Genomic DNA, 57,671 nt, shown 5'->3' with positions numbered 1-57,671 from the left:
GTGGGCGATGCAACACTTAACTACGATGAGCAAATTTACGCATGGTTCGATCTCTGGCTGAAAGGAGATCAAAACGATTTTAAGCAGAAAACGCCAAGAGTGCAGTATTATACTATGGGAAGCAACAAGTGGCAAGCCTCTGAAACCTGGCCTCCGGAAACAGCAGAATTAACAACCTTTTATTTAAACAGTAAAGGTGATGCCAATAGTTCTTTTGGAGGAGGCGAATTAAACAGTTCCAAAGCCGAATCTGATTATCCTGATAGTTTTACCTATGATCCTATGGCACCCGTTCCTTCTTATGGCGGTAATGTCTGTTGTACAGGAAATGCGGTTCAAGGCGGCGCTTTCGATCAACAACAAATGGAAACCAGAAATGACATTTTGGTTTACACCACAGAGGTTTTAAAAGAAGGTGTTGAAGTGTCCGGTTTTATTGAATCGACCTTATATGTGTCTTCTGACGCAAAAGATACCGATTTTACCATTAAGTTGATTGATGTATATCCTGATGGAAGCGCTTATAATTTGGATGAAACTATACAGCGCGTCAGATATCGTGATGGATATGACAAGGAAGTATTTATGGAGAAGGATAAGGTCTATCAAGTAGATTTGACACCGATGTCCACCAGTAATTACTTCAAAAAAGGCCATCGTATCAGGATTGAAATATCGAGCAGTAATTTTCCTCGTTTTGGTCGGAATTTGAATACTGGCGGGAATAACTACGACGAAAAAGAAGGTGTTGTGGCTCACAATAAGGTGCACCATTCTTTGGATTATCCATCACAGATCAAACTTCCTATGATTATGAAGTAAGAGTATCGAAAGAAAACAGTTGAAAAAAGATCATCCTAATCTCGTTTCAATCCATCGCTATCAATATTTGGAGATATACTGGTTAAAGTTCAAGTAAAAAATTAACCTGATGTTTTTTATTTAATTACTTGATTGATCACAACATCATATAGTTATAACTAATCATACGTTTTTTATGTAGTGACGAATAGCTACCAGCTCTTTTGATGCTGTGTTAATCAGCGTAATTAGCATAATATATTTATTTTAATCGAGTTTTTGTTTCCCACTGACTTCACGGATTTTCGCTAATTTTTTAATCGTAAGACTTCAAACCGATATCCAGATTTGGAAAATATTCTTTTGGCTAAATATTAATACAAGCCTTCATTATTACACTCTCAAAATGAGTTACTTTTGCGCACCTAATTACGAGAGAATGATTTCCGATTTGTTGATTGCAATGCTTTGGAGTATTTCACCTTTGGGAGAAGCGAAAGTGGGCATTACATATGCGCTGTTGAACGGTGTTAATATCTATTTGGCCTTTCTTTTTTGTTTTATGGCCAATATGATGGTATTTCCGATAATGACCTTTTTTTTGGATGTTATCAATAGTTATTTGATTAGATGGTATTACTATAAAAAGGCGGCAATATTTGTAGCCAGACGTGCGAAAGTAGGCGCTGGAGACAATGTAAGGAAATACGGCTTTTGGGGCCTCATGATTTTTGTATTGATCCCACTTCCAGGAACTGGGGTATACGCGGGCACCATTGCTGGCTATCTTTTTGGTTTGGAACGTAAGCAAGCCTTTTTGGCTAATACCATAGGTATATTTATTTCTTGTGTTCTCGTGTGGGTGGCCACTCTTGGAGCAATGAAAGGGTTTAATTCATAGTTATATGTTGTAAAGAAAGCTCAATTTATCAACGCAATCCGTTGAATTTAATCTAACGATTTTAGCTCTTTCACGTATCTCAGTCAAATCTTAACTGTGAAAAAATAACTTGTAAAAACCGAGCTTGGTACGCTTTAGAATATGTAGAATTTTTCATTTAGATACAGCAAACAATCACGATTTGGCAACTTACTTTTTTGCGTTTTCTTAAGAAATAACAATCATTTATTTTTGTAGGAATCGTGTAATTGCCACCAACTTCCAGGTTGGTCATGACCACGACCATCAGGATGTTCCCACTTCTCTTGTCTACCAAATGGTGTGAGATCAAGATAATTCAAGGTTCCAATAAGTAATTCGCAACCTCTTTCATAAGTGGAATAAGTATGGAAAATACGCTTATCTATTCGGAAAAAGACACTATTTCCGGGCTGTTCGCCTGTCCAATTTTTCCATTTTTCTCCTAATTTTTCTATTTTCTCATAATTATAAACATCAGAACCTTTTGTTGCATCTATTGTCACTTGAAAATCATAATTAAAGTCATTGTAATAAGAAGAATACCAAGGAAAATCCCACCCCATTCGATTCTTAAATTTGTTCAACTTTTCCAAAGGAGCTCTCGACACCATTACAAATGCAACCTGACGAGCGTGTAAATGTGCGAGATGGCCAATATTGTCCGTTTGTAGTGAACAGCCCTTACATCCTTCGTCCCAATCTGGGTCGAACATAAAATGTTGTACGATTAATTGATGGCACCCTTTAAATAGCTCCAATAAACTTTCTTTGCCATTCGGTCCTTCAAAAATGTATTCCTTTTTTATTTCCACCATAGGCAATTGACGACGTTTGGTATTGATCTTCTCGAGTTGTTTCGCAAATTCCTTTTCCTCTTGAAGCAAGTCTTTTCTTTGTTTAAGCCATTCTTCTCTCGATACGATGTCTGGAATATTTTTCATTTCTCGATCTAATTTGAGATTTCACCTTTAAGTTTATGTCCAATTTAATTTTAAAATTCCGATTGTAAGTTGTCTTATGGCAAGAAATTTAGATGAAATTCTGCAGGTTTTCGTATCATATCCACATCATTGACCGATGAGCTTGATCAAATTTATCCTATGTTTTTGAATCCTTTTAAAGCTATTTGGAAATTTAACGAGTTTATTTTTTTTAAAGAAGCCATAGACCGAAACTAGAATTGAATAACACTTTCGAATCAGGTTATTTTAATAACCAATAAAATTTTCATGACTTCAATAGGACATTCAAAATCTAGAGAAGCCAGTTTTAAGTTAAATAGCTGCTAAAAACAGTATCTTTACAGATATACTTGAATCTCTTTAGGAGATGAATTAAAAATTTTAGAACTTGCATTTTCTGATTAATTTGCGATAAAAACAGCAGATACAAAAGGCTTGACAGCTTTTAATCGTTTCAAATAAAATAAGGATAACTTCATAAAATAAAATGAAAAATGAATAGCAGCAGAGTCTACGGCATTGGTGGAAGTACCCCAGAAGAAGAACTTTCAAAATTAAATATACCAAACATTAAACCAACCCCCATTAAAACGGAAGAATTCCAAAACAGACTTGACAAAACCTGTGCTGCTTTGAAAGAAAAAAATTTGGACGCCCTGTATATCAATGCGGGCACCAACTTATATTATTTTACCAACACACGTTGGAATCCTTCAGAACGCCTCGTCGGTGCAATTCTTTTTGCAGATGGAAGCCTTCATTATGTGGTTCCAGAATTTGAGATCGGTACATTTAATGATTTTATCGGAATACCAGGCGATATTATTCCGTGGAAAGAACATGAATGTCCTGTACAAAAAATAGCTGAAGTTCTATCAGAAGGCACACGCCTGGCCGTTGATGATAGCACAGCGTTTACACTTGTTTCGCGATTTCAGGAACACAAAAAGTTTAAAATCAGCAGTGCTGAAGTTTTGATCAGAGATATCAGAATGCTAAAAAGCGACGCAGAAATTGCACACATCCAATATCCGATGAACTTGACGATGCAGGTCCATCAAGCAACGGCGCGTATTTTAAAACCAAGAATTACTACCGCTGAAGTAGAAGACTTTATTCATAGCGCACATCAAAAGCTGGGCATAGCATCAGGCTCATATTTTTGTATTGTCCTTTTTGGGCGTGATTCTAGCTTTCCCCATGGTGTCAGAACACCAAAACCATTAGAGGAAAATGAGATGGTTTTAGTTGATACTGGCTGTAAATACGAAGGTTATCTTTCAGACATCACCAGAACTTATATCTACGGAGATGCCACAGAAAAGGAAAATAAAATTTGGGAGAACGAAAAAGCCGCCCAACTCGCCGCTTTTGATGCTGCACAAATAGGAAAAACTTGTGGACATATCGATGATCAGGTCCGCGTACAATTGGAAAAAGACGGACTCGGTCCGGATTATGATTTACCGGGATTACCACACAGGACCGGTCATGGCATAGGGCTTGAAATCCACGAACATCCGTTTATTTTGAGAGGTAATGACATTAAACTTCAACCTGGGATGACCTTTAGCATTGAACCAATGATTGTGGTGCCTAACACATTTGGTGTACGCTTAGAAGATCATATTTACATGACAGAAGAAGGTCCACGATGGTTTACCGAGCCTGCGCATACTATTGACAATCCGTTTGGGATATAACTACTATATAACATTCAAATGTCATTGGCATAAGACCGTACGTATGTCAAGTCTACAATTGTTTTCCACATTGCCATATCCTACTCCTACTTTTAAAAATTTCCACGAACAGTTTAAATAAGAAAATAGAGACTATGAAGTTTATTGGTAGCCAATTGGCATTTTATTTGAGCGATAGGGATTTCAAAAGAAACTCCAAGATCTTATTAAAATACTTAGGCATTTTGGTTATTGTGGTGATCATTTTCTCCGTCCTATTTCATTATATCATGAATCTTGAAGGTCAAAACCATTCATGGGTAACTGGTTTTTATTGGACGCTTACCGTCATGAGTACCTTGGGTTTTGGCGACATCACCTTTGAGTCCGACCTAGGTCGATTTTTCAGTATCCTAGTCTTGCTCTTTGGTATTTTTATGTTGTTGATTTTTTTGCCGTTCGCCTTTATACGACACTTTTATGTTCCCCTTTTAGAGTCGAAAAGAAAAAACAGGGTGCCACGAAGTGTGCCCAATACCACCAAAGATCATATCTTGATTTGTTCGTATGATGTGATAGCAAGAGATTTTACTGAACGGTTAAAACATGAGCAAACGCCTTACTATGTCATTCAAAAGGATCCAGAACAAGCACTTAAAAATTATGATGATGAAGTACCGGTAATTTTTGGAGAATTTGACAATGAAGAGACGTTTATACGTGCCAAGGTCAAGGATGCCAAATTGGTTTTGGTCAATAGGGATGATATTGTCAATACAAAAATTATCCTCATCATTCGAAACCTTGCTCCTGAGGTCACTATTGTTGCATTGGCGGACGATAACGAAACCATCGACGTCCAACAACTCAGCGGTGCCAATCATGTATTGCCTATTAAAAAATGGTTAGGAGAACAATTGGCCAACAGAATAAATGCAAAACATGCAAAATCACAGCCCATTGGGCAATATGAAGACCTGTTGATCGCTGAGTTACCAATTCACCATACTTCTTTGATTACAAAAACCATCCGTGAAACGGGATTACGACAGAGATATGGTATTAGTATCATTGGAGTATGGAAACGTGGTAAATTAGAACCGATCACAGGAAACGAAAAATTAACCGACGATAGCGTGCTGGTCATCATTGGAAACAAAGAGCAGCTTAGCAGCATAGATGACATCTTTTTTGACTATGTACCCAACCCTAATCCCGTCGTTATTATTGGAGGCGGAAAAGTTGGGTTGGCTGCCGCTCAATCCTTGCACAAAAATGGTGTTTTAGTTAATTTAATTGATTTAGATCCCGAGTTGAGCAAGAAAGCACAACCGTTTTGCCATAAGGTTTTTGTTGGAAAAGGTTCGGATTATGAATTGCTAAAAAAAGCTGGAATTATGGAGGCTCCCTCTGTTTTACTTTCCACCCATGATGACGCCATGAATATCCATTTGGCTTCCTATTGCCGCAAATTGAACACAGAAGCGCGAATCGTGAGCCGCATCACAGAAGCGAGAAATATTGACATCATCCATAGAGCTGGAGCTAATTTCGTTTTGAGTTATGCTACTTTGGGCTCTGAAGCGGTGTTATCCATCCATAAAGGGCAGGAGTTGAACATCCTTGGTGAAGGTATTCGATTATTCACCACTCCAATTCCACCGTCGCTAATAGATAAAACACTCGGAGAATCTAATATTGGCGCAAAAACCGGGCTCTCGGTTATTGCCTTAAAGGACAATTCCGACGTAAAAACCTTGTTATCAGCCGCTACCATCTTACCTCGTGGTGCTGAAATTATTATGCTCGGGAACATTGACATGAGAAGTAAGTTCAATGAATTGTATGTTGATGAAATTTGAGGCGAGGTCCAAACGCTCTTTTAAAACCTACACATCCTGTCTATTTTTTAATTATCATTTCTAAGCTATCTAGAGCAAGTCCTAGATGTGGATTGCTTTGATCTTCCAAACTCAATTCAATTTCATTCATCTTTCCGGTGTTAAGTTTTACAGAAGGGATTTTCAACTCGTATAAGTTTTCATCTCGATTGTTATCTGAACCTAAAGTAGAAATCGTATACTCTTGATCGTTTATGGTGAGTTTAAATTTTTTATTCTTGTCAGAAGCAAGTATCACTTTTATTTGAAATGGCGCATTTGAATCACTTGATACATACCATTTCATTTTAATGACCGTAGCTTTGGTCGAATAGTAATCATGTCCGCTGTAGCTGTGGTACTTCTCGGCATTGTCCTTAGTCAGAATGACCTCCTTGTTTTCATTAGCTTCTATAACCTGAGCTGGAGTAATTAAAAGTTCATTTTCATATTCAAGAACAATGGTCGTAGCGAATTTATCTTTGGTCAGTTGATTGGTCAAATCAATTTCATAACCTGTGTCCGTCATTTCACTTTCTAACGACATAGAGCTGTTGGATAGTGGATAAGCGCTCTTGACCTCTAATTCTAAACCTTTAATTTTTAATTTATTGTTCTCTGGAAACTCGATAACATGAAGATACAATTTCCCAGGCTTGTTGGTAATCACTCCCCAATCTTGCTCTTGTATCGTTGTCCCTCGTGAGCCATAAATCGATTCACCATTTTTTTCTAGCCATTCTCCCATTCCAGCAAGTACCTGTTTTTCAAAAGGAATTACTGTACCATCTCCCTTTGGTCCAATATTTAGCAAATAATTTCCTCCAGAACTGACAACTTTGAGTAAATCGTTAATCTTCTCAGCCACTTTATCCTCCACGCTACCGCGCTCCTGCCAAGAGCGGTAACTCCAAGTTTCATTAAACATAGAAGCAGGTGTTTGCCATGGCACCCCCATTTTAAAATCCGGTTGCTTATTGTCGCCCATGACCACAAAATCGCCCTGGTCGTTCCAAATTCTCCCACTGATCATGCAGTTGGATTGTAGTTTTTTGACCAATGCTGCCATTTCTTTACTTTGATCGTAAGTTGGAGATCCCATATCAAACCAAATTTCAGAGATGTCACCATAATTGGTCAATAATTCTTCAATCTGATTCAAGTTGTATTGGTGATGCAAATCTGGGATGGCATCCGAATTATCAACAGATTCAAAAGGCAGTGCTCCCTCATAATCCCAATCAATCAGAGAAAAATACACCCCAAATTTAAGATTGTGGCGTTTAGAGGCCTCCGCCAATTCTTTAACGATATCTTTTTTATACGGCGTGGCATCAACAATATCAAAAGTTGTGTATTTAGAATCGAACAGACAAAAGCCGTCATGATGCTTAGACGTGAGGACAATAGATTTCATCCCTGCTTCTTTAGCTAAAAGAGCAACACTGTCTGCATCCCAATGGGTTGGATCAAACTGAGACGCTAATTTTCTATAATCTTCAGTTGCGATTTTGGCATGTCCTTTAATTTGCTCACTGTAGCCAGTTATTTCCTGACCGTTCCACACACCTGCAGGAATTGAGTAGATGCCCCAATGGATAAACATAGAAAACTTATGATCATCCCAATTATCATTTACAACATGGGCATCAGAATCTGCTATATGTTCAGTTTTGGAGTTTTCAGTTTTACAAGAGCTTATCAATAAAAAAACACATCCGATCCATAGATTTTTCGAAATGAAATCTGCCATAATTATTTTTTGATTATAGTATTCTGCGCGATACTTATAGTGATTCTTTTAAGAAGCAATATGAGAAAAATACGGTCACTTATATCAATCATGTCTTAATTTTTTAATAATTTAAAAATTAAAACTAATGAACTTTCGCGATTAAATTAGAAATACCTGGCCCCAAACTATCTCACCACTCCTACTCCATTTGGTAAGCAGTCCAAAATCAAAAAATTCTTTACTCAAATAAGATGGGCCATTCCATCGGACTTCATTACGTACCGAAAATTTTTGAGTCCCAAGACTACTTTGGTACTGTGTTCACAAAATTTAAATTGCGCTAATAATTCTCTAAAGTTGTCGAATCGATAATCATATGAGCTATTTTCTAACTACTCCGCTTTATGGCAGTTTAAGGACCTCTATGAACAGATCGGATTTTTCATTAATATTTTGGCGGATGTTGTCCTTTTTCAATCCGCTGGAAATTGAAATAATTTCCCCAAAAGCATTTTCAAAAATAACGTGTGGGTAACCTATGGTTGTAACTGTATTGGCTTTTTTGGTCATTCTATTATAAACCACCGCTTCCTTTGCATGAATACTTTCTGGGGTAATCTGCCACTCTGGATCATTATTGGAACCAAAAATCAGCGCCCCATCCTTGCTCGTTCCCGATGGAAAATACGGCGATTCAAAACTTTCCATTAACTTAAATTTGGCAGTTGAATAAAGCCGATTTTCCGAGAAATTGATGAAGTAGTTTCCATTTGGATTATATTGGGAGTCATGATACCAATTTTCCAAAATGGGAACGGCGACTATTTGCTCTTGTTTAAGAGTTCCATTAGCACCCAATGCTAAGAGATAACTCGTAGGCTCGTTATAATGGCCCACCAGTAATTTATTGTTTTTCAAGACCACGGCTTGGTAATTGTAACCATTTTGAAGATTTGGAAAATGCGGCTTGGTATCCACCAGTTCTATATTGGCATTATCGCGCACATAAGTGTAAACATTATTCCTATTCACAACAATCCAATAGCCTAAGGGCGTATACGAGAAATCATCCACACCCTGTAACTTTAAGTCCAAAGTGTATTTGTATTTTAGTGTCATAGCATCATAAACTGCCAAATCAGAACCTTGCTCTAAGATAATTTCTCCACCATAACCAGAATTAATGTACTTGATTGGAATTTTTGTGCCGTAGTTTGATGTAAAATTAGAAATGGCTTCCATTTGATTGGTGCTGTAATTAAAACGGTGGATGTTACTATTATTCCGCAAACTCCCCTCCTTCCCGTAGAGATAAACAACAGTGTTTTCAGGATCAACGGCATAGGAATCTACCTGAGATAGACCTAAAATTTCTGGCCGTTTAAAAGTTACCTCTTGAAATGTAGTGACCTCCGAATTGAAAAAGGCCGTGCGGTTCCCAAAAATATTGTGTACGTACAGCACATAATATGGATTTTCAAGACGCGGCGGATTCTCATCCAAATATGTAGTCATCTCTCGATCATTGATAGTTACAACCGAATATTCCTGTTGTCCTGAAGCGTAGCCTGCGCCATAATTTGAAAAGGCCAATTCATAATGCGAGAAGTAAGGATCTGTACTAGCCTGCCAACTGAAATGAATGACGTTATTTAAAACTTCAGGTTTATAAAGCGTTACGGATTGGGGCCGAATATTCTCAGTATTTATGCTCTGAGCATAGCTCTGGCCCAGAAGTCCGCGATTTGTATAGACTTTAAGGAAGTAACACAAATAGGGGTCAACAGGAGGCGATACATCGGTAAACAAAGTTGTATTGAGGTCATTAATGCTGGCGATAAGTTCGGCATTGGCCATGCTGCAACTGCTGCCAGCACTTCGATAAATTTCATAACGCTCAAAATCATTAAAGCCTTCATAAGACTGCCAAGAGAAACTCAGGAGCTCATCAAAAGCTGCATCTTGATTTCTTCTAAAAGTTGGCGTCACAATATCAATCTCCTTTGGCGTATATGGTTTTAAAAATAAGCTTACCATATCTAAAGCACCATCATCATCAACATCAAGCATCATTTTGAACACGAGCTCGTTAGCGTTTAATTTGGTAATTACCAGTTCATCGCTTTGACCAAATTCGTTAGACAAATTGATAATGCCCTTGTTCAAAGTCCAGTTCAAACCATTCAACACATACTCACAGCCACTGTGTTGATATGCATATTCCGTATAGATCCCATTTTCTGAAAAAATGAGAAAATCCCTCCCGCAATCCGGATAAACTACAGGCACTTCCGCAATATCACCTTGAAAGCCCACATTGAATATGGCCCAAATCCCGGTTAAATCGGCAGCAGAAGCGGAAACATCAGCCCCTTTATAAAAATCGGATTCTGGAGTTGAGGCATCATCATCGGTGTCACAAGACAAGCAGATAGTACAAAAAACAAGCAGAAGGAGGTAAAATTTCGCTCTCATAAGACCCTGGTAAATTTTCAATAAATGTAGGATTTTTTCCGATATGTGGAATTGAAAATAAATATATTTCAAAAATTAACAGTTGGCCCAATAAAGGACCATATCATGATAGTTTTTAGAGGCTTAGGCAAGATGAACAAATTAGAATTTGCTAGACGTTTTTCCCGAATTATCTATTGAACCAATTTGAACCGTAAGCAGTAGTTGATGACGTTTCGGCAATTAGTAGCACCGAGGAAACTTAAACGATACCAGAGACCGTAAAACTGACCTGGAAAATTTGTTTGGATTGAGTATAACAAAAAAATCCCGTTATTTTAAACCTACTACAAGTAATAGCTGGTTTCGCTTTAATCAATGACACGCTGCACGGCGTTTATAAAAGCCTGCCGTTCATGAGTGAGCTCTTTAGAACCCGCTTTAGGCCAGGCTGCAATTTGGGCAATGACAAGATTTTTATGCGGATTGATATAAACCATCTGGCCAAAAATTCCGAATGCGCCGTAGCTTCCATCTTTAAAGCGCCACCACAAATAACCATAGCCGTCGCCCTGGTCGTTGGTTTGATTTAAAAGTGACGTGACGTCTTTTGACCATTCCTCCGATAGAATGCTTTCATCGCCTATTTGACCCCCGTCCAACATCAACATGCCCAAGCGTGCAAAATCCCTCAAACTTGCTGAAAGTCCACTGCCGCCTAGATTCAAATTGCTGCATTCATCGGCCAGCCAGTACGCACAATGCTCCATGCCATAAGGTTTCCATATCTTTTCAGAGAGATATTCTGCTAGGCTTAAACCGGTAGCTTTTTGGACCAAAATCCCCACCAAATCGGTTTCGCCAGTGCTGTAGTTCCAGTGCGTTCCAGGCTTATGTGCGAATTGCAATGGCTTCATATAGGTTAATATATGAGACTCGGTACCTTGACAGGGTGCCTTATACATTTGCCCAACATCAGAATTTGGATCTTCATAATCCTCGTTCCAAGCAATTCCCGAGGTCATGGTCAAGAGCTGGCGCACGGTGACTTCGCCGTAATCATAACCCTTAAATTCATCAATATATTTACTCAAGGGATCCTCCAAACCTTCTATGGCACCATCTTTTACAGCGACGCCCACCAACATCGAAGAAACAGATTTTGCTACTGAGAACGAAGTCCATAGGGTTTCTTGATTTATCCCATCGGCATATTTTTCCATTTTTATCTCACTGTTCTTTATGACTATCACCCCTTTTACGTGATTGTCATTCATGTAAGATGCCAGTGTTCTTTTGTCTTCCCATTTTGGCGCTATGTGTTTAAGTTCTTTCAAGGAAGCATTGTGATTGCCGATTGGAATAGGAAGGCTCGGAAAAATGTTGTGCATCATTGGGAAGCGCCGTTCCCTTTCATCTTGCGACCAAAAAAGCAAACTTTCGAGTTTCTGCCCCATCGTTTCGCCGGGAATATCCGCAATTTCTTTTTTGGCGGCCATGGTATCGAGCGGTTGACAATCTTGGGCGGTTAAGATTAGAGACCCTAATGTTAAAAATAATAGCAGAAAAATTTCTTTTCTATGGAGCATATTTATGGATTTGATAATTCAAATTATTATTGGATATTTTATTTGTACATTTTTGAGAGCATGTAATTACTTTCCGATACAAAAATTAGCAAAAATATTCCCCAGTAAGTCATCGTTGGTTATCTCTCCCGTAATCTCACCAAAGTGATACAAAGCCTGGCGGATGTCAATGGCCAACAAATCGCCTGAAAGTTCTGAATCCAGTCCATATTTGACTTTTTGAATTTCTTCAAAGGCTTTTAGGAGGGCATCGTAATGTCTAGTGTTAGTGACAATGGTTTCGTTGTTTCTTAACGCACCAGTGTTAATGAGATTCAATAAGGTGTCCGTCAGCTGCTCCACTCCAAATCCAGTTTTAGCAGAAATAGGAATAAGATGTGAAGTATGAGGTGCGAGGTGTGTCGTTAAATTGGCCAATTCTACATCTGAGATCTGATCAATTTTATTGAGAACGACCAATAATTGTTTTTGTGGGAACCTATTCTTTATTTTTTCGATTTCTACAGTGAATGATTCAACCGTTCTTAGATCTTTGCTCAACTGAAGACTGCTAACTAAAAACAGCACCACTTGTGCCTGCTCTATTTTTTCAAAGGTTTTTTTGATGCCGATACTTTCTACAACATCTTGGGTCTCTCGTATGCCAGCAGTATCGATAAATCGGAAGCTCATCCCTCCTATCATCATTTCGTCTTCAATCGTGTCTCTCGTTGTTCCCGCAATTTCAGAAACGATGGCGCGCTCTTCATTGAGTAAGGCATTTAACAAGGTGGATTTTCCAACGTTTGGCTCACCAACAATGGCAACGGGAATACCGTTTTTGATGACATTACCTACCGCAAAGGAATCGATTAATCGTTTTAAAACGTTGATGATTCTAGTAATCAATTTATAAAACTCATCGCGATTGGCAAATTCGACGTCCTCTTCAGCAAAATCAAGTTCGAGTTCTATCAGACTTGCAAAATTCAGCAATTCGTCCCGCAAGTGCTTGATTTCATTACTAAAACCTCCCCGCATTTGCTGCATGGCTATTTTATGGGATGCTTCGCTATCACTCGCTATTAAGTCTGCAACGGCTTCAGCCTGACTCAAATCTATTTTACCGTTTAAAAACGCTCTTAGAGTGTACTCTCCCGCATTTGCCATGCGACAGCCGTTCTTTAAAAATAACTGAATGATTTCTTGTTGGATATAAAGACTTCCATGACAGGAAATCTCAATCACATTTTCACCAGTATAGGAATGTGGATTCTTAAAAATCGTCACCAAAACCTCATCAATAACTCTAGGTCCATCAACAATATGTCCCAAATGTACGGTATGCGATTTTTGCTCTGACAAAGATTTTCCAGAAACAGATTTAAAAAATTTTGAACCAATAGAAACAGCTTCTTCTCCCGAAAGTCGTATCACCGCAATCGCACCACTTCCTGAAGCTGTGGCCAAGGCAACAATAGTATCATTAGCAATCATAACGCATCATTTTCCTGCAAAAATATCGTAAAAATGCCATCTTTCAGGTATTAAGCCAATTTTCTTAGAGATTTGCAATTTGGAGCCTCACCTTTAAATCTGACATAAACTAACATATTTGTAAAACTATGAAAAACATTGCAATGAAAAGAATGCTCGGTATTTTTGTATTGTCCCTACTATTAACTTCTTGTAAATCTGAACCGAAAGTAGAAAAAGACAGTTATGTCATCAACGGAACAGCTCCAGGCGTAGTTAATGGCGTAAGGGCCTATTTAAAAAATGGTGGACAGTCAAAGGCGCGAACCTATCTAAGACTCAGCGATTATTATAGAGGAAAAATTCACATTTAAAGGTGAAATTGCGGCACCAACTATAACTTTTAACCACCAATAATGTAAATGGCAGCTTGCCTAAAATTATTGAAAATGAAGAGTTTACAGTCTTCGTAGATCCTGATACGCTTGTAGGCTCATCCAGTTCAGGGTCTAAATCTAACGATGCATGACACTTTATAACACTCCAATTCAAAAGTTAACTGATAAACGCAATGGCCTACTTATAAAGCGACTCCTTTAACTTATATTTTAGACGCATCAGCAACTATGGTAGCAAAAAGCCTGAGAGGCGCTGCATCGGATGCTAAAATTGATGACCTTTTAAATTAACCTATGTCAAATTCATTTGAGCATAAACCGATTCTAAAATATTGAACGGAAAGAAGCTTAGATTTTTTGTTATAATTTCCCCATTTTGTGCATCACAAACAATAACACAATTGGGATGGCCAACAAACCAACCATGAGGAGATCCGTTTGAAAAAGCGATGGCAGGAGGATTAAGGTCACCACATACCCGGCAATTGCGCCCCCGAAATGGGCATCGTGGCCAATATTCCCAATTTGTTTTTTCATGCCATAGATGGAATATAACAAGTACAAAATACCAAATACATACGCAGGAATAGGTAAAGGAATAAACATCAAGCCCAACTGCATATCAGGTTGTAATAAAATAGCTGCATAAAGCACACCCGTTACCGCGCCACTTGCTCCTACGGCACTATAGTGGTATTCATCTTTATGAAAATAAAGCGATAGTAAATTTCCTAAAATCAAACTTGCAATATAAATTATCAAAAAATGAAGCGTTCCTAAATGATAAATGACCACCGGTGCAAAGAAATACAAGGTGAACATATTAAAGAAAAGATGCATTGTGTCCACATGCAAAAATCCGGAACTGAATATCCTAATTTTTTCACCACGTCTTATACCGCCTACATTAAATTTATACCGTTCAAAAAAACCCATATCATTAAATCCTTTAAATGAAATGATGGCATTTGCCGCAATTACAATAATGGTGACCAAATCTAAATTCCCCATAAACTTATATTATTTATTTTAAAGCATATCTTTGCACGTGCAAATCTAATATTAAAAAATGCAATTTCTTGTTTACATCCTGGCTTATCCATTTATTTGGCTAATTTCCATACTTCCGTTTCGACTACTTTACGCATTTTCTGATGGCATCTATATAATTATCTACAATCTGTTAGGTTATAGAAAAAAAGTAGTTCAAGACAACCTAAGATTGGTCTTTCCGGATAAACCTGAGTCTGAAATAAACGATATCACCCAGAAATTTTATCATCATTTTTGTGATATGATGGTGGAAGCTATAAAGTCTCTGACCATTTCTGAAAAATCGATGCGAAAGCGCTTTAAATTTGCAAATGTGGAACTCCTTAATGATCTTGAAAAGCAAAACCGAAGTATCATTTTAATGTGTGGTCATTATGGGAGCTGGGAGTGGATTTTTATCCTCCAAAAGTTTGTTACCCACAAAGGTTACGCGGTTTACAGTCGTTTGGGAAATAAATATTTTGATAATATGGTAAAAGGAATTCGTGCCAAATGGGACAGCACCTTAATTACCACCAAAGAAACGGTTCCTACTTTGAAAAGATCAAAAGTAAAGGGCGATTTGACCATCAGCGGATTTGTATCAGACCAAACTCCTTTAGTATCCAGAGCTTTTCATTGGAATGAATTTATGGGCATCAAAGTGCCTATTCATACCGGAGCTGAAATGTTGGCAAAGCGATTGGACATGTCGGTTGTGTTTTTTAGAGTGAAACGTCTTAAACGCGGCTATTACGAAACCACTTTTGAATTGCTTGCCCAAAATCCGAATGATTTTCCAGATTATGAAATAACGGATATTTTCACCAAGAAACTTGAAAAACAAATCCGCGAAGCACCACAATATTATCTATGGACGCACAGACGGTGGAAACATAGAGATAAAGTGCCTGAAAAATATCAGTAAGTAAAGTAAAATCTCTCACGGATACACAGAAGGTTGTGAAGGATTTCTGAAGTCGTTTTTTAAAAATACATCATTGAATACAAGGGCCATACACGTTCCAATTGCATCAATTACAACTCAAACCATTCATCAAGCGGTAGCTCAAACCTATCTTTCACTAAGGCAGCATGGTGCACAAACTCATTAGTTGCAGGAATATATTTATAATCCTTTGCCCATTCCTTATGATGTTTGGCAAGTTCTTTTAAGCTTTCACAAACATAAACCGTTTCTTCAGTAGTTGTTGTAGGATGGATGGACATACGAATCCAACCTGGCTTACGGGTCAATTCACCCAATGAAATCTCATGAGTCAATTTATTTGATGTCTCAATATCAACATGCAACAAGAAATGACCGTAAGTACCTGCACAACTGCATCCTCCACGTGTCTGGATTCCGAAGCGATCATTCAAAAGTTTTACGCCCAAATTATAATGCAGGTCATCAATATAGAAAGAAATCACTCCTAATCGGTCTTGATGCTGGCCTGCCAAAATATTAATATTAGAAACAGGGTTGAGCTCATTGAAAATATAATCAATGATTTCATGCTCGCGCTCCAGCATTTTATCAACGCCCATTTGCTCTTTTAGCTTTATGGCCAAAGCCGTTTTTATAGTTTGCAGAAATCCCGGAGTTCCACCATCTTCCCGATCTTCAATATTATCAATGTATTTATGCTCTCCCCAAGGGTTGGTCCAACTTACGGTTCCGCCTCCTGGACTATCCGGAATCATGTTTTTGTAAAGTTTCTTATTGAAAATTAAAACCCCCGAAGTTCCAGGTCCTCCAATAAATTTGTGAGGCGAAAAGAAAATGGCATCCAACGCTTGTTCTTCATCTTCTGGATGCATATCCATGTCAACATAAGGCGCCGAACACGCAAAATCAACAAAACAAACACCGCCGTTTTGGTGCATCACTTTAGCAATGTCATGATAAGGGGTCTGAATCCCTGTAACATTTGATCCGCCGATTACCGAAGCAATCTTAATTTGGCGATCGTTATATTTTTCAAGAAGTGCTTTAAAGTTTTCCATGCAGAACAAACCGTCTTCCCCCGGAGGAATGACTTCAACCTTTGCAATGGTTTCCAACCACGACGTTTGATTAGAATGGTGTTCCATGTGTGTGATAAAAACCACAGGTTTCATTTCATCTGGAACTAGCGTATGTTTTCGTAGATTTTCAGGTACTTTCAATCCTAAAATCCGCTGAAACTTATTGATGGCTTCTGTCATGCCACTACCGCAACAAATCAATACATCATCATCATTACTGTTCACATGATCTTTAATGATATACTTTGCCTTATGATACGCCTTAGTCATGGCCGTACCTGAAACGGTAGTCTCGGTATGGGTATTGGCCACATACGGTCCAAATACATTCATCAAAGTTTCTTCAATAGGTCTGTATAATCGTCCGGAAGCGGTCCAATCCGTATAAACAATTTTCTGCTTTCCATATGGCGTCATAAATTCTTGATCGATGCCAATGATTTGCTTTCTGAACTGCTGAAAATATCTTTCTAGTTCTGTTGTTTTTGTATTGGATATTTCAGTCGTTATCATAGCTTTAAACTCATGTATTAATCCCGTAATAATAGGGATAAAATCAATTCTTAATGCGTATTTGTTCCTATAATCTGCGGGGTCAGATTCTTACGCCTCGTATTCCATGCAAAGACACTAAATGTTCGCGATAGCCTTTATTTCGGAAATTATTTTTTCGCCAAGAGCATCTGCCTCATTTTGAGATGGCGCTTCGGTATAAATCCTGATGATTGGTTCGGTATTACTCTTTCGCAAATGAACCCAACTCTCACTAAAATCTACTTTCACCCCGTCAATCGTCGTTAACTTTTCGTTTTTGTAGCGTTCCTCCATCGCTTTCAAAATAGCATCCACATCCAAACCTGGAGTCAACTCTATCTTTTTCTTTCCCATAAAATAGTTTGGATATGTTGCTCTAAGAGCGCTTGTGGTCATTTCTCTTTCTGCCAATAAGCTTAAAAATAAAGCCACCCCAACAAGCGAATCACGACCATAATGCAATTCAGGATAAATAATGCCGCCATTTCCTTCGCCACCAATAATAGCGTTGGTCTTTTTCATTAATTCTACAACATTTACCTCTCCTACGGCACTGGCCTCATAACTTCCTCCATGTTTTTCAGTAACATCTTTCAAGGCACGCGTAGAACTCATATTGCTCACGGTATTCCCAGCAGTTTTACTCAAAACATAATCGGCACAAGCAACAAGCGTGTATTCTTCGCCAAATATCTCACCGGTTTCATCCATAAAAACCAATCGGTCCACATCAGGATCTACAGCAACTCCTAAATGAGCACGTTCTTTCACAACAAGGGCTGATAAATCGGTCAAATGTTCTTTTAACGGCTCTGGATTGTGTGGAAAATCGCCGTTAGGTTCACAATGAATTTTCACAGTTTCCACACCCAAACGTTCCAATAGCAACGGAATGGCAATCCCTCCTGTAGAATTGACTGCATCCACAACCACTTTAAATTTGGCATTTGCAATAGCTTGCTTATTAACTAAAGGCATCTTTAAGACTTCATCAATATGAATGTCAATATAGGCATCATTCTTTGTAATTATACCAAGATTGTCTACTTCTGAAAACGTCATTTGATCATTTTCAGCAATTTCTAAAATCTTTGCACCTTCCGCTCCATTTAAAAATTCGCCGTTAGAATTTAGCAGTTTAAGGGCATTCCACTGTTTTGGGTTATGGCTTGCCGTTAAGATAATACCACCATCAGCGTGCTCCATTGGTACGGCAATCTCTACTGTTGGGGTTGTTGACAATCCGAGATCAATAACATGAATGCCCAAACCAACTAGAGTATTCATCACTAAATTTTGGATCATTTCTCCAGAGATTCGTGCATCACGACCAACCACAACGCGGTAATTTTCCTTATGTCGTTGATCCTTCAACCATACGCCGTAAGCCGCTGCAAACTTAACCGCATCGATAGGGGTTAAATTATCACCAACTTTACCGCCAATTGTACCTCGTATTCCTGAAATTGATTTAATGAGTGTCATAAAACTGTTTTAAAGTGAATAGCAAATATACAATTCAAAAACTGAAAGCTTTACCAAGAACTTGCCGAATTTTGTGATGCGCTTTTAGTATAACTAAAAACCTATTTCGTAAATTACACCAATGAATTTTTTAGCCCACATTTATCTTTCAGGAGACAACGAATTAATCACTATTGGCAATTTCATGGCAGATGGCATCAAAGGGAAACGTTACAAAAGTTACCCTATTGACATTCAAATGGGCATTCTTCTTCATCGGGAGATTGACACCTTTACAGATGCTCATCCCACCGTGAGATTAAGCACCAAACGACTACATGAAAATTACGGCCACTACAGTGGCGTGATTATAGATATTTTATACGATCATTTTTTGGCTAAAAACTGGTCGCAGTATTCTGATATCCCTTTAAAAATATATACGGATGATTTTTATCGCTCCTTAAAAATGCATTTTGAAATTTTGCCTTTGCGGATTCAAAAAATGATGCCCTACATGATTGACGATAATTGGTTATTGAACTACGCCAACATTGAAGGCATCCAAAAAGTTTTAAACGGCATGAACATCCGCACTAAAAATATTTCAGGAATGAATAGAGCTACCGAAGAACTCAAGCAGTTCTATGATGAATTTGAGACCGAATTCACATCTTTCTTTGAGGAGCTCCGTACATTTTCAGCAGAGAAATTAGCAACATTACAGTTCATCTACGCATCAGAATAATACAGCAAAACTGTCGATTTATGATCTTTTTTAATGTCTGTCTTTATGTGTAATTTACTTCATTTCTACCGTAGCCATCTTTGCAGCTTCGCGTGCAATTCCTAACTTCGCAAATTAAACTCATAACAAGTGGCCAAACCTAAAAAAATATTAAAAATTGTTGTTGGGATCATAGTATTCTTTACGCTTCCCTCGCTACTCCTATTCGGTTTTGTATATCTTAAATACAATGAGGACTTACCAACTGGAATTAAAAGTGAGCAAGCTGAATTATTAGCGACTAAAATGCTAGATGCTCTCGATCATGAAGCTTATAAAAACACCAGCTATCTGGAATGGACCTTCGATAAGCGGCATCATTATAAATGGAACAAAGCCAAAAATACTTGTGAAGTCTATTGGAAAGCTTATAAAATCAATCTCGATTTGAGCGACACATCCAAAAGTGAAGCGTTTCAAAACAAACAAAAAATTGAAGATCCTTCTTCTCAAAAGCTAATAGAAAAAGCCATCTCTTTCTTTAACAATGATTCGTTTTGGTTGGTGGCGCCCTATAAGGTTTTTGACGCTGGCACGGAACGCAGCATCGTAACTCTAGAAGATGGAACGGAAGCTCTTTTAGTGACTTACACGTCCGGCGGAACGACGCCAGGAGATTCCTACTTGTGGCATTTGGATGCTTCCGGAAAACCAACAAGTTTCCAAATGTGGGTGGATATTTTACCTATCAACGGCCTGAAAGCCTCTTGGAGCGATTGGACCATTGCTGAAAGTGGCGCGCAATTACCAACTTTTCATAAGTTTATGATCTTTGGATTTGAGATTACGGATTTGTTGGGAAGGGAATAAGTTCAGAGTTCTGAATTTATGTTTTTAGTCGACAAACAAAATTGTTTTAAAAAATAAAACCTCACTAAAAACAGATTTAAACTGTGACTGAAACCTGCAACTGACAGCTGATGCCATTCCCCAAACGGCTTTAATTTCGAGATGATTTTTGATTAACGGTCATAGACAAGAACCTTGAAATGACAAATATCGAAGATCCAAGTTCAACCATGAAAACTCACGAAACAAAAAACGAGAAAAAAAGAAAACTAACATCTGAAATTGTCTGCCTTTCCAAAGCCTAGCGAAGACGGAAACCCTGAATACTTAAGACTGAAAAATGAACACTCCCAGCTATCCCTTCTGCCCCACAAAATTATGATCCTTAAGCTTAAATAACACATTAAAAGTCGTTAAACTTCCATAGCTTCTTGTGATGTATTGCTGCAAATCAATCTTTTCTTGTTCCTCAAGTTTACTGCCATTGATTTTCTGCTCCATTACCCGCAAACGGTCACGTACCATGGTAATTTTATGAAAAAATGTATCTATAGGAACTTCGGTCGGTTTTAAATTGGCATCTCCTGGTTGCATGATAAGTTTACCGCCCTTCCATTTATCGCCGATGTTGACCACTTCGCTCACATCACTCCACTTTTTCAAAATGGCTTTCAATGTGCTTTCCACTTCATAGAAACTAATGGTATCCACATCATCTTCCGCAGCTTCAATAACTTCAAAGTCGCTGTCCAAGTCTATTGTTTCCAATCCACTATCAATAAATGTTACCCAATAATGCTTTGATGTAACATTTGTGACCACACCTTTACCAAATTCTGGGTGATTAATTCTAGAACTTATTCCTAATAATTGCATGAATTGTGTTTTATAGTTTGAATTACAATAATAATAAATCCGTCGGTATTCCCTTCTTATTTTTTCAGGTATAAGTACTGCAATTTCGCTTTCATATTTTAAAAACCTGATTTTATTCCGACGATTAGAAGTCGAAATCATCGCATTTTAGCTTTATAAAAATTAGTTTTGTCTAAACCGATTCATTATGAGATTATCTATTTTAATCCTACTCTTTACCATTCCGGTACTTTCCCTATCACAAGACAAAGATTTAGAATACAACAAGAGTAATTGGAAAAACGCGGTTAAAGACGCTACCGATAATGAGCGCTTAAAGTTCTTGGATAGCTTGGCAGGCGCAATTAGATACGACAGTACCTTTAATAGTGATTCTATTTTTCGAGTTACTATTTCATTCGCACAGAAAATGGATTCGATAAATATGGCCATGAAACACGCCATCAATTTTATCAATTATCTCAATTATGAAACAAATGACTATAAAGAAGCCAAAAATTTAATCAAGAGCACTTATCCGCTCTTAGCTAAGGTTTCAAAACCAAATATCCTGGATGATTTTTATTATGAAGCGGCTTATGTTTATTATGAATCAAGACATTTTGAAGAAGCCATAAAACTTTTTGATAGCGCCTATGTTTATGCTAAAAAATACAATTCCAAATATATAGAACTCTCTAAGTTTTCCATAGCGATGGCTCATGTAAATAATGGGAAATTTGGTGAAGCTTCCATAGAACTTCAAAAGGCTGCACTTCTTTTTCAAAATAAGAAAGACACTTTAATGTGGCTAAACGCCAAAAATTCTATGTCCATTCTCTACAGTAAAAATGGTTTTTTTAAAGAAGCGAAAGAAGAAAGGAATGAACTCATAAAACTAGCTAAAATATCCAATTCCTTCCCAAATTTAGCACTCGTATATTATAACAACGCAGCGGATGACAATAAAATTAATTTACAGGACAGCCGAATCAAAAACCTGAAATTGGCATTGGTAGAAAATCAAACTTCAGAAAACAAAGCGCATTTTGAACCTGCATTAAAAGCAGGATTGACAGCAGCGTTGGCAGAAAATGACAGCCTATATCAAGCCCAAAACCTATTGAAGGAATTAGAGATGGAGGTTGATAATATGACAGGACAAAACGCTCATTACTATTTAAACGCTAAAATGAGAGTGGCGTTTGCCCAAAATGACTATGAGAATGCTTTAAAGTATGCCTTGAAACTCTACGATCTGAAAATTGGTGGGGATCAATATGAAGAAATTCAAGAAGCGGAGTTGTTCCTATCACAAGTTTACCAACGTATAGGAAATAATGACCAAGCTTTTTCACACTTCAAAAATTATACTAAAATTAAAGACTCCATTGGCAGTATTCAAAAAACCCGTGTTCTAGCGTATTATCAAACGATTTATGAGACAGAAAAACGCGATTTAACCATCCAAAATCAAAACAGCAATATTGCGCTGTTAGATTCCGAAAACAAACAAAAAAATCAGTGGTTGCTTTTTGGAGGTTTGGGGTTATTGGGACTGTTTGGATTTATGACCATAGTTCGATCGAACAACAACAATAAACGACGGCAAAAACAACAGGAACTGTTTACACAAGATATCATCAACACCCAAGAGCAGGAGCGCACCCGGTTGGCTTTTGAATTGCATGACTCCGTTGGACAACAGCTCATGCTTTTGACCCGAAAATTAAAAACGATTGAAGACCCCTTGTTTGGAACTTTAGCCAGTGATACGCTAGATAATCTTCGCACCATCTCGCAAGGTTTATATCCCGCAGCATTAGAACGTTTAGGGTTTACTGCGGCCATTTCGGATTTAGTCAATGAAATGGATGAAAAAACAGATGTTTTTTTTACCTTAGAATTGGAGAATACAGACCAACTCATTTCCAAAGATAAAGCCTTGCATTTATATCGCATGCTTCAAGAGGCTTTGAACAATGTGCTAAAACACGCAGATGCCAAAGCCGTATTTGTAAGAATTGAAAACACATCCAACACGATTGTTATGACGATCAAGGATAACGGCAAAGGCTTTGATTATAACCATGCCGTAAACACTTCTAAAAGTTTAGGAATGAAATCTCTCATGGAGCGTTGTAAAATAATTTCAGCACAGTTAGAGATAGAATCAAGCTTAGGAAAGGGCACCCAGCTTATTATAAAACTTCCCGTCAGGAATATATAACCAGAAATTACATTCTATTAAGAAAAAATAAATAATCAATAATGCAATCCTGAAATTGTCAAAAGTTAATTATAATTGAGTCATATTAAAAGCAACTATTGAGATGCAACAAGTGCATTAATGTTGAATTATTTAGCTTATAATACCACTAACCGTAGATAAAAAATGTAGTTTTACATAAGATAAAACCTACAGCTCTTGGAAAATAGCATCCCTAAAATTAGCATCACTATTGTTATTGCCGAAGATCACCCAATCATGCTCAAAGGTCTTAAACAAGAGCTTGAGCAAGTGGGATATCAAATTATTGGTACCGCTGAAAATGGTACAGAGGCGGTCCGCACCATTCTTGCCTTGAAACCCGATATTGCGCTTTTAGATATTGAAATGCCTTTGCTAAACGGTTTTGAAGTAATGGCAAAATGCACTGAAAATCAAGACTTAAAAACACGTTTTATTGTGATGACCTATCACAAACAGAAGAACTTTGTAGCACAAGCCAAAACCCTGGGTGTTCACGGATATCTTTTAAAAGAGGACAGTATTGAGGAAATTGAACATTGCATTGCGACAGTCATGAATGGCACCATTTATTATAGTAGGTCATTAGGGGCCGAATTAGAAATCGATGTGGAAAATGAACTCAAAAAACTTACCCTTCTAACTCCTTCTGAACGAAAAATTATTCAATTGATTGCTCAAGGCAATAACTCTACTGAAATTAGCGATATGTTGTGTGTATCTCCAAGAACCATTCAGAAGCACCGCACAAACATTATTGAAAAGCTCCATCTTGATCCCGCTGCTGACAACCTCATTAATTGGGCGAAAGAATTTAAAAATTTGAATTGATCTGCAAAAACACAAAAAAGTAGATGCATTTATGAAAATTTAGGCCATTTGTATTCAAAAAAATTACTCAGATATTGAAGCAAGTTCTGACTTCTTTTTCGACCGACAAGCACTTTAACCGCTCCTGGCACTTCATTTTCCAATCCACATTATTTAACAAAACTCTAAATATCAACTCCTTCCTTTTTTACTGCATAATCTGTACCTTTGCAAACTTACCTGTAAATCAGGTAAGATTGCTATGTATATGAGTAAATTTGAAGAAACTATTGAGGTTCAAGGCGCACGTGTCCACAACCTGAAAAATATAGATGTTTCCATTCCTAGAGAGCAACTTGTAGTCATTACAGGGCTTTCAGGAAGTGGCAAATCATCCCTGGCATTTGATACTATTTATGCCGAAGGCCAACGGCGTTATATCGAAACATTCTCGGCTTATGCCCGTCAGTTTTTGGGCGGTTTGGAACGCCCGGATGTTGATAAAATTGATGGGCTCTCGCCCGTCATCGCCATCGAACAGAAAACCACAAGTAAGTCGCCACGCTCCACCGTTGGAACGATTACAGAAATATATGATTTTTTGCGTCTGTTATACGCTAGAGCAAGTGATGCCTACAGCTATAATACTGGCGAAAAAATGGTAAGTTATACCGATGATCAAATTAAAAGTTTGATTATGGAAAGCTTTAACGGCAAGCGCATTAATGTTTTGGCGCCTGTGATACGCTCTCGAAAAGGACATTACCGTGAATTATTTGAACAAATCGCAAAACAAGGGTTCGTAAAAGTACGAGTGGACGGCGAAGTGAAAGACTTGGTCAAAGGCATGAAGTTGGACCGCTATAAAAACCACGATATCGAAATTGTGATTGACCGTCTAAAAATTGACAACACTATCGATAATGAAAAACGACTTACGGAAACCATCAACACGGCTATGTATCATGGCGAAGATATTTTGATGATTTTAGATCAGGACACCAATGAAACCCGTTACTTTAGTAGAAGTCTGATGTGTCCTACTTCAGGAATTTCTTATCCCAATCCAGAACCCAATAACTTTTCATTCAATTCGCCAAAAGGAGCTTGTCCAAAATGTAATGGGATCGGAAAACTCTATCAGGTCAATGACAAGAAAATTATTCCCGATGAAAGTATTTCCATAAAAGCAGGTGCGTTGGCACCTCATGGGCCTTATAAGAACAGCTGGATTTTTAAGCAGTTTGAAACCATTGCCCAACGCTTTAATTTTCAGTTGACAGATGCTTATAAAGACATTCCTGAAGAGGCGAAAAAAATGATTTTATATGGCGGCAATGAAAAATTCTCTATAGAAAGCAAGACCTTGGGGGTGACCCGCGAATATAAAATTGATTTTGAAGGAATTGCCAATTTTATCGAAAACCAATTTACGACAGCTGAAACCACGTCTTTAAAGCGATGGGCCAAAGAATACATGGACAAAGTGGAATGTGACGCCTGTAACGGATCACGTTTACGTCAGGAATCGCTTTTCTTTAAAGTCAATGGACTAAACATAGCCGAATTAGCCAATAAAGACATTATTGATCTCGCCAATTGGTTTGCTGATCTGACGTCTCACATCTCTGAAAAACAATTAAAAATTTCAGAAGAAATCATCAAGGAAATCAGAACCAGATTACAGTTTCTATTAGATGTTGGCTTGGAATATCTGTCTCTTAACCGAAGTTCAAAATCCTTATCGGGTGGTGAAGCACAGCGGATTCGTCTCGCAACTCAAATTGGATCACAATTGGTTGGCGTCCTTTATATTTTGGATGAACCAAGTATTGGATTGCATCAACGAGATAATGAGAAATTGATCAAATCATTGGTCGCCCTTCGTGATATTGGCAATTCTGTTATTGTTGTAGAGCACGACAAAGACATGATTGAAAGCGCCGATTATGTGATTGACATTGGTCCAAAAGCAGGAAAATATGGTGGAGAGATCATCAGTGTTGGAACACCTGAAGAATTAAAAACCCACCACACCTTAACGGCAGATTACCTTAACGGAACCAAACAAATCGAAGTCCCGAAAAAACGTCGAGAGGGCAACGGTAAGTTTATCGAGTTGAAAGGCTGTACAGGAAACAATTTAAAGAACGTCTCGGTAAAATTTCCATTAGGAAAAATGATCGGCGTAACTGGTGTTTCTGGAAGTGGCAAGTCAACATTGATCAACGAAACCCTCTACCCTATTCTCAATGCCTATTATTTTAATGGCGTCAAGAAACCAATGCCTTATAAGAGCATTAAGGGTCTGGAACATATTGATAAAGTAATTGATATTAACCAATCTCCAATTGGTCGAACACCGCGAAGCAATCCTGCAACCTACACCAAAACTTTTGACGAAATTCGCAGTTTATTTGCTAAAATCCCAGAGGCAATGATCCGGGGCTACAAACCGGGGCGTTTCAGTTTTAATGTCAAGGGTGGTCGTTGTGAAACCTGTCAAGGTGGTGGATTACGGGTCATTGAAATGAACTTCCTTCCAGATGTCTATGTGGAATGTGAAACTTGTCAAGGCAAACGTTTCAATAGGGAAACTTTGGAAATTCGTTATAAGGGCAAATCGATTAGTGATGTTTTGGATATGACGATCAATGAAGGTGTCGATTTTTTCGAACATATTCCTAAAATTCACAAAAAATTAGAAACTATCAAAGATGTCGGTCTGGGCTATATCACGCTTGGCCAACAAAGCACGACCCTTTCTGGTGGTGAGGCTCAACGTATTAAATTAGCGACCGAATTAAGCAAACGCGATACTGGAAACACGTTTTACATTCTTGACGAACCTACAACAGGCCTACATTTTGAAGACATTCGGGTATTACTCAATGTTTTGAATAAATTGGTCAATAAAGGGAATACCATCTTAATTATTGAGCACAATATGGATGTCATTAAAACCATGGATTATATTATTGATATAGGCTATGAAGGCGGAAAAGGTGGCGGGCAGGTTATTGTGGAAGGCACGCCAGAAGAAGTTGCAAAACATAAAAAAAGTTATACCGCACAATTTCTAAAAAAAGAGCTAGAACTCTCAAAATAATTGTGCTGTTGGCTATATAACAAACAAATCATTAGCTATAATGTTAAAAATTTATCGATATCAGCACCTTTATGGACTAGAAACTTTAGTATCTTAGTGGTATAACTTTAAAACTAACTATTATGAGAGGTATTCTTTGGCTTGTTGCCGTAATTTGTATTGTAATATGGCTTTTGGGCTTTTTAGGCGTTGCGTCAGGATTAGGTGATAACAGCCTAATACATATTCTTTTAGTGATCGCAGTTATTGCTATCCTTTATAATATCATTTCTGGGCGTAAACCACTTTAAGAAAATTAAAAAAACAGTTTACATTTTGTAAATTAACGCAAGGCAAATCAAATTTTGATTTGCCTTTTTCTTTTTTCATCAACGGTGACATTTTAATTGAGATTGCTAAGGTGTAATTTCTAAAAAGGTTCACCTACGGTATGGAAGTTTCAAAAATGGCGAGATAGGCAAACTTTGTTATTTCTATAATCCTCAACAAAATTGTTTTAAAACCCTTTGTATGGAGATTTTATCTTATTTTCCATTAAATTTGTGTGCTTTATAGGGAAATATCTCGGGGTGACGAATGACGGCGGACGGGATAAAAGAAGCTTGGAAGACGCCGTTTTAAAATTAAAAATTGAACACTGAGATCAAAACTGAAGACTAGAAGCACATACAATCAATAAAATATAGATATAAATAGAATGAGATTAGAAAAACATAGTAAAGCTTGGAATGAAATAAAAACAAACGATTCTTGGGCCATTTTCAAAATAATGGGGGAATTTGTCAACGGTTATGAAAAATTGAGTAAAATTGGTCCCTGTGTTTCCATTTTCGGTTCCGCCCGTACCAAGCCTGATCATAAATATTATAAATTGGCCGAGGAGGTTGCCAAAAAAATCGTAGAACATGGTTACGGTGTCATCACTGGTGGTGGCCCGGGAATTATGGAAGCGGGAAATAAAGGAGCTCATATTGCAGGTGGCACTTCAGTGGGTCTAAATATCGATTTACCTTTCGAGCAGCATGACAATCCATATATCGACTCTGATAAAAGTTTGGATTTTGATTACTTTTTTGTTAGAAAAGTCATGTTTGTAAAATACTCCCAAGGCTTCGTTGTAATGCCGGGCGGATTTGGAACCTTGGACGAATTGTTTGAGGCCATCACGTTAATCCAAACCAACAAAATTGAAGAATTCCCTATTATTTTAGTGGGAACGGAATTTTGGGGAGGTCTAATGGATTGGGTAAGAACCACACTTCTGGACTCTTTCAATAATATTAGCGACAAGGATTTAGACCTTATCCATCTTGTGGATACTCCTGATGAAGTCATCGAAATCTTAAACAATTTTTATAAAGAATTTGAGTTAAGCCCCAATTTCTAAAACACCCATGGATTATACGGAATTCCATAAGATGCACGAGTTAAGTAAATAACACAATTTAGAGTACATTTCGCAATTCTTATTGAAAGATGTACTCTAAAAAACTGTAACAAGAGGCTCAAAAAGCTGTAATGTTCCAAAATTCATCTCCGTAAGAAAACCACAACCCACAAAAATTCGGTATATATGTTGTCTGAAGTTTATTCTTGCTATTAAAAATTGCATCACGCCCAACACTTATTTAAACCCATAAGTTTAGCATAGCACCTTGAAAAGTCGTATCCTTTTATGTTTTCTGATTTTTTATTCAGTCCTGATCTATGGACAGAATCAAATCACTATTGATGCGCAATTTAATGTTGGGAGTAAGAGTGCGAAAATAGCCCAGACTATTCGCTACCAAAACAACACATCTGATACTTTAAAAACAATTTACTTTAACGATTGGAACAACAGTTTCTCAACAAAGAGAACTCCCTTGGCCGATAGGTTTACAGAAGAATATAGCACAACGTTTCATTTTGCCACCAATGCCATGCGCGGCTACACCAGTATCACCTCGCTAACGGATATCAACCATCAAGAACAGAAACACACACGGTTAAAACAACATCCAGACGTTGTGGAAGTTGAGTTATCTCAGCCATTATTGCCAGATCAATATTATCAAATTCACCTTAATTATAAATTACAGTTTCCGGATGATATATTTACAGATTACGGCTTTACAGATGACAAAGAGTTCAATTTAAAATATTGGTACATCACTCCTGCGGTTTATGATGGTGAATGGCATTATTACAGCAATAAAAATTTAGATGATTTGTTTGTACCGCCTGCGGATATTAGCTTAAATGTAGAGGTTCCAAAAAATTACAGCCTTTATACAGAGCTTGCCATTCAGGATATTACCCAGAAAGATAGCACACAAATCTTCCATTATTACGGAAAGGATCGCGTGGACAGCAAACTTTACGTCAATCGGTTTCCGAAATTTAATTTTGTACAGACGGACAATTTCACGGTCATTACAAATTTAAAAAATGACAATATCATGCCTGTTGACCGCGCTTTCATTACCGACAGAATCACACAATTTATAACCAAAAATTTAGGAGAATATCCGCATGACTATCTATTAGTCACTGATATAGAATATAAAAAAGATGCACTCTATGGCTTGAACCAATTGCCAAAATTCCTGAATCCCTTTCCAGGAAACTTACAGTATGAACTCAAGCTTTTAAAAACAACACTCAAAAACTTTTTGGACAACACGCTTCTAGTTGATTCTCGAAAAGATTATTGGTTAAAAGATGCCATTCAGATCTATTATTTGATGAAATACGTCGAAGAAAATTATCCAGACCTTAAGCTCTTGGGAACCTTGGCCGATTTTTGGGGCATCCGTTCTTTCCATGCGGCCGATCTTAGTTTTAATGAGCAATACAACCTCTACTTTATGCAGATGGCACGCACCAATAGAGATCAAGCTCTTAATTTGTCAAAAGATGAGCTCTTGAAGTTCAACGCCAATATTGCAGGTAAATATAAAGCAGGGATCGGCTTGAAGTATTTGAATGATTTTACCAATTCTGATGTTGTTGAAAGCACTATAAAAGACTATTTGGCAGCTTCTCAATTAAGAACCACGACTTCTACCGATTTTAAAAACTTGCTAAAATCAAGAACTGACAAAGATGTCGACTGGTTTTTTGACGATTATATCAATACCCGAAAAAAGATCGATTTCAGAATCAAGGATGTTGTAAAAACCAACGATTCTGTAACTTTTACCATCAAGAATAAGCGAAAAAATGACATGCCCGTTTCGCTGTTTTCATTAAAAAATGATTCTGTCATCTCAAAAACATGGATTGAACATATCAACGGCTCTAAAAGCGTGACCATCCCTCGTAAGGATGCCACTAAACTGGTCCTGAATTATGATAATTCCATTCCTGAATATAATCTCAGAGATAATTGGAAATCGCTAAAAGGCCAATTTTTCAATAACAAACCCTTACAATTTCGGTTGTTTAAGGATATCGAAGACCCAAATTATAATCAGGTGTTCTTTATGCCCTTGGTAGAATACAACAACATTTATGATGGGATTACCTTAGGCGCCAAGGTGTACAATAAAACCCTGTTAATGAAGAATTTTAGCTATAAATTGAGTCCTAAATATGCTTTTAATTCCGAAACCATAACTGGTAGCGCACAAGCCTACTATACCCATCATATTGAGAATAAAAATCTATTCAGGGTTTCTTATGGGATGAGCGCTAATTACTCTTCTTTTGCAGAGAATGCCTTTGTGACCAAAATCAGTCCGAGCATCTCCTTCTTCTTTAGAGATAACAACAATTTACGATCTGATAAATCCAGTTTTATCAATTTGCGGTATTTGGATATTTCCAGAACCATTAAAGACAACCCCTCATTGGTGGTGACAGATCCAGACTATAGTGTTTTTAACGTCAGATATGTAAATGCACATACCCACTTAATCGATTTTTCTCAATTTTATTATGATTTTCAAGTGGCCAAAAAGTTTGGGAAAATTGCGATGAATTATGAATGGCGCAAATTGACAGAAGGAAACAGACAGTTTAATTTTAGGTTTTTTGCGGGGACATTCCTATATAATAATACCGACCAAAACTTCGACTATTTTAGTTTTGCCCTAGACCGTCCAACTGATTATATGTTTGATTACAACTATTTGGGGCGCTCCGAGGATTCAGGTATTTTTAGTCAGCAGATCATTATTGCGGAAGGGGGATTCAAATCGAAATTGGATCCTGCATTCGCCAATCAATGGATGACTACCGCCAACGTAAGTACTACGATTTGGCGTTATATTGAAGCGTATGGTGATATTGGCTTGGTGAAAAACAGAGGAATCGATCCACAATTTGTCTATGACGCTGGAATTCGACTCAATCTGGTCACGGATTATTTTGAACTCTATTTTCCAATCTATTCCAATCTGGGATGGGAAGTTGATGAACCCAATTATAGCGAACGGATCCGGATTAAATTCACTTTAGATCCTCGAGCGTTATTGGGACTTTTTAGACGGAAATGGTATTGATGCTTCAACGAGGCTGAGAATCGCGTTTTAACTGATATCGATATCGAAATCGGCATTGTCTTCCCGCTCGCCTACCCATCGGCAGCAAAGCAAAGGCAGGCTGTTCAAATGGAAAACAGCTCTAGCCCCATACATTCTTTACAAAGGCAAATGACGTCCTTTGTGTTTAAGTTTTTTCCGAATTTAATTAATTCCAAGTCTTAGTTCATAATATATTGAAATTTGATAAGTTTGTAACAGTGCACAATTCCTGTATTAAAAACCGATTTTAAATTCTATACTTAATTAAAATATTCATGACTAAATCCATTTTCTTTAGCCTCCTATTCTCATTTCTTTTCATTAACAGTTACGCGCAGCAGAGTGAGCTTTCTGTCGAAAAAATAATGCAAGACCCAAAATGGATGGGAACATTTCCTTCAGACTTAAAATGGGATCAGAACAGCAGCGCCATTTATTTCAATTATAACTTAGACCAAGATCCGGCCGATTCCTTGTACCGTATCCAATTGGCCAATCCTAAAAAAATAGAAAAAGTAAGTTGGACTCAGGAAAAAGAGGTTGATTTTGCCAGAGGAACTTTTAACAAATCAAAAACCAAAAAGATTTACTCCAAAGGAAACACACTTATAATTTTTGATATCAAATCAGGAAAAGAAACTGAATTACTGCAATTTCCAGAGAATATCAGCAACCCAAATTTTTTGGCCAATGAAGATGGAATTGCTTTTGTAGCCAATGCTAATGCCTACCTCTACTCCCAAGAAACAGGCATATTAAAAAAATTGACCCAGATTAAGTCTGGTGAAGATTCTAAAAAGAAAGATAAAGAACCCTCAGAGAAAGCGGCGCTTTTGGAAGCAGAAAATCTCAAATTGCTGAGTGTGGTTAAAGAGCGTGAAGACCAAAAAGAATTGGATAAAAAAATAAGGGAAGAACGCAAGGAAAAGGAAGCCTACACCTATTATTCCGGAGATAGCCAAGTCTCCAACCTACAAGTGTCTCCAGACGCCAAATATGTAACGTTTACGCTTTTCCAACGTGGTAAAAGTGATGCCACCATCGTTCCTAATTATATTGATGCTTCAAGTTATACTAAAGATTTGAATACGCGTTCTAAAGTTGGTGATGACCAAACAAAAGTCGAATTGGCCATCTACAATCTTGAAAAAGATACGGTGTATCAAGTTACGACGAATACTCTTCCGGGGATTAAAGATTTACCAGACTATGTAAACGATTATCCGGATAAAGAATGGGAAGAAAAAGAACGCGACCTTATTGTGTCTCAGGCTTATTTCTCTGACAATGGACAACATGCTATCGTTAACGTACGCTCAAAAGACAATAAAGACCGCTGGATTGCAAAATTGGATTTAACCACTGGCGATTTGACCAATTTGGACCGCCAACGTGATGACGCTTGGATTGCTGGACCTGGTATTGGCTGGTCTATGGGTGGTGGCACATTAGGCTGGTTGCCTGACAATAAACATATTTACTTTCAATCTGAAGCTACGGGATATTCACATTTATATCTTTTAGATGTTACAAATGGCACTAAAAAAGCCTTGACTTCAGGAACTTTTGAAGTTTTTGATCCGTTTATCTCCAAGGATCAGAAAAACTGGTATTTAACAACGTCTGAGGTCGGTCCTGGCGAAAGACATTTCTATAAAATGCCTTTAATGGGCGGGAAAATGGAACAATTGACCAGCATGACCGGCAATAATAATGTATCTCTATCTCCAGACGAAAAAACGCTTGCCATTCTTCATTCTTACAGCAATCAGCCCTGGGAACTTTATTATAAAAAGAATTCCGCCAAAACTGAGGCCACCCCATTGACCTCAGGACAATCTGATGTTTTTAAAAGCTATAATTGGAGAGCGCCGCAACTCATCACTTTTAAAGCCGAAGATGGATCCCAAGTTCCTGCGCGACTTTACGTGCCTGAGGCCTCAGTAAAAAATAATGCTGCGGTTGTTTTTGTCCATGGCGCTGGGTATTTACAGAACGTCCATAAATGGTGGTCGTCTTACTTTAGAGAATATATGTTCCATAATTTACTGACCGATTTGGGCTATACCGTGATCGATATCGATTACCGAGGAAGTGCAGGATACGGAAGGGATTGGCGTACCGGAATTTACCGCCATATGGGTGGAAAGGATCTATCAGATCAAGTAGATGGCGCCAACTATTTAGTGGAAAATTACGGGGTTGACAAAGATAAAATTGGCATTTATGGTGGAAGTTATGGCGGATTCATCACTTTGATGGCACTTTTTAATGAAGCGGACACCTTTACTTCTGGCGCAGCATTACGATCGGTTACTGATTGGGCGCACTACAATCACGGCTATACGTCCAATATTTTGAATGAACCATTTAATGACCCCATAGCATACGAGCGTTCTTCTCCCATCTATTTTGCAGAAGGTTTAAAGGGCAACCTGCTCATCGCTCACGGGATGGTAGATGTGAATGTCCATTTTCAAGACGTGGTCAGATTGGCGCAACGCTTAATTGAATTGGGCAAAGACAATTGGGAAATGGCCGTTTATCCGGCAGAAGACCATGGTTTTGTAGAACCAAGCAGTTGGACGGATGAATATAAACGGATTTTGAAACTTTTCAATTCGACCTTGCTGGAAAATTAATCATTTTTAAAAGACGCAATTAATTTTAAAAACATCACATAGATTTACAATTTATGGGATGTTTGAGTTAATACCCATAACAAGCCCGCCTTGCCTTGTTTAACCTTTTTGATGAACCGGCTATCCATATATGTGTTTTTTGATAGATGCTCTATTGAAGTTTTCAGCATTAAAAGTTATATATCTCGATTGTTCTAGGCGGAATAACCGTTTTAATAGCTCGCCAAACACGATCTTATAGTCTTTAAGGATCTTAAGCCAGATTAACCGCAATTTATAATTACCCCACATTAACAACTTAATTATCAGCATTTGACCTCCAGTCTTTTAACCGCTTTTGAGATGATAATTAAACGTTAATTCACTCCTAGGTTAACTATTTCGATTGCAAAACCCGTCTGATTTGACTACTTTTGCAATAACCAAAAATCACCTTATGCAAACGACGCCAAAAACGACCAAGGACATATCCTTTGAAGAATTTCAATCAGAGATTCTGAGTGATTATAAAATTGCGATGACCAGCAGAGAGTGCAGTTTGCTGGGCAGACGCGAAGTTCTGACAGGAAAAGCCAAGTTCGGAATTTTTGGTGACGGAAAAGAAGTGCCGCAATTGGCTTGGGCCAAAGTGTTTCAAAACGGCGATTTCCGTTCTGGGTATTACCGTGACCAAACTTTTATGATGGCTATTGGCCAACTATCCATCCAGCAGTTTTTTGCAGGTTTATATGGAGATGCAGATATCAATCACGATCCTATGTCCGCAGGGCGTCAAATGGGAGGTCATTTTGGCACCCACAGTTTGGATGACAAAGGCGAATGGAAAAATCTGTTACAACAAAAAAATTCAAGTGCAGACATCTCTCCTACTGCAGGACAAATGCCACGACTTTTAGGGTTGGCGCAAGCCTCGAAAATATATCGAAATGTGAAGGGCATACACAGCCCTAAATTTTCAAATAAAGGAAATGAAGTCGCTTGGGGTACCATAGGAAACGCGAGTACCAGCGAAGGCTTATTTTTTGAAACCATCAACGCAGCCGGGGTATTGCAAGTTCCGATGGTCATTAGTGTTTGGGATGATGAATATGGCATTTCTGTGCATGCAAAGCATCAAACCACCAAAGAAAGTATTTCTGAGATCCTAAAAGGTTTTCAACGCGATAACGACAATAAAGGCTATGAAATCTTAAAAGTTAAGGGCTGGGATTATGTTGAATTAATAGAAACCTATCAACGTGCGTCAAAAATTGCGAGAGAAGAGCATGTACCTGTACTTATTCACGTTGTAGAATTAACCCAACCCCAAGGGCATTCCACCTCTGGTTCTCACGAGCGCTACAAAAGCAGGGAGCGTTTAGAATGGGAAGGAGATAATGATTGTATCCGTAAAATGCGCGAATGGATCATCGCCAACAGTATTTCTACAGAATTGGAATTGGATACTCTTGATAAAAACATTAAAAAGAAAGTCAGAGAAGGTAAAAAAGCAGCATGGGAAAGTTATCAAAACCCAATTAAAGAAGAGCAGTTACAAGCTATTCAACTTCTGACCAAATTAGCGAATGTGAGCACCAACAAGGTATTTATTGAGCGGGTGATCACGGAATTATCCAATGTTTCAGAGCCTATCCGAAAAGACATTGCTTCTGCCGTGAGAAAATCTTTGCGCTATGTCATCTCCGAAAATTCTGCAGAAAAAGAGAATACTAAGGAATGGATTGATGCCTATATGGTCCGGATTCAGCCAAAATACAGCTCACATTTATTTAGCCAATCAAAAAAATCGGCCTTACATATCAAAGAAGTGTTACCCACTTATGATTCAGCCGCAGAAGATGTGGATGGGCGTTTGGTACTTCGTGATAATTTTGATGCCATTTTTAACAAGCATCCTGATGCGTTAATCTTTGGTGAAGATGCCGGAACCATTGGTGATGTCAATCAAGGTTTAGAAGGTTTACAAGAAAAATACGGCGAACTTAGGGTTTCTGACGTCGGAATCCGTGAAGCCACTATTTTAGGTCAAGGGATTGGAATGGCCATGCGTGGTTTACGCCCAATTGCTGAAATTCAGTATTTAGATTATATCCTCTATGCGCTTCAAATTATGAGCGATGACTTGGCCACCTTGCATTACAGAACCCAAGGCAAACAAAAAGCACCATTAATTGTAAGAACTAGAGGCCACCGACTAGAAGGCATTTGGCATTCAGGATCGCAATTGGGAGGCGTTTTGAATTTGATACGTGGAATACATGTGTTAGTACCTCGTAATATGACCAAAGCTGCAGGTTTTTATAATACGCTTTTAGAAAGTGATGAACCCGCTTTAATTGTAGAGTGCTTAAATGGCTACCGTCTTAAAGAAAAATTACCACTTAATTTAGGAGAGTTTAAAACCCCTATTGGGGTGGTAGAAACCCTTAAAACCGGAAAGGACATCACCTTAGTATCTTACGGCTCTACGCTTAGATTGGTACAAGAAGCCGCCAAAGAATTATTGCAGGTTGGTATTGATGCTGAAGTCATTGACGTACAGTCTTTATTGCCTTTTGATCTCAACCATGATATCGTAAAAAGTGTTGCCAAAACCAACCGGATGATGGTCATTGATGAAGATGTTCCTGGAGGAGCATCCGCCTATCTTCTCAATGCGATTTTGAACGAGCAGAATGCGTATCAGTATTTAGACAGTCAGCCAAAAACTTTGGCCGCACGTCCACACCGACCTGCCTATGGCACTGATGGCGACTATTTTTCAAAACCTTCAACCGAAGATATTTTTGAAAGTGTCTATACCGTGATGCACGAGGTAGATCCTGATGCGTATCCTAAATTGAGATAAAAGCTTTTTTTTATGGGAACTTTATTGCAACAAACGTATATTTATTGCAAAATTAAATTTTCATTAAAATTCTTCTTAAATATTCCCTAGTTCTTCTAATGACATTAGTTGGAACTGTGGCCGTATCGCAAAACGAATCGGCAAATTGGTATTTTGGAGAATTTGCCGGGCTCAGTTTTAATAGCGGCACTCCGCGCCCTCTTTTAAACAGTCAACTCAATACGGATGAAGGCTGTGCAACCATTTCGAGTCCCGAAGGTAATTTGCTCTTTTATACAGACGGTACTACGGTTTGGAACCGTCAACATCAGAGGATGCTCAACGGCTCAAATTTAATGGGCCACAGCTCTAGTACCATGTCTGCACTTATTATTCCGAAGCCAGGAAACAGGGATGCCTTTTATATATTCACCGTGGATATGCCCAGTTATTATTTAACACAGAGAAAACCCATTAACGGGATCAATTACTCTGAAGTTGACATGACCTTAGATAATGGCTTAGGTGGTATTGTGGACACTAAGAAAAACACCCATCTGATTACCTATAACGTCAATGATCCCATAGAGAATGAATATAAAACTTCAGAAAAAATAACCGCTGTTACCCATAGTAATGGCAATTCTATCTGGGTCATCACACAATTCACAAATAAATTTTATGCGTTTCACGTGGATGACAACGGGGTCAATTTAAATCCTGTAATTTCCACGGTGTCAAATGCAGTGTATCCTCGATTGGATAAAAAAGGATCCAACATTAGTGCTATTGGGTATCTTAAAGTTTCACCAAATGGTAAAAAAATAGCCATTGCCCATAGCTCTACCGCATTAGGAGGAAAAAATACAGGTTCCAAAAACACGGGAGAAGTTTTACTTTATGATTTTAACAATACCACTGGGACAGTAAGTAACCAAAAGGAAATTATTAATGGGACGTACCCCTATGGGGTTGAATTTTCGCCAAATTCAAAATTGCTTTATATTACCACGGGCAACTTTACAACTGAAGATATATTTATCAGCAGTAATGTTTTTCAATATGGCGTAGAGACTTTAAATGTTTCAGCAACTCAAAAAACAATCCATACGTCCAATTTTGTTGCAGGCGCACTACAACTCGCCATAGACGGGAAAATTTACAGGGCGGGATACAAGGTTTTTGGAGAGGGCACACACTTGTCAGTCATTAATAAACCCAATGAAATTGGAGCTGCAAGCGACTACCGGCACAATGTCATACAGCTTGGTGGTAAAGCATCCAAACTTGGTCTTCCGCCATTTATACAGTCTATTTTTAAGTTTACTTTTGATTATAAAAACACCTGTTTAGGTGACACTACCGAATTTTCGATTACCACTGAAGACCCCTACGACACTGCGTTTTGGGATTTTGGGGATGGGCAAACCTCCACAGCACTAGCGCCTGAGCATACATTTTCTCAACCAGGGGCTTATAATGTAAGCCTCTCGCTGACGTTGAACGGCGTTACAAACGACCCATTTATAAAAACAATTATTATTTCTGAACCACCCGCAGTACTTCCAACCCCATTTGAGTTGGTGCAATGCGACTCTTTTGACCAAGATCCAAATGATGGCATCGCCACTTTTAATTTAGAGTTGGCCAATGGTCCATTGACCTACCATACAACAGCTCCTATCAGTGTATATTACTACCACACTGAGGCCGATGCGTTGAATGATGAAAACCTTAGCACGTCTCTTGATCCAATTTATAGAAATAAGTACCAACAAGAAATCCTCATTGCAAAAGTGTATAAAGCCGGAACAAAATGCTTTAGTCTGGCCACAATAAAGCTCACCACAGTGCAATCAACTATGTTAAGTGCATTTGAATTGTTTGGATGTGACCCACAAAATAATGGCCATGCCAGCTTTAATCTGGAAACGGCGCGGCAAACAATTATTGCCGACCTCAATTTACCAAATAATGTGAGTGTCTCATTTCATCAAACGCTCAGTAATGCTGCCATTGGTATCAAGCCAATTCCTGATGATTTTCAGTCTACGGCCACCACGCTTTATATAAGAGCACAAAGTGACGATATCTGTTATGGAAGTGGACTATTACATTTAAAAATCAAACCATTTCCTGGTTTAGAAAATCAAATGATTTCCGTTTGTCAAACTGATTTTCCTATCGTGCTTAATTCAGGTGTTGCGCCTTACCAAATTGATAGCTACAACTACCTTTGGGGTGAAGGTCAAACCACCAACAGCATTGAAGTGCATGAGGCAGGAACTTATCAGCTTCAAGTGAAAGACCCTATTCTTTCTTGTGAAACTACAATCACCTTAACTGTTGTTCAAAATGAAATTGCTTCTATTAAGAACATTTCGGTGGATGCTAATTCAGCGACCATTACTTTGAACCCGTCTATTGAAGGTTTTGAATTTGCGATAGACAATGAATTTGGGACTTATCAAACAAGCAACCAATTTCCAAATCTAACCCCCGGAACCCACACTGTATTTGTACGTGACGTTTATCAGTGCACCACTATTTCTAAGGTTTTTTATAATATTGGGTTTCCTAAGTTCTTTACACCCAATAACGATGGCATCAATGACTTTTGGAACATTAAAGGCCTAGATCCAAATACGCCTTCCAATAACCTTATAAAGATATTTGACCGCTATGGCAAATTGTTATTTTATTTTAATCCATTACAATCTAAAGGATGGGACGGAACTTACAATGGTCAATTACTTTCTCCTGATGACTACTGGTATATTTTTAAGCTATCTGAAGACATCACACATAGCGGACATTTTAGTCTAAAAATTTAGTAAAAATTTCAACTTTATTTTCAAACGACAAATCCTCAGTGAAAATCCGTGAAATTCGTGTCTAAAAACCCCAAAATCATCCCGCAGAATTCGCAGATTTCCACAGAAATGAAATACAAATCAATCCGCATTAAATAGCCCGAAAACAAACAACCAGCGGGCACTAATTAGTGAAATCAAAAAAACACAATAGTTCCAACTTTATTTTCAAACGAAAAATCCTCAGTGAAAATCCGTGAAATTCGTGTCTAAAACCCCCAAAAGCATCCCGCAGAATTCGCAGATTTCCGCTGAAATGAAATACAAATCCATCCGCATTATATAGCTTGAAAACAAACAACCAGCGAGCAATAATTCGTGAAATCAATAAACCTAGAATAATTCCGACTTTATTTTCAAACGACAAATCCTTCGTGATAATCCGTGAAATTCGTGTCTAAAAACCCCAAAATCATCCCGCAGAATTCGCAGATTTCCACATAAATGAACTATAAATCAATCCGCATTAAATAGCTCGCAAACAAACGACTAACGGGCAATAATCCATGAAATTCGTGTCAAAAAATTCAAGAGCCCAAGTGCAAAACCATACTGACTACATCATCCAAGACTTAAACCAACTCCAAAAATCAGAAACAGCAATCCATTCAGTGTCACCCAACCGATCAATAAGGCAAACCTGCATTCCATTAATCGCCATAAATTCTGCGTAAACTCCAAAAACCAACAGAAAAAACATCGCTATTAACAATTAGATTTCGTTATATTTACCCCCTAACAAATCCAATCTTTTATTTAAAAAATGAAAAATAGTATCAACGATTTTGGCCTACTCATCCTTAGAGTCGGCTTTTCAGGAATGCTCTTAACCCATGGAGTTCCAAAAATTAACATCCTTCTTGATAACCCTTCCGGTTTCGCAGATCCTTTAGGGGTTGGTGGCACAGTTTCTCTTATCATGGCAATTATTGGAGAAGTAGTGGCTCCTATCCTTGTCCTTATTGGTTTTAAAACACGAATTGCTGCTATTCCAGCTATCGCTACTATGGCAGTTGCTGCCTTTGTGGTCCATATTAATGACCCGTTTGGTGTTAAAGAAAAAGCCTTACTCTATCTGATTGGATTTATAGTTATTGCCATGGTAGGTCCGGGAAGATATTCAGTGGATGGCGGAAAATAATCAGCAATGAAAGCCGTTTCTGTTGTGACCATAAAGAAAGAATTAAAGCATCGCTCCTCCGAAGAATTGTTGGAGCTTTGCTTGCGTCTTTCTAAGTTTAAAAAGGAAAACAAAGAACTCCTCACCTATCTACTGTTTGAATCCCATGACGAATCTGGGTATATCCAAACGGTTAAAGCCGAGATTGATGAACAATTCGAAACCATCAATACCAACAGTTATTTTTATATAAAAAAAAGCATTCGTAAAATTCTGCGAAACATTAAAAAGTACGCCAGATATTCCCTAAAAAAGGAAACGGAAGTAGAACTGCTTCTTTATTTTTGTACGATTCTCAAAGATTTTAAGCCATCCATTTTTAAAAACACTACGCTCACCAACCTCTACGATCGGCAAATTATAGCCATTAAGAAAATAGTGGAAAAATTGCACGAAGATTTGCAGTACGACTATAATCTGGAATTAGAAATTTTAGAAGATGCAAGTCATAACGCTAGAGTTTATAGGTTATGATGTTGGGATAAGACTCCAATCATATGATCCAATCATTAACAATAGTTTCTAATGCCCATGAGATATTTAATAGTTCTGATACTTTTGATTCAACTACCACACACGGGGTGGGCTCAGAAAAATGCAAGTCGCAACACTAATAGTTCAACCATCATTTCCAAACAACAAGCGGGACAGGACAACATCATTTTCACCGATTCCACGTATGGCTACGGTGTGGTCATTCCTAAATGGTGGACCATAAAAGAAACGCCGAGTGCTAATTTATTTGGAGGCACGCTTCCTGAAATCGGCAATTCCCAAAGTGCTCTTTTAATCAAATCTTTTGAAAAGGACAAATTCAAAACTTTGAACAACTTTGAAAAATGGGTGATTACGGGCTACAGATCTGGAGATACGCCTAAATGGTCCAACGATCAAAAAGTGCTTTACAAAAAGAACTTGACAGAATTTGCCAACATTGGAAAAGCCTATAAAGTACAATTAAAAACAGAAGACAGTTTTTACAACTGTTGTTATATCATTGTGGAAACCTCCAAAGCATTTCTATGGATTGATTTAACGGCAACCCGGGACAATTATGACGCCAATTTCGAAAAACTGGAAACCATTATGCTTGGGTTTAAAATTTTATAAACAAAAAAAAACGTGAAGCACTATTTCTGGTGCTTCACGTTTTTAAAAATTAGGAATGGTTCACGTTAATTATGCCTAAGAGCATCAATCAACTCACTTTTGTCCATTTTGCTTCTGCCTTTAATACCAATGTTTTTTGCTTGCTCATACAGTTCAGCTTTAGAGCGTTCTTCATAAGCTTCTGCTTTTCCTCCTTTTTTACCAGGATTTTTGGTATTGGCAATCCGCGCTGCTTTTGTTTTACTGTAACCTTCTTCTCTTAAGGCTTCATAGCGTGCATCATTTTTAATGCTTGGGCCATGATCTTTTTGTTTTCCCATAATAAGAGTTTTAGAGTTCGTATTTCAAATCTTATGCAACCTGATCCTCATGTTTCCCTTCATAAACTTCTTCTACCAATTTGGCATTAAAAGCAGGTAAATCCTTTGGCGATCTACTCGTTACCAAACCTTCGTCCACCACCACTTCTTCATCTACCCATTTGGCACCGGCATTGATCATATCAGTTTTAATAGAACCGTAAGATGTCATTTTCCGATCTTTTAAAACATCAGCTTCGGCCAGTAACCAAGGTCCATGGCAGATGGCACCGACCAGTTTATGGTTTTCAAAAAATGATTTCACAAAAGCTACTGCTTTTGGGTTCTGTCTTAAGGTATCAGGATTGATCACCCCGCCTGGCAACATTAACGCGTTATAGTCCTTTTGACTCACGTCGTCCAAGGTTTTATCCACCTTAAAGTCTGATCCCCAATTGCCATCGGTCCAAGACTTGATTTTTCCAGATTTTTCAGAAACAATATGCACCTGAGCGCCTGCTTTTTCTAAAGCTTCTTTTGGGGATTTCAATTCGCTTTCTTCAAATCCGTTGGTTGCTAATATGGCTACTGTCTTTTTATTTAAATTTTCCATGACATATAGTTTTTGATTATTATTTACCTCAATTTAACAAAAAAATAAGCCGTCACAAAATTGTAGCGCCGCTTTAACCTAAGCTTAACATGAGATGTTAAGGAAACTTAAAATGGAACAGCATGATGGTGATGCTTATCCTGAGGACAATACAAATGATTTATTAAAATAAAAGCTTAACAATTAGTGATTGATAAATGGTTGGAGATGAATCTCAATGAGCATAAATTATATAAAAGCCATTATCAATTTCTGAATAATGATGTGTCATACTTGAAATAAAAAAGCCAGATTAGTGAAAACTATCTGGCTCAAATTTATAGTCGACTTAATTTTTATTCAATAATTATCTTCTTAGTCATGGTTCCAGCGTTGGTCTCGAGCATCATAATATACAGCCCTTTGGAAAGATGCGATACATTAATTTGACGATTATTTAAAGCGACTTTTATTGTTTTCCCCAATACATCATATAAAGAAACATTGGTTACTTCAATATTAGCCGGCATTTTTACAGAAATTAAATCATGAGCTGGATTTGGATAAACAGACACTTCAGTTATTTTATTTTCGTTTACGCCCAAGGCTGGCGAACCTTTCATTGTCCAAGCAAAAGAATTTGCAGGTTCACCGATTAAATCACCAATGCTCGCCCAATCTGTTGCACCCGCTTGAAATAAATCTTGAGGGTCAATTAAAAGCGCTTCAAATGGTGCTTCAGAAGAAGACAAGTACCAGTTCCATCTTCCTTCATCAGTAGGAGAACCAACTACAGATGGATAAATAACCATCCAATAAGTTCCGGCAACAAGTGTTGGAGACTCACCACCATTTGCACCTGAAAGATTAATTGTAATGGATTGATTTTGACCTTCCCCAGTGATCGCGTAATTTTCTGAAGCTATTCCTTTCAACTCCACAACGCCGGCATCTGCTATTTGTGGCTGAAAACCAAATCCAGGAGTGCCTTCATTATTTGCATAGATTATAACGTTGAAGGCAGTGGTAAAACTTATCCCAGTTCCATTGCTAAAAAAACCATGAAAAGTAATGGAATTCAATCCAAACCCTTCAGTTACAGTAAAACTATCGGCAGCATAGACGCCCGTACCATCACCACCTTCTGCAGAAATAACCGAGGTTGTGCTCCCTATTGGTCTGTCAATTATATCAATTTCTTGGGCAAACGCTAAGGTGCCAAATAATAGTACTATTATTAAAGTAATTTTTTTCATAATGTCGTTGATTGTTAGTTAAGTAATATTCTGAGTTCTTTAAAAACGAAATCAAAAACACTTCGTTCATTTAAAAGGGGTTACATAAAAAATTCAGGTGCAAAAATAACCGTTTTTATATAAAATCCTCAAAATTAAGTAAGGGTTTGTAAAAATCTGTCCACCTTGTTTAATATTTCTGATCCCATCCCCAAACCGTTTTTAATCAATGTAAGGGAACGAATAAAATCATGATTTACTAAACTTGCCGAAATGAACCAAAAATTTCATGGATTAAAGAATAGTCAAGTCAAATCTTAAGGTAGCAACAAAATTTCTATCCGATTAGTAATAATTTCATCCATCTACTATTCAATCCTTTATAACATCACAAACTCATAAATTAACAACTGTTTAACATTTACCCATACACTCAAAGTTAATTACAGCATTTCAACGATTTTTTTTCATTCAAGACTATCATCCTTCTATATTTATGCTCCCTCGTTGAACAGCACATATGCAGTTCTCAATTTTTCTATTTCAAGAACCTAACTCTTGAAATGGATTTTTGTGTTAACAATATTCTATAATTATGAAAAAACATTACACCAACGTTCTGCAATTGGTATTGCTAACACTATTTATGGGGACCTCTTATGGGCAAAATGTCGATGAAACTTCAGGTTCTGGCTCTAGTATTGCTCCTGCCAATGCGGTTTCCGCAACCGTACAAATCTGGGGTGCTGGAGGCGCTGGAGGAGGTTCAACAACAAGAAATAGGGGTGGTGCCGGTGGTGGTGGTGGTGCATACTCCACACGAACTTTTACAGTTGCTCCAGGCCAGACCATTACCTATTCAGTTGGAAGTATCGCAAATGGAGATAATGGCAGTGGAGCAAATGGTGGCAATAGCACAATTATACATACTAATTCAGGAACAAATATGGCGGCCAATGGTGGTCAAGGTGGTGGTGGCAATAACGGAAGTATCGGAAGTGGCGGCACTGCTACGGGTGGAACAACCAATACACCAGGCCAAAACGGAATTGCGGGAGGAAGCCCTGGCGGTAAAGGCGGCAATGGAGCAGGACCTGGCGGTGGAAATGGAGGTGCAGGATATAATAATGGGAATGGCGGTAGTGGAAATAATATAGGCGGCGGCGGCGGCGGCGGCCGCACAACGTCTTTTTTCTCAAATCGTTCTGGCGGCAACGGTGCCAACGGTCGTGTAGTTATTACTTATACTATTGTTTTAACACCAACAATTTCGTCATACACACCCTACCCAGTTTGTTCGGGAGAAACTGTAACACTAACAGGGACCAACTTTACAGGTGCTACGTCGGTAAGATTTAATGGTGTCAATGCGACTTCTTATAATGTTGTCAACACTACTCAAATCACAGCGGTGGTGCCAGTTGCTACTAGTGGTCCAATCACGGTAACAACGCCAGGAGGCACTGCTACCAGTGGCAGCATAACTATCAATTCATTATCCACGGCACCAACAGGTATTACTGTTTCTGGTGGAAATACAACAATTTGTGCTGGAAACCCTATTACTTTAACTAGAAGTGGTGGAAGTTTAGGAACAGGCGCTACGGTTGAATGGTTTTCGGGTAATTGCGGAGGAGTGGGATCAGTATCTCTGGGATCTGGTAATACTATAAATCCTACGCCTTTGGCTACTACAACCTATTATCTAAGATATACTGGTACTTGCAACACCACGACTTGTGCATCCGTAACTATCACCGTAGAAAATCTTGTAACAGGCGGTCTTATTTCTGGTGATGCCACCGCATGTCAGGGCGACACTAAAACTTACACCGTTACTGGAATGTCTAATCAAACCAGTTATTTGTGGACGGTACCCACTGGAGCTACCATTATTTCTGGATCACTTACAAACAGCATCACGGTTAGTTATTCACCAACAGCCACGGTAGGTTTGGATGCGGTTACCGTCACAGGTTCAAACACTTGCGGCGATCATACAGTCACACTGCCAGTTACTGTAAATACAGCACCTACCATTAGTTTATCTTCAGCGGCTGGAACAGATAGCCAAACCCTATGTATCAATACGCCTATCACACCAATAACCTATGCCATTGGTGGTGGTGCGACCAGCGCCACGCTATCTGGTACTTTGCCAGCGGGTGTGAATAGCAGCTTTAGCGCAGGAGTTTTTACAATTAGTGGAACTCCTACATCATCAGGTCCCTTTAATTTCACTGTAACTACAACCGGTGGCGCATGTGGGACGGTAGATTTATCTGGTACTATCCAAGTTGATGCTGAACCAACGCTTACTTTAACTTCTGTTGCATCAAGCTCTAATCAAATTCTTTGTATTCTTACACCGATTGCTAATATTACGTATACTGTTGGAGGTGCCGCAGACGATGCCTCTGCGACTGGATTACCAGCCGGGGTTGCAGGAAGTTATGCCTCTGGTGTTTTTACCATCAGTGGATCTCCAACTGTTGCAGGTCCTTTTAATTATACGGTTACCACTTCAGGAAGCAGCTGTACGCCAGCCACCATTACCGGAACCATGACAGTTAACCCATTACCAGATCCTGCAGGCACTATTTCCGGACCAGCAGCGGTGTGTCAAGGTGAAACAGGCGTCACGTATACCGTTCCTGCAATAGCGAACGCAACGGATTATAACTGGACTTTACCGCCACTTGCAACCATTGTTGGAGCTTCAAATACCAATTCTATTGTAGTTAATTATAATATAGCGTCGACTTCAGGAAATGTGACCGTGGAAGGCTCAAATGCCTGTGGTGTTGGCGTTTCTTCTACCCTACCAGTAACGGTTAATATCACGCCTTATATTCCTAACAATTATTCTGTTGACGTCTGTAGTGGAGAAGAAGCTATTTTTACACCAGCAAATGGCGGTGGCAATATCGTACCTCCTGGAACTTCCTATTCCTGGGGATTACCATCAGTAACTGGTGGGATTACCGGTGCAACTGTTGAAACAGGACAAACTAACTTTAATCAAACATTGGTCAATCCAACCAACATTGCACAAACCGCTTCTTATAGTGTTACCGCAACAACAGCAGGATGTTCGGCATCAACCTTTACTTTGATAGTTACGGTTTATCCTAAACCCGAAGGTGCAGCGTCACCAGCAACCCAAACAATTTGTGCTAACTCGCCTATCTCAACCATCAATTTTTCAGAAACCACAGGTATTTCTGGAACGATAGACTATAGTTGGACAAGAGACAATCTCTCTGTTGGAGGTAGTATTGCCACTTCTGGAAATGGAACAAGCATCTCGGGTAATCTTACAAATACAACCAACACCGCACAAACCACAATATTTACTGTAATTGCAACCTCAGAGTATGGCTGTGATTCAGAACCGTTTACAGTAAGTGTAACGGTAAACCCAACACCAACGGTAGCAGCAAGTTCAACAACCCAAACCATCTGTTCAGATGACACGATTACACCAATACTATTGACTAATCCGAATGGTGTTACGGGCACCACATTTTCATGGACTCGAACCAATGATAGTAATATCACAGGCATTCCCAATGGCAATGGTACTTCTATAACAGGAGCGCTAACCAACACCACCAATACACCACATACAACAGAATTTACCATTACAGCATCTGCCAATGGATGTCCATCTTCAACCACTACGGTATCTGTAACGGTTAATCCAAAGCCAACTGTTGCAGTGAATCTGCCTACGCAAGCAGTTTGTGGTGGCGATCCAATTTCGGATATTGTAATTTCTAATCCGAATACTGTATCAGGTGTTACATACAGCTGGACAAGAACTGATGGTACTGTTCTTGCTGGACTAACCAATGGTACAGGATCCACTATTTCTGGAACGATCAACAATCCTTCTAATATTAACCTCACGGCAATTTTTACAATTACAGCGACTTCAGGAACTTGCTCTACAGAGACCACCGCAAGTGTTCTTGTGAAGCCAACACCGTTGATCGTGGCTACACCACTAACCCAAACAATTTGTAATAATACATCCGCCTCCATTGCTTTAAGCATAACGAATACTAGTATTTTGGGAGCAGCTTACAGTTGGACACGGATTGACAATCCTGATGTAACTGAATTAGGGCCAGGCAATGGTACTGGTTCTGGTAATATTACGAATACGCTCCAAAATAATACGACTATCCCACAAGATGTTACATATATTATTACAGTCACTAGACAAGGTTGTAGTAGTACAACTACTGCTACGGTTACGGTCAATCCACCTTTAGAAGAACCCATTATATCAGACAATCAAGCGGTATGCTTATTGGCGAGACCTACAAAATTAAATATTGACAACCTTGCTGAGCTAGGGGGATCTGGAACATATACTTATCAGTGGCAAAGAAGTGATGATGGCGTAGGAGGATGGACGAATATTGGAGGAGCTAATGCAGATAGTTATCAACCGCCAACAATACCCTTGTTTGGTGCTCAAAATTATTATTATCGTGTAAGAACTATAAATAGTTGCGGAACTGTATTTAGTAATCCCGTCTTTATTCAAGTTATTTCAAATGCTGGATTCGATTTTAATGTCGATGATGATTTAAATGGCGCAATATGCCCTGGAGAAACATTTTTACCTTCGCTAGAATCTGTCCATGCAAGTAGTTCTGCTGTTCGATACAGCTGGACGGCTGACAGTAACTTTATCACTGATGCAACCGGAGGTCCAATAGGTACAACTGGTGGTAGCTTCTTTTTTGGTCTTTTTAGAACTTCAATAGGAAATATTGGTCCACTTACTGTAAAAAATAACACCAACGCTACAGTAACTACTGAATTAGAAATTACACCTGCCGTCTATGAGTACGCAGGAAACAATCCAGGCCCTAGTGATTTTATTTGTAGTATTTCACCACAATATATAAATGTTACCATCAGACCGACACCTGTTGCAACCCCTACCCTTGCGAACAATACCATTTGTAGTGGTGACAGCCCTGGCATTGAAATATTTGGTAATATCACAGATGCTGACATGCAGTTTATTTGGTTCAGGGATACGCCTACTGGCATAACTGGAACCCCTGCGGGTGGAACTTCTGCTAATATTGCTCCGGGTACTGCATTTCCAATTCCTGGAACACTGACAAATACTTCCGCAGTTACGCGAGAAGTGACTTATACTATTACACCACGATCAAATGGATGTTTGGGTACATCAATTGAAGTAAAAGTCAATGTAGCACCTAACGTTACTCCTGGAGCCATAGAAGCCGAACAAGTGGTTTGTACCAATGGTGATCCTGTTATATTTACAGAAACTACACCTGCTACTGGTTTGAATTTAGGCTACCAATGGCAAATAAGTACCACAAGTGCAACTACTGGATTTACAGACATTATTGGTGCTACTAATGAAACTTATGATGCACCTGGACCATTAACTGAAACCACTTGGTACAGAAGAATTGCAATTTCAACCGTAAATGGCGTGAGTTGCTCTTCTGCCGCAACAACGGCTATACGTGTAAGAGTCAATACTATCAATCCTGGAACTATAACTGGAGATCAAACGGTTTGTAGCCCGGGTGATCCTGTGACTTTTACTAATAGCGCTCATGCGACTGGCGGTATTGGTACAAGATCATACCAATGGCAGATGAACACTGTCGGTTGTGGGGAACCAGATGGTTCCTGGACAAATGTTGGTGGCAATAGTGCAACATATAATCCACCTGCTGGGTTATTGGTAACCACCTATTATAGACGATTGGCACAATATGCTACGAGTTCATGTTTTGAAGCCAGCAACTGTATCACGGTTTATGTCAATGATGTTACTGGAGGTACGGTGGCAGCTGATCAATCTATTTGTGGCACTAATCCTGATCCTTTTACAGAATCTACAGCATCAACAGGCACTGGAGCATTAACCTATCAGTGGCAAAGTAGTACGACCAGTAATTCTGGTCCTTGGGCAAATATTTCTGGGGCAACTTTAATAACTTATGACGCACCCGCAGTTCCTGGCGTAACAACCACAACTTATTATAAGCGCGTGACGTTCTCAACCTTAAATGGTGAGGCTTGTCCTGCAGACAGTAACGTTCTAACCGTTACGCCTTCTGATTTGACGGCTGGTCAAATTACAGGAAATATAACGGTGTGTTATGGAGAAATCCCAGCGCCTTTTGGAGTTGTAACTCCTGCAATAGGTAGCGGCTTATCCTACCAATGGCAATCTAGTGCCACTGGAGGTATCCCTTGGACAGACATTGTTGGAGCTACCTCTGCGACCTATACCTTTACCTCAGGCATCACCACAACTACCTATTTCCGTCGTGTCGTGACTTCTGGAATAGGATGTACAGCTATTTCTAATTTTTCAACGGTGTTCGTAAACAATATTTCGGCATCTACAATCGTTGGTAATCAAACGGTTTGTAATACTCAAAATCCCGATGCGTTTACTGTAGCTACCGCAGCTACAGGTACAGGTACGCTGTCCTATCAGTGGCAAAGTAGTACGGTAAGTGCTACTGGTCCGTGGACAAATATTAATTTAGAGACTGGAGCAACCTACAATCCACCGGTGCTTTCACAAACCACCTATTATCAAGTTGTCATTACCTCAACATTGAACGGTATACCGTGTACAACCGAAAGTAATCCAATTGAGATAACTGTTGAGCCTTTTGTTGCAGCTGTTGCGGGTAATTTGACACCAATAAACAACTGTAATGACACCGAGATCACTCTGTCCGGAAACGGCACAGGAACGTGGACGGCGGTTACTACAACTCCAGGGGCGCTATTTAGCTTCTCAAGCACCACAGACCCTAATGCAACGTTCACAGGAGAAAGTGGTAGTAATTATAATATTACTTGGACTATTGATAATCCATCATCTTGTGCGGACGATAGTGTTACATTTGCTGCCAATTTCCCAGCTTGTTTAAACGATATTGATTTTAACGGGACTAATAATTATACCAATTTTAAAGACAAGTTCGATTTTACTACGGATTTCAGTATTGAGCTATGGCTAAAACGTAATACGAATGCTGCAACAAAACAAACTTTATTTTCAAAACGTGATGCTAATGACTTAAGCAAAGGTTATGATTTAAGTTTAGAAAACGGACAATTGACTTTCAATTGGGATGCCAGTGGTTCAATTCAAGCTACTCAAACCCTGAACAACTCGAGATGGTTCCATGTTGCTGTGACCCATATTGCTGGTACCTACAAATTATATATAGATGGTATTGAAGTTACCACTGGAACCGGCTCACGCCCTACTCCTAATACAGTCAACGCCTTACTAGGTGCAACTGGAAAAACAATTGGTGTACCACAAGATTATTATAATGGGTCTGTGGATGAACTCCGTATTTGGAACACTGGCTTGACAGAAGGTCAAATCCGCGAGATGATGAATCAAGAAATCGAAAGTAACGGCACTGCGGTTCGTGGTTCTGAGCTTCAGCTTAACATCGCAGGATTGGATTGGTCAGACTTGGCAGGTTATTACCAAATGAATCAAGGTACTTCGGATGTTACGGCTGGTCAACTGGCTGATAATTCAGGATTGAGCAATGCTGGTACGCTAACTAATATGGTTTCTAATCAGTTGGAATCGGCGCCGCTACCTTATACAACTTCAGGTAACAACACCAATTGGGATGCTCCAACCACTTGGACAAACGGAGGTGTTCAACAAACACCAAACTCACTTGGAATTGATGGTATTATTTTTATTGATTGGAATATTGTAAGAACGGGCCATAATGTCACCGCCACAAATAAGGATGTCACAGTATTAGGACTGTTGGTGGATGCTGGCAGATTGACTATTCGAAATACAGATCCTATTGATGGCCAAAGCATAGAGGTGACGAGATATCTTAACATCAATAATGGTGCTATTCTAGATCTTGTTGGTGAATCACAATTACTACAAAAAACTGACGAAAGCATACTCGGGAATGGAACTGGTATTTTGGAACGGGATCAACAAGGTACTGGAAATATGTTCAATTATAATTACTGGGGTAGTCCAGTAAGCACTGGTGGTACTGTAGGCGCTAGAACCTATGATTTGAGAACTATTATAAATGATGGTAGCGATCCAGTAACTTGGGTGCCGCCATCTACGTTCATTCCAACAACATCCCCTATCTCCATAAGCACCAGATGGTTGTACACCTACAAGGGAGATGCTGACGATTATGATGTTTGGAAGAAGATAAATCCAGATACGCCAATTGATGTGGGCGTTGGATTCTTAATGAAGGGTGGTGGATTAAATACTGCCCCAGATAAAAATTACACCTTTAAAGGTCGACCAAACAACGGAACTATTTTGGTGCCAATTGGAGGACCAAAACAAGCTATCGTAATTGGCAATCCATATCCATCTGCTATAAATGCATTTGAATTCATTGTTGACAATGACAGCGTACTTTTAGATGGAACGCTCCAGTTTTGGCAACAATCACCAAACGCATCAACTCATGTCTATGCGCAATACCAAGGAGGTTACGGATATCTTACATTATCAGGTGGAGTACCACCAGCAAGTCCTCCAGATATTGCTGGTATAGGTGGGGCAACAACTGAACCTGAGCAGTATATTCCTGTTGGACAAGGGTTCTATGTAAATGCTAGTACTAGTGGCGGTAATATTACCTTTAAAAATAGTCATCGCGAATTTGCAAAAGAATCAGATGGAGAGTCTGTATTTTTAAGAACTTCAGAAAGTAAATCAAATACGGTTCAATCAAGGTCTTCTTACTTAAAAGATATTCAACGCATGCGTCTGGCGTTCAAAACCCCAGAAGGTGCCATTAGAAACTTACTATTGGCCTTTACACCTAATAATGCCGCAACAGATGGGATTGATTATGGATTTGACGGGTTAAATGGTGACGAATTTCCTAGTGATCTTTTGTTTGCCATTGAAGGTAAAAAGTTCGTGATCCAAGGTGTAGGTGCCTTTGATATTAACAAAAAGTATCCTTTGGATATGACTTTAGGAATTCCTGGAAACGTAGAACTTGCTTTAACAGAACTAGAGAATTTTGAAGAGCCAATTGATGTTTATGTGCATGATGCAGTATTGGACACCTATACCAAAATCAATGAGGTCAGTTATCAAATGGATATGAAACCAGGCAACTATCCCGATCGTTTCTCTATCGTATTCCGACCAGATGAAACTTTATCAATCATTGACCAAGACTTTAAGGATATTAGCGTTAAATATCTGCAAAAAACAGATGAAATCTATGTAAAAACCCCTGCAAGTATTGAAGTACGCCAAATATACTTGATCAATATGGCAGGACAATCCGTAAGATCTTGGAACATGACCAATATGAATTTCTCACAAGAGTTTAAGATTCCTGTTAAGGACGTTTCGGAAGGCAACTACATTCTTCAAGTAGAATCTGGCACGAACAGCTATAACAAAAAAGTGATCATTAAATTCTAATAAAATTTTAACCAACTTGTGATGATTAATCGTCTATTCTTTAACTGAGGATAGACGATTTTTTTTTGGAACGAATGGAACGCGGACCTGCCCGTCCGTTCAGGCGAGTGACGCAGATTTGTGCAGATTTCTTTGGACACGGATGGCACGAATTACACGAATACTGCAAAACTTATATGCTTCTATAATGTATCAGCGGACAGCCAAGATTTAACAGAATTACACGAATTTTAAGGAATTAAAGCTCACAGGTTTTAGCTTTTTAATATAAATGGTGAATGGTTAGATAATCCTTAACCCTTCCGACTTCATCCCGCTTTCTCGGGATGAAGCCACCTTCCCTTGAAATAAGGGAAGGAGCTCTTATGAATGGGAGATTTTTCAAAATTTAGCAACAAATCTAAAGCACCCTCTTTCAGATATCTGCGAATTAGCACCGGTTCTCATGTTGCAATCAACTTAATTCTCCTCCTTTTAAAGGAGGAGTGGATGCGATTCCCGAAAAGGAATCGAAGACGAGGTGGTTAAATTCAAATGTTATAAAATTAAAAATGTTGTCTAAATCAGGAAACCTGTGAGATTTTTGGCATTTTAATTAAGACCGTGAAATAAATTAGAGCTAAAACCTTCCGTCTTTATACCATTCTCCCGGGATTAAGCCACCTTCCCTTAAAAAGAGAAGAAATCCGTTTTGTTATAATCATATTTTCGCAAAAGCAGCAAAATCAAACTTCGTGATTCAAACTTCATGCTCCGAGCTTAATCCACATCTCATTAAAACTCCGCAATAGTTACCGCAACAACGTCACCAAAGTCTTCAGATCAACCGATTGCTGATCACCTGAAATCATGTTTTTAAGGGTATAGGTTCCCGATTCTAGTTCGGATTCGCCCACGAGTACCACGTTCGGAATATTGCGCTTGTTGGCATAATTGAACTGTTTGATGGTTTTTTTGTGATCTGGAAATAATTCGGCGTTGATGCCGTTTCTTCGAAGTGCTTTAATGGCTTTCATACTGGCCATAGCCTCGGTTTCGCCGAAATTTAAAAAGAGCACTTTTACCGTATTCGTAATGGTTTCAGGAAATAGATCCAAAGCTTCCAATACCAAGTAAATCCGGTCCAACCCAAAGCTGATGCCTACGCCACTTACATCTTTCAATCCGAAAATCCCAGTAAGGTCATCATAGCGTCCGCCGCCACCAATAGAGCCCATGGCAACCCCTTCTGGAGCAGCCACTTCAAAAATAGCACCGGTATAATAATTGAGTCCGCGGGCCAAAGTCACATCCAATTTCAAGCTGGCGGTTTGCAATTTCAATTCTGAAATGGCGTGATCAATAAATTCCAATTCTTCGATTCCTTTTGTACCTTCTTCTGACGTGGACAATATGCTTTTTAATTGTGCAATCTGCGATTCAAAAGTTCCTGACAGACTGAATAATGGTTGTAATTTTTCTATTCCCAACTCCGAAATCCCTTTGCCCAGCATTTCTTCCTTGACCTTCTCCTCGCCTATCTTATCCAATTTATCGAGGGCTACGGTAAAATCGATCAACTTGTCCTGTGCACCAATCACTTCCGCAATTCCGGATAAAATCTTCCGATTGTTGATTTTTATGGTAACACCTTCCAATTTCAACGCTGTAAATACCGCATCGTACAATTGAACGAATTCCACTTCTTGCCATAAAGACTGGCTTCCAACCACATCGGCATCACATTGAAAAAACTCTCTAAAACGGCCTTTTTGAGGACGGTCTGCCCTCCAAACCGGTTGGATCTGATAACGTTTAAAAGGAAATTCAATTTCATTTTGGTGCTGAACTACGTAGCGTGCAAAAGGTACGGTAAGGTCATAACGCAACGCCTTTTCAGAAATGGAAGACGTTATTTTATTGGAATCTTTATCATCATAAGCTTGCTGATCGGCCTTATTTAAAAAGTCCCCAGAATTTAAAATCTTAAAAATCAATCGGTCACCTTCCTCGCCGTATTTCCCCATTAAGGTGTCTGAATTTTCAAAACTGGGGGTTTCGATCGGTTGAAATCCGAAACGTTCAAAATTGTGTCGGATCGTACTAAAAATATAATTGCGTTTTGCAACTTCCTCCGGATTGAAATCGCGGGTCCCTTTTGGAATGCTTGGTTTTTGTGCCATATCAACGTCCTGCTAAGGCAGGAATCTCTTTTTATAATCCCCACAAAGCGGGGATCTTATTTTACAATTCCTGCATGGGCAGGAATCTCAATTTATATTCTACTTCCTGCAAAAATATTACAATTTGAAGAATATAAAACCAAATTGGATGGTATTTGCTATTCTCGTGGTTTTCTCCCGCTGATCTCTCAAATTTTCGTAGAATTTCGGAAGTTAAAACCAAACTGGATGTTAACTACTAACGTTAAATTCGTCTTGCACCAAAACCCTTCGCCCTATGGTTATGCGCTCAAATAAATGCCGAAGTCATCAGTACCTATCTGTGCTATATGCTGGAAACAAAAAAAATGCACGTCTTATTTCAAAATTATAGTAACTTTATTGACCGTTTGTAGTCTTATAGTCATTGAACACTCACAAGAACACCCAACCTTTATGTTTTCATTATTCAGAGAGAATATTAGAATTGCCCTAAACTCCATTCGCACCCAGCTGCTTCGCACCATTTTGACGGTTCTGATCATTGCCATCGGGATTACGGCTTTGGTAGGCATTTTGAGCGCCGTCTCAGCTTTGGAGAATACTATATCCAGTGATTTTTCTTCCATGGGTGCTAATACGTTCAACTTTCAACGTTATGAATTTACTACCCAGCGCCAAAGCGGAAAAGAAGTTCAAAAGATCAATCCCGTGATCAGTTATAGAGATGTTACAGATTTTAAAAACACTTATAAATTTCCTTTTACCCAAGTGTCCATTTCGTTTGTGGGGACCCAAGCGGCAGAAGTAAAATACGAAAATCAAAAAACCGACCCTGAAGTGATGGTTTTGGGGGTGAACGAACATTTTATTCAAAATTCCGGATTGGAAGTTACTGAAGGTCGCGAATTCAATTATTTTGATATTGAAAACAGCAGTACACTTTGTGTTATTGGGAGTGATTTGGCCAAAGCCATTTTAAGTGATGTCAATCCGATAGGTCAGACCATAAGTGTTAGAGGCGCCAAGTTTAAAGTGATTGGGGTTTTAAAAGCGAAAGGCTCTAGTTTTGGAAACAATCAGGATTTACGAATGATGATTCCGATTCAAAAGGCAAGAACCTTGTTCACCAGTCCGAATATCAATTACAGCTTAAGTGTTAAAACCGATAAAAAAGACATGCTGGAAGGCGCACAAGATGATGCTATCCTGACTTTTAGAAATATTA

The 57,671-nt window shown here is 38.6% G+C and carries 36 protein-coding genes (2 of these 36 only partly in view); 22 read left to right on the top strand and 14 right to left on the bottom strand.

Annotation, left to right across the window (positions count from 1 at the left end):
• Together G525_RS0103185 and G525_RS0103180 are read left to right on the top strand one after the other, a co-directional pair.
• A protein-coding gene (locus G525_RS0103185; protein WP_027124870.1) for a CocE/NonD family hydrolase crosses the window boundary here: on the top strand, positions 1 to 822 show its final stretch. It extends 1,065 nt beyond the left edge of the window; the window shows 822 of its 1,887 coding nt (coding positions 1,066-1,887); the start codon falls outside the window, past its left edge; its stop codon occupies positions 820 to 822.
• Positions 823 to 1,240: 418 nt separating this feature from the next.
• Positions 1,241 to 1,702, top strand: coding sequence for a COG2426 family protein (locus G525_RS0103180; RefSeq protein ID WP_027124869.1), 462 nt, complete (start codon positions 1,241 to 1,243; stop codon positions 1,700 to 1,702).
• A gap of 221 nt (positions 1,703 to 1,923) precedes the next feature.
• Here the strand turns inward: G525_RS0103180 and G525_RS0103175 are convergent, their stop codons facing one another.
• A complete protein-coding gene (locus G525_RS0103175; protein ID WP_027124868.1) occupies positions 1,924 to 2,664 on the bottom strand; it encodes a DUF899 domain-containing protein in 741 nt (246 codons plus the stop codon).
• Between the two features lie 515 nt (positions 2,665 to 3,179).
• Between G525_RS0103175 and G525_RS0103165 the strand changes: the two genes are divergently transcribed.
• The gene (locus G525_RS0103165) at positions 3,180 to 4,388 is read left to right on the top strand and encodes a M24 family metallopeptidase (RefSeq protein ID WP_027124867.1); all 1,209 of its coding nucleotides are present in this window, start codon (positions 3,180 to 3,182) and stop codon (positions 4,386 to 4,388) included.
• 134 nt (positions 4,389 to 4,522) lie between these two features.
• The gene (locus G525_RS0103160; RefSeq protein ID WP_027124866.1) at positions 4,523 to 6,229 is read left to right on the top strand and encodes a potassium channel family protein; all 1,707 of its coding nucleotides are present in this window, start codon (positions 4,523 to 4,525) and stop codon (positions 6,227 to 6,229) included.
• A gap of 40 nt (positions 6,230 to 6,269) precedes the next feature.
• On the opposite strand, the gene G525_RS20070 is transcribed toward G525_RS0103160, so the two are convergent.
• The 4 genes from G525_RS20070 to mnmE all read right to left on the bottom strand — a co-directional run bounded on the left by G525_RS20070 (position 6,270) and on the right by mnmE (position 13,501).
• Positions 6,270 to 8,000 (bottom strand): alpha-L-fucosidase, encoded by a 1,731-nt coding sequence (locus tag G525_RS20070; protein WP_051209712.1) that lies wholly within the window; start codon positions 7,998 to 8,000, stop codon positions 6,270 to 6,272.
• A 384-nt stretch (positions 8,001 to 8,384) separates the two neighbouring features.
• Positions 8,385 to 10,457 (bottom strand): lipocalin family protein, encoded by a 2,073-nt coding sequence (locus G525_RS0103150; protein ID WP_084647687.1) that lies wholly within the window; start codon positions 10,455 to 10,457, stop codon positions 8,385 to 8,387.
• 350 nt (positions 10,458 to 10,807) lie between these two features.
• Entirely contained in the window at positions 10,808 to 12,025 is a 1,218-nt protein-coding gene (locus tag G525_RS0103145; RefSeq protein WP_027124864.1) for a serine hydrolase domain-containing protein, read from the bottom strand.
• 66 nt (positions 12,026 to 12,091) lie between these two features.
• The gene (mnmE, locus tag G525_RS0103140) at positions 12,092 to 13,501 is read right to left on the bottom strand and encodes a tRNA uridine-5-carboxymethylaminomethyl(34) synthesis GTPase MnmE (RefSeq protein ID WP_027124863.1); all 1,410 of its coding nucleotides are present in this window, start codon (positions 13,499 to 13,501) and stop codon (positions 12,092 to 12,094) included.
• Positions 13,502 to 13,629: 128 nt separating this feature from the next.
• Here mnmE and G525_RS0103135 point away from each other — a divergent pair, with 128 nt between their 5' ends.
• Entirely contained in the window at positions 13,630 to 13,854 is a 225-nt protein-coding gene (locus tag G525_RS0103135) for a hypothetical protein (RefSeq protein ID WP_027124862.1), read from the top strand.
• A gap of 384 nt (positions 13,855 to 14,238) precedes the next feature.
• On the opposite strand, the gene G525_RS0103130 is transcribed toward G525_RS0103135, so the two are convergent.
• The gene (locus G525_RS0103130; protein WP_027124861.1) at positions 14,239 to 14,889 is read right to left on the bottom strand and encodes a rhomboid family intramembrane serine protease; all 651 of its coding nucleotides are present in this window, start codon (positions 14,887 to 14,889) and stop codon (positions 14,239 to 14,241) included.
• A 58-nt stretch (positions 14,890 to 14,947) separates the two neighbouring features.
• Here G525_RS0103130 and G525_RS0103125 point away from each other — a divergent pair, with 58 nt between their 5' ends.
• Positions 14,948 to 15,838 (top strand): lysophospholipid acyltransferase family protein, encoded by an 891-nt coding sequence (locus G525_RS0103125; RefSeq protein ID WP_027124860.1) that lies wholly within the window; start codon positions 14,948 to 14,950, stop codon positions 15,836 to 15,838.
• A gap of 110 nt (positions 15,839 to 15,948) precedes the next feature.
• Here the strand turns inward: G525_RS0103125 and G525_RS0103120 are convergent, their stop codons facing one another.
• Together G525_RS0103120 and glmM are read right to left on the bottom strand one after the other, a co-directional pair.
• Positions 15,949 to 17,454 carry an aminotransferase class V-fold PLP-dependent enzyme gene (locus tag G525_RS0103120; RefSeq protein WP_027124859.1) on the bottom strand — a complete coding sequence of 502 codons (1,506 nt, stop codon included), beginning with the start codon at positions 17,452 to 17,454 and terminating at the stop codon, positions 15,949 to 15,951.
• Positions 17,455 to 17,571: 117 nt separating this feature from the next.
• Positions 17,572 to 18,960 (bottom strand): phosphoglucosamine mutase, encoded by a 1,389-nt coding sequence (glmM, locus tag G525_RS0103115; RefSeq protein WP_027124858.1) that lies wholly within the window; start codon positions 18,958 to 18,960, stop codon positions 17,572 to 17,574.
• Between the two features lie 121 nt (positions 18,961 to 19,081).
• On the opposite strand from glmM, the gene G525_RS0103110 reads away from it, so the two are divergent.
• Both G525_RS0103110 and G525_RS0103105 read left to right on the top strand, forming a co-directional pair.
• Complete coding sequence (locus G525_RS0103110; protein ID WP_027124857.1) at positions 19,082 to 19,687, top strand: acyl carrier protein phosphodiesterase; 606 nt, start codon at positions 19,082 to 19,084, stop codon at positions 19,685 to 19,687.
• A 129-nt stretch (positions 19,688 to 19,816) separates the two neighbouring features.
• A complete protein-coding gene (locus G525_RS0103105) occupies positions 19,817 to 20,536 on the top strand; it encodes a hypothetical protein (RefSeq protein WP_035478790.1) in 720 nt (239 codons plus the stop codon).
• Between the two features lie 333 nt (positions 20,537 to 20,869).
• On the opposite strand, the gene G525_RS0103095 is transcribed toward G525_RS0103105, so the two are convergent.
• Complete coding sequence (locus tag G525_RS0103095) at positions 20,870 to 21,391, bottom strand: hypothetical protein (protein WP_027124855.1); 522 nt, start codon at positions 21,389 to 21,391, stop codon at positions 20,870 to 20,872.
• Between the two features lie 187 nt (positions 21,392 to 21,578).
• Here G525_RS0103095 and G525_RS0103090 point away from each other — a divergent pair, with 187 nt between their 5' ends.
• From G525_RS0103090 to G525_RS21605, 9 genes are all read left to right on the top strand, one after another.
• Positions 21,579 to 23,600 (top strand): tetratricopeptide repeat-containing sensor histidine kinase, encoded by a 2,022-nt coding sequence (locus G525_RS0103090; RefSeq protein WP_027124854.1) that lies wholly within the window; start codon positions 21,579 to 21,581, stop codon positions 23,598 to 23,600.
• Between the two features lie 198 nt (positions 23,601 to 23,798).
• Positions 23,799 to 24,452 carry a response regulator transcription factor gene (locus tag G525_RS0103085; RefSeq protein WP_157491865.1) on the top strand — a complete coding sequence of 218 codons (654 nt, stop codon included), beginning with the start codon at positions 23,799 to 23,801 and terminating at the stop codon, positions 24,450 to 24,452.
• Positions 24,453 to 24,699: 247 nt separating this feature from the next.
• Positions 24,700 to 27,540, top strand: a complete 2,841-nt coding sequence (gene uvrA, locus G525_RS0103080) for an excinuclease ABC subunit UvrA (protein ID WP_027124852.1) — start codon at positions 24,700 to 24,702, stop codon at positions 27,538 to 27,540.
• Positions 27,541 to 27,662: 122 nt separating this feature from the next.
• A complete protein-coding gene (locus G525_RS22190; RefSeq protein ID WP_157491864.1) occupies positions 27,663 to 27,830 on the top strand; it encodes a lmo0937 family membrane protein in 168 nt (55 codons plus the stop codon).
• Positions 27,831 to 28,237: 407 nt separating this feature from the next.
• Positions 28,238 to 28,927: an LOG family protein gene (locus G525_RS0103070; protein ID WP_027124851.1), complete on the top strand. Its 690-nt coding sequence runs from the start codon at positions 28,238 to 28,240 to the stop codon at positions 28,925 to 28,927.
• 268 nt (positions 28,928 to 29,195) lie between these two features.
• Entirely contained in the window at positions 29,196 to 32,027 is a 2,832-nt protein-coding gene (locus G525_RS0103065) for a gluzincin family metallopeptidase (RefSeq protein WP_027124850.1), read from the top strand.
• A gap of 296 nt (positions 32,028 to 32,323) precedes the next feature.
• Positions 32,324 to 34,690: a S9 family peptidase gene (locus G525_RS0103060; protein ID WP_027124849.1), complete on the top strand. Its 2,367-nt coding sequence runs from the start codon at positions 32,324 to 32,326 to the stop codon at positions 34,688 to 34,690.
• A 436-nt stretch (positions 34,691 to 35,126) separates the two neighbouring features.
• On the top strand, positions 35,127 to 37,538 hold the full coding sequence (locus G525_RS0103055; protein ID WP_027124848.1) for an alpha-ketoacid dehydrogenase subunit alpha/beta: 2,412 nt from the start codon (positions 35,127 to 35,129) through the stop codon (positions 37,536 to 37,538).
• A gap of 98 nt (positions 37,539 to 37,636) precedes the next feature.
• Entirely contained in the window at positions 37,637 to 40,351 is a 2,715-nt protein-coding gene (locus tag G525_RS21605) for a T9SS type B sorting domain-containing protein (protein WP_027124847.1), read from the top strand.
• A 595-nt stretch (positions 40,352 to 40,946) separates the two neighbouring features.
• On the opposite strand, the gene G525_RS22185 is transcribed toward G525_RS21605, so the two are convergent.
• A complete protein-coding gene (locus G525_RS22185; RefSeq protein WP_157491863.1) occupies positions 40,947 to 41,090 on the bottom strand; it encodes a hypothetical protein in 144 nt (47 codons plus the stop codon).
• Between the two features lie 63 nt (positions 41,091 to 41,153).
• On the opposite strand from G525_RS22185, the gene G525_RS0103040 reads away from it, so the two are divergent.
• The 3 genes from G525_RS0103040 to G525_RS0103030 are packed head-to-tail and all read left to right on the top strand — an operon-like array spanning position 41,154 to position 42,680.
• Positions 41,154 to 41,531 (top strand): DoxX family protein, encoded by a 378-nt coding sequence (locus G525_RS0103040; RefSeq protein WP_027124846.1) that lies wholly within the window; start codon positions 41,154 to 41,156, stop codon positions 41,529 to 41,531.
• A gap of 6 nt (positions 41,532 to 41,537) precedes the next feature.
• Positions 41,538 to 42,044, top strand: coding sequence for a hypothetical protein (locus G525_RS0103035; RefSeq protein WP_027124845.1), 507 nt, complete (start codon positions 41,538 to 41,540; stop codon positions 42,042 to 42,044).
• 57 nt (positions 42,045 to 42,101) lie between these two features.
• A complete protein-coding gene (locus G525_RS0103030; RefSeq protein WP_157491862.1) occupies positions 42,102 to 42,680 on the top strand; it encodes a hypothetical protein in 579 nt (192 codons plus the stop codon).
• A 65-nt stretch (positions 42,681 to 42,745) separates the two neighbouring features.
• On the opposite strand, the gene G525_RS0103025 is transcribed toward G525_RS0103030, so the two are convergent.
• From G525_RS0103025 to G525_RS0103015, 3 genes are all read right to left on the bottom strand, one after another.
• On the bottom strand, positions 42,746 to 43,000 hold the full coding sequence (locus G525_RS0103025; RefSeq protein WP_027124843.1) for a DUF7218 family protein: 255 nt from the start codon (positions 42,998 to 43,000) through the stop codon (positions 42,746 to 42,748).
• 31 nt (positions 43,001 to 43,031) lie between these two features.
• Complete coding sequence (locus G525_RS0103020) at positions 43,032 to 43,592, bottom strand: type 1 glutamine amidotransferase domain-containing protein (RefSeq protein ID WP_027124842.1); 561 nt, start codon at positions 43,590 to 43,592, stop codon at positions 43,032 to 43,034.
• Between the two features lie 335 nt (positions 43,593 to 43,927).
• Entirely contained in the window at positions 43,928 to 44,827 is a 900-nt protein-coding gene (locus G525_RS0103015; protein ID WP_027124841.1) for a T9SS type A sorting domain-containing protein, read from the bottom strand.
• Positions 44,828 to 45,401: 574 nt separating this feature from the next.
• Here G525_RS0103015 and G525_RS0103010 point away from each other — a divergent pair.
• Positions 45,402 to 54,302 carry a PKD-like domain-containing protein gene (locus G525_RS0103010; RefSeq protein ID WP_027124840.1) on the top strand — a complete coding sequence of 2,967 codons (8,901 nt, stop codon included), beginning with the start codon at positions 45,402 to 45,404 and terminating at the stop codon, positions 54,300 to 54,302.
• 791 nt (positions 54,303 to 55,093) lie between these two features.
• On the opposite strand, the gene hisS is transcribed toward G525_RS0103010, so the two are convergent.
• Complete coding sequence (gene hisS / locus G525_RS0103005) at positions 55,094 to 56,464, bottom strand: histidine--tRNA ligase (RefSeq protein WP_027124839.1); 1,371 nt, start codon at positions 56,462 to 56,464, stop codon at positions 55,094 to 55,096.
• Between the two features lie 435 nt (positions 56,465 to 56,899).
• On the opposite strand from hisS, the gene G525_RS0103000 reads away from it, so the two are divergent.
• Positions 56,900 to 57,671, top strand: the 5' portion of a protein-coding gene (locus G525_RS0103000) for an ABC transporter permease (protein WP_027124838.1). The gene runs 470 nt beyond the window's last position; the window shows 772 of its 1,242 coding nt (coding positions 1-772); its start codon is at positions 56,900 to 56,902; its stop codon lies off the right edge, out of view.

This window comes from Gelidibacter mesophilus DSM 14095 (assembly GCF_000423005.1).
In the GTDB taxonomy this organism is placed as follows: domain Bacteria; phylum Bacteroidota; class Bacteroidia; order Flavobacteriales; family Flavobacteriaceae; genus Gelidibacter; species Gelidibacter mesophilus.
Note: the sequence above shows the minus strand (reverse complement) of the source record. Positions and strands in the feature narration are given on the sequence as shown.

Excerpts from the sequence above, each read along its gene's own strand:
- G525_RS21605 (WP_027124847.1), top strand. The coding sequence starts at position 37,637 with ATGACATTAGTTGGAACTGTGGCCGTATCGCAAAACGAATCGGCAAAT.
- G525_RS0103070 (WP_027124851.1), top strand. The coding sequence starts at position 28,238 with ATGAGATTAGAAAAACATAGTAAAGCTTGGAATGAAATAAAAACAAAC.
- G525_RS0103055 (WP_027124848.1), top strand. The coding sequence starts at position 35,127 with ATGCAAACGACGCCAAAAACGACCAAGGACATATCCTTTGAAGAATTT.
- G525_RS0103060 (WP_027124849.1), top strand. The coding sequence starts at position 32,324 with ATGACTAAATCCATTTTCTTTAGCCTCCTATTCTCATTTCTTTTCATT.
- G525_RS0103145 (WP_027124864.1), bottom strand. The coding sequence starts at position 12,025 with ATGCTCCATAGAAAAGAAATTTTTCTGCTATTATTTTTAACATTAGGG.
- glmM (WP_027124858.1), bottom strand. The coding sequence starts at position 18,960 with ATGACACTCATTAAATCAATTTCAGGAATACGAGGTACAATTGGCGGT.
- hisS (WP_027124839.1), bottom strand. The coding sequence starts at position 56,464 with ATGGCACAAAAACCAAGCATTCCAAAAGGGACCCGCGATTTCAATCCG.
- G525_RS0103040 (WP_027124846.1), top strand. The coding sequence starts at position 41,154 with ATGAAAAATAGTATCAACGATTTTGGCCTACTCATCCTTAGAGTCGGC.
- G525_RS0103160 (WP_027124866.1), top strand. The coding sequence starts at position 4,523 with ATGAAGTTTATTGGTAGCCAATTGGCATTTTATTTGAGCGATAGGGAT.
- G525_RS0103010 (WP_027124840.1), top strand. The coding sequence starts at position 45,402 with ATGAAAAAACATTACACCAACGTTCTGCAATTGGTATTGCTAACACTA.
- G525_RS0103020 (WP_027124842.1), bottom strand. The coding sequence starts at position 43,592 with ATGGAAAATTTAAATAAAAAGACAGTAGCCATATTAGCAACCAACGGA.
- G525_RS0103125 (WP_027124860.1), top strand. The coding sequence starts at position 14,948 with ATGCAATTTCTTGTTTACATCCTGGCTTATCCATTTATTTGGCTAATT.
- G525_RS0103180 (WP_027124869.1), top strand. The coding sequence starts at position 1,241 with ATGATTTCCGATTTGTTGATTGCAATGCTTTGGAGTATTTCACCTTTG.
- G525_RS0103090 (WP_027124854.1), top strand. The coding sequence starts at position 21,579 with ATGAGATTATCTATTTTAATCCTACTCTTTACCATTCCGGTACTTTCC.
- G525_RS0103015 (WP_027124841.1), bottom strand. The coding sequence starts at position 44,827 with ATGAAAAAAATTACTTTAATAATAGTACTATTATTTGGCACCTTAGCG.
- G525_RS0103130 (WP_027124861.1), bottom strand. The coding sequence starts at position 14,889 with ATGGGGAATTTAGATTTGGTCACCATTATTGTAATTGCGGCAAATGCC.
- G525_RS0103120 (WP_027124859.1), bottom strand. The coding sequence starts at position 17,454 with ATGATAACGACTGAAATATCCAATACAAAAACAACAGAACTAGAAAGA.
- G525_RS0103165 (WP_027124867.1), top strand. The coding sequence starts at position 3,180 with ATGAATAGCAGCAGAGTCTACGGCATTGGTGGAAGTACCCCAGAAGAA.
- G525_RS0103135 (WP_027124862.1), top strand. The coding sequence starts at position 13,630 with ATGAAAAACATTGCAATGAAAAGAATGCTCGGTATTTTTGTATTGTCC.
- G525_RS0103025 (WP_027124843.1), bottom strand. The coding sequence starts at position 43,000 with ATGGGAAAACAAAAAGATCATGGCCCAAGCATTAAAAATGATGCACGC.
- G525_RS0103095 (WP_027124855.1), bottom strand. The coding sequence starts at position 21,391 with ATGCAATTATTAGGAATAAGTTCTAGAATTAATCACCCAGAATTTGGT.
- uvrA (WP_027124852.1), top strand. The coding sequence starts at position 24,700 with ATGAGTAAATTTGAAGAAACTATTGAGGTTCAAGGCGCACGTGTCCAC.
- G525_RS0103110 (WP_027124857.1), top strand. The coding sequence starts at position 19,082 with ATGAATTTTTTAGCCCACATTTATCTTTCAGGAGACAACGAATTAATC.
- G525_RS0103030 (WP_157491862.1), top strand. The coding sequence starts at position 42,102 with ATGAGATATTTAATAGTTCTGATACTTTTGATTCAACTACCACACACG.
- G525_RS20070 (WP_051209712.1), bottom strand. The coding sequence starts at position 8,000 with ATGGCAGATTTCATTTCGAAAAATCTATGGATCGGATGTGTTTTTTTA.
- G525_RS0103150 (WP_084647687.1), bottom strand. The coding sequence starts at position 10,457 with ATGAGAGCGAAATTTTACCTCCTTCTGCTTGTTTTTTGTACTATCTGC.
- mnmE (WP_027124863.1), bottom strand. The coding sequence starts at position 13,501 with ATGATTGCTAATGATACTATTGTTGCCTTGGCCACAGCTTCAGGAAGT.
- G525_RS22190 (WP_157491864.1), top strand. The coding sequence starts at position 27,663 with ATGAGAGGTATTCTTTGGCTTGTTGCCGTAATTTGTATTGTAATATGG.
- G525_RS22185 (WP_157491863.1), bottom strand. The coding sequence starts at position 41,090 with ATGTTTTTTCTGTTGGTTTTTGGAGTTTACGCAGAATTTATGGCGATT.
- G525_RS0103175 (WP_027124868.1), bottom strand. The coding sequence starts at position 2,664 with ATGAAAAATATTCCAGACATCGTATCGAGAGAAGAATGGCTTAAACAA.
- G525_RS0103035 (WP_027124845.1), top strand. The coding sequence starts at position 41,538 with ATGAAAGCCGTTTCTGTTGTGACCATAAAGAAAGAATTAAAGCATCGC.